This window comes from Pseudothioclava alba (assembly GCF_033100795.1).
Taxonomy (GTDB): domain Bacteria; phylum Pseudomonadota; class Alphaproteobacteria; order Rhodobacterales; family Rhodobacteraceae; genus Pseudothioclava.
This window is the reverse complement of record NZ_JAWLVI010000001.1, coordinates 35,876-91,424: the sequence shown is the minus strand read 5'-3', so window position 1 is coordinate 91,424 and position 55,549 is coordinate 35,876. Positions and strand designations below refer to the sequence as shown.

General features: G+C 63.0%; 53 protein-coding genes and 1 tRNA gene. 19 read left to right on the top strand and 35 right to left on the bottom strand.

Annotation, left to right across the window (positions count from 1 at the left end):
* Window positions 1-23: 23 nt before the first annotated feature.
* The 5 genes from RYZ20_RS00430 to RYZ20_RS00415 all read right to left on the bottom strand — a co-directional run bounded on the left by RYZ20_RS00430 (window position 24) and on the right by RYZ20_RS00415 (window position 5,878).
* Window positions 24-1,520, bottom strand: coding sequence for a glycosyltransferase (locus RYZ20_RS00430; protein ID WP_317669907.1), 1,497 nt, complete (start codon window positions 1,518-1,520; stop codon window positions 24-26).
* Window positions 1,517-2,593 carry a hypothetical protein gene (locus RYZ20_RS00425; RefSeq protein WP_317669906.1) on the bottom strand — a complete coding sequence of 359 codons (1,077 nt, stop codon included), beginning with the start codon at window positions 2,591-2,593 and terminating at the stop codon, window positions 1,517-1,519. Before RYZ20_RS00425 ends, RYZ20_RS00430 begins: the two co-directional genes overlap by 4 nt.
* 1,115 nt (window positions 2,594-3,708) lie before the next feature.
* Complete coding sequence (locus tag RYZ20_RS15835; RefSeq protein ID WP_411572300.1) at window positions 3,709-3,957, bottom strand: DUF6538 domain-containing protein; 249 nt, start codon at window positions 3,955-3,957, stop codon at window positions 3,709-3,711.
* A 100-nt stretch (window positions 3,958-4,057) separates the two neighbouring features.
* Window positions 4,058-4,133, bottom strand: a tRNA-Thr gene (locus tag RYZ20_RS00420).
* 50 nt (window positions 4,134-4,183) lie between these two features.
* Window positions 4,184-5,878 carry an ABC transporter permease gene (locus tag RYZ20_RS00415; protein WP_411572299.1) on the bottom strand — a complete coding sequence of 565 codons (1,695 nt, stop codon included), beginning with the start codon at window positions 5,876-5,878 and terminating at the stop codon, window positions 4,184-4,186.
* A gap of 87 nt (window positions 5,879-5,965) precedes the next feature.
* Between RYZ20_RS00415 and RYZ20_RS00410 the strand changes: the two genes are divergently transcribed.
* On the top strand, window positions 5,966-6,841 hold the full coding sequence (locus tag RYZ20_RS00410; protein WP_317669904.1) for a hypothetical protein: 876 nt from the start codon (window positions 5,966-5,968) through the stop codon (window positions 6,839-6,841).
* Window positions 6,842-6,891: 50 nt separating this feature from the next.
* On the opposite strand, the gene RYZ20_RS00405 is transcribed toward RYZ20_RS00410, so the two are convergent.
* Window positions 6,892-7,143, bottom strand: a complete 252-nt coding sequence (locus tag RYZ20_RS00405; RefSeq protein WP_317669903.1) for a DUF2312 domain-containing protein — start codon at window positions 7,141-7,143, stop codon at window positions 6,892-6,894.
* A gap of 146 nt (window positions 7,144-7,289) precedes the next feature.
* Between RYZ20_RS00405 and RYZ20_RS00400 the strand changes: the two genes are divergently transcribed.
* Window positions 7,290-7,505: a hypothetical protein gene (locus RYZ20_RS00400; protein ID WP_317669902.1), complete on the top strand. Its 216-nt coding sequence runs from the start codon at window positions 7,290-7,292 to the stop codon at window positions 7,503-7,505.
* Here the strand turns inward: RYZ20_RS00400 and RYZ20_RS00395 are convergent.
* Window positions 7,474-9,498, bottom strand: coding sequence for an enoyl-CoA hydratase-related protein (locus RYZ20_RS00395; RefSeq protein WP_317669901.1), 2,025 nt, complete (start codon window positions 9,496-9,498; stop codon window positions 7,474-7,476). The two genes, RYZ20_RS00400 and RYZ20_RS00395, sit on opposite strands and share 32 nt — an antisense overlap.
* A 99-nt stretch (window positions 9,499-9,597) precedes the next feature.
* Entirely contained in the window at window positions 9,598-9,915 is a 318-nt protein-coding gene (locus tag RYZ20_RS00390; RefSeq protein ID WP_317669900.1) for a TraR/DksA family transcriptional regulator, read from the bottom strand.
* A gap of 131 nt (window positions 9,916-10,046) precedes the next feature.
* Here RYZ20_RS00390 and RYZ20_RS00385 point away from each other — a divergent pair, with 131 nt between their 5' ends.
* Together RYZ20_RS00385 and RYZ20_RS00380 are read left to right on the top strand one after the other, a co-directional pair.
* A complete protein-coding gene (locus RYZ20_RS00385) occupies window positions 10,047-10,472 on the top strand; it encodes a YeeE/YedE family protein (protein ID WP_317669899.1) in 426 nt (141 codons plus the stop codon).
* Window positions 10,472-10,906 carry a DUF6691 family protein gene (locus tag RYZ20_RS00380; protein WP_317669898.1) on the top strand — a complete coding sequence of 145 codons (435 nt, stop codon included), beginning with the start codon at window positions 10,472-10,474 and terminating at the stop codon, window positions 10,904-10,906. Before RYZ20_RS00385 ends, RYZ20_RS00380 begins: the two co-directional genes overlap by 1 nt.
* Window positions 10,907-10,909: 3 nt before the next feature.
* Here the strand turns inward: RYZ20_RS00380 and RYZ20_RS00375 are convergent, their stop codons facing one another.
* The 7 genes from RYZ20_RS00375 to aptA all read right to left on the bottom strand — a co-directional run bounded on the left by RYZ20_RS00375 (window position 10,910) and on the right by aptA (window position 18,922).
* The gene (locus tag RYZ20_RS00375) at window positions 10,910-12,130 is read right to left on the bottom strand and encodes a FliM/FliN family flagellar motor C-terminal domain-containing protein (RefSeq protein ID WP_317669897.1); all 1,221 of its coding nucleotides are present in this window, start codon (window positions 12,128-12,130) and stop codon (window positions 10,910-10,912) included.
* 84 nt (window positions 12,131-12,214) lie between these two features.
* Window positions 12,215-14,908 (bottom strand): ATP-binding protein, encoded by a 2,694-nt coding sequence (locus RYZ20_RS00370; protein ID WP_317669896.1) that lies wholly within the window; start codon window positions 14,906-14,908, stop codon window positions 12,215-12,217.
* 3 nt (window positions 14,909-14,911) lie between these two features.
* Window positions 14,912-15,205, bottom strand: coding sequence for a hypothetical protein (locus RYZ20_RS00365; protein WP_317669895.1), 294 nt, complete (start codon window positions 15,203-15,205; stop codon window positions 14,912-14,914).
* Window positions 15,198-15,590, bottom strand: a complete 393-nt coding sequence (locus tag RYZ20_RS00360; RefSeq protein ID WP_317669894.1) for a response regulator transcription factor — start codon at window positions 15,588-15,590, stop codon at window positions 15,198-15,200. The genes RYZ20_RS00365 and RYZ20_RS00360 overlap by 8 nt, the downstream gene beginning before the upstream one ends.
* 63 nt (window positions 15,591-15,653) lie before the next feature.
* Complete coding sequence (locus RYZ20_RS00355; RefSeq protein ID WP_317669893.1) at window positions 15,654-16,970, bottom strand: short-chain fatty acyl-CoA regulator family protein; 1,317 nt, start codon at window positions 16,968-16,970, stop codon at window positions 15,654-15,656.
* A 72-nt stretch (window positions 16,971-17,042) separates the two neighbouring features.
* Window positions 17,043-17,480 (bottom strand): hypothetical protein, encoded by a 438-nt coding sequence (locus tag RYZ20_RS00350; protein ID WP_317669892.1) that lies wholly within the window; start codon window positions 17,478-17,480, stop codon window positions 17,043-17,045.
* 119 nt (window positions 17,481-17,599) lie between these two features.
* Window positions 17,600-18,922: an omega-aminotransferase AptA gene (gene aptA / locus RYZ20_RS00345; RefSeq protein WP_317669891.1), complete on the bottom strand. Its 1,323-nt coding sequence runs from the start codon at window positions 18,920-18,922 to the stop codon at window positions 17,600-17,602.
* 223 nt (window positions 18,923-19,145) lie between these two features.
* Between aptA and RYZ20_RS00340 the strand changes: the two genes are divergently transcribed.
* From RYZ20_RS00340 to aat, 5 genes are all read left to right on the top strand, one after another.
* Window positions 19,146-19,739 carry a TetR family transcriptional regulator C-terminal domain-containing protein gene (locus RYZ20_RS00340; RefSeq protein WP_317671276.1) on the top strand — a complete coding sequence of 198 codons (594 nt, stop codon included), beginning with the start codon at window positions 19,146-19,148 and terminating at the stop codon, window positions 19,737-19,739.
* A gap of 106 nt (window positions 19,740-19,845) precedes the next feature.
* A complete protein-coding gene (locus RYZ20_RS00335) occupies window positions 19,846-20,436 on the top strand; it encodes a hypothetical protein (protein ID WP_317669890.1) in 591 nt (196 codons plus the stop codon).
* Window positions 20,437-20,663: 227 nt separating this feature from the next.
* Entirely contained in the window at window positions 20,664-21,161 is a 498-nt protein-coding gene (accB, locus tag RYZ20_RS00330; protein WP_317669889.1) for an acetyl-CoA carboxylase biotin carboxyl carrier protein, read from the top strand.
* A gap of 10 nt (window positions 21,162-21,171) precedes the next feature.
* Window positions 21,172-22,518 carry an acetyl-CoA carboxylase biotin carboxylase subunit gene (accC, locus tag RYZ20_RS00325; protein WP_317669888.1) on the top strand — a complete coding sequence of 449 codons (1,347 nt, stop codon included), beginning with the start codon at window positions 21,172-21,174 and terminating at the stop codon, window positions 22,516-22,518.
* Between the two features lie 97 nt (window positions 22,519-22,615).
* On the top strand, window positions 22,616-23,254 hold the full coding sequence (gene aat, locus RYZ20_RS00320) for a leucyl/phenylalanyl-tRNA--protein transferase (protein ID WP_317669887.1): 639 nt from the start codon (window positions 22,616-22,618) through the stop codon (window positions 23,252-23,254).
* On the opposite strand, the gene RYZ20_RS00315 is transcribed toward aat, so the two are convergent.
* The 5 genes from RYZ20_RS00315 to RYZ20_RS00295 form a co-directional block, all read right to left on the bottom strand.
* Complete coding sequence (locus tag RYZ20_RS00315; protein WP_317669886.1) at window positions 23,218-23,583, bottom strand: DUF2155 domain-containing protein; 366 nt, start codon at window positions 23,581-23,583, stop codon at window positions 23,218-23,220. The genes aat and RYZ20_RS00315 overlap by 37 nt on opposite strands.
* Window positions 23,583-24,038, bottom strand: a complete 456-nt coding sequence (mlaD, locus tag RYZ20_RS00310; protein ID WP_317669885.1) for an outer membrane lipid asymmetry maintenance protein MlaD — start codon at window positions 24,036-24,038, stop codon at window positions 23,583-23,585. The genes RYZ20_RS00315 and mlaD overlap by 1 nt, the downstream gene beginning before the upstream one ends.
* A gap of 12 nt (window positions 24,039-24,050) precedes the next feature.
* A complete protein-coding gene (locus RYZ20_RS00305) occupies window positions 24,051-24,425 on the bottom strand; it encodes an NADH:ubiquinone oxidoreductase subunit NDUFA12 (RefSeq protein WP_317669884.1) in 375 nt (124 codons plus the stop codon).
* Between the two features lie 233 nt (window positions 24,426-24,658).
* On the bottom strand, window positions 24,659-25,927 hold the full coding sequence (gene clpX, locus RYZ20_RS00300; RefSeq protein WP_317669883.1) for an ATP-dependent Clp protease ATP-binding subunit ClpX: 1,269 nt from the start codon (window positions 25,925-25,927) through the stop codon (window positions 24,659-24,661).
* A 116-nt stretch (window positions 25,928-26,043) separates the two neighbouring features.
* Entirely contained in the window at window positions 26,044-26,670 is a 627-nt protein-coding gene (locus tag RYZ20_RS00295) for an ATP-dependent Clp protease proteolytic subunit (protein WP_317669882.1), read from the bottom strand.
* Window positions 26,671-26,972: 302 nt separating this feature from the next.
* On the opposite strand from RYZ20_RS00295, the gene RYZ20_RS00290 reads away from it, so the two are divergent.
* A complete protein-coding gene (locus RYZ20_RS00290) occupies window positions 26,973-29,543 on the top strand; it encodes a methyl-accepting chemotaxis protein (RefSeq protein WP_317669881.1) in 2,571 nt (856 codons plus the stop codon).
* 68 nt (window positions 29,544-29,611) lie between these two features.
* Here RYZ20_RS00290 and RYZ20_RS00285 read toward each other — a convergent pair whose 3' ends face one another.
* Window positions 29,612-30,172, bottom strand: a complete 561-nt coding sequence (locus tag RYZ20_RS00285) for a UbiX family flavin prenyltransferase (RefSeq protein ID WP_317669880.1) — start codon at window positions 30,170-30,172, stop codon at window positions 29,612-29,614.
* Entirely contained in the window at window positions 30,169-31,671 is a 1,503-nt protein-coding gene (locus RYZ20_RS00280; protein ID WP_317669879.1) for a UbiD family decarboxylase, read from the bottom strand. Before RYZ20_RS00280 ends, RYZ20_RS00285 begins: the two co-directional genes overlap by 4 nt.
* 120 nt (window positions 31,672-31,791) lie before the next feature.
* Here RYZ20_RS00280 and ubiT point away from each other — a divergent pair, with 120 nt between their 5' ends.
* The 3 genes from ubiT to ubiV are packed head-to-tail and all read left to right on the top strand — an operon-like array spanning window position 31,792 to window position 34,208.
* Entirely contained in the window at window positions 31,792-32,331 is a 540-nt protein-coding gene (gene ubiT, locus RYZ20_RS00275) for a ubiquinone anaerobic biosynthesis accessory factor UbiT (protein ID WP_317669878.1), read from the top strand.
* On the top strand, window positions 32,331-33,308 hold the full coding sequence (gene ubiU, locus RYZ20_RS00270) for a ubiquinone anaerobic biosynthesis protein UbiU (protein WP_317671273.1): 978 nt from the start codon (window positions 32,331-32,333) through the stop codon (window positions 33,306-33,308). Before ubiT ends, ubiU begins: the two co-directional genes overlap by 1 nt.
* 6 nt (window positions 33,309-33,314) lie before the next feature.
* Window positions 33,315-34,208 carry a ubiquinone anaerobic biosynthesis protein UbiV gene (gene ubiV, locus RYZ20_RS00265; RefSeq protein WP_317669877.1) on the top strand — a complete coding sequence of 298 codons (894 nt, stop codon included), beginning with the start codon at window positions 33,315-33,317 and terminating at the stop codon, window positions 34,206-34,208.
* A gap of 34 nt (window positions 34,209-34,242) precedes the next feature.
* Here the strand turns inward: ubiV and RYZ20_RS00260 are convergent, their stop codons facing one another.
* From RYZ20_RS00260 to RYZ20_RS00245, 4 genes are all read right to left on the bottom strand, one after another.
* The gene (locus RYZ20_RS00260; RefSeq protein ID WP_317669876.1) at window positions 34,243-35,337 is read right to left on the bottom strand and encodes an ABC transporter ATP-binding protein; all 1,095 of its coding nucleotides are present in this window, start codon (window positions 35,335-35,337) and stop codon (window positions 34,243-34,245) included.
* Window positions 35,338-35,342: 5 nt separating this feature from the next.
* Window positions 35,343-36,245, bottom strand: a complete 903-nt coding sequence (locus tag RYZ20_RS00255) for a carbohydrate ABC transporter permease (protein WP_317669875.1) — start codon at window positions 36,243-36,245, stop codon at window positions 35,343-35,345.
* Window positions 36,238-37,110 carry a carbohydrate ABC transporter permease gene (locus RYZ20_RS00250; protein WP_317669874.1) on the bottom strand — a complete coding sequence of 291 codons (873 nt, stop codon included), beginning with the start codon at window positions 37,108-37,110 and terminating at the stop codon, window positions 36,238-36,240. The genes RYZ20_RS00255 and RYZ20_RS00250 overlap by 8 nt, the downstream gene beginning before the upstream one ends.
* A 76-nt stretch (window positions 37,111-37,186) precedes the next feature.
* Window positions 37,187-38,422 carry an ABC transporter substrate-binding protein gene (locus RYZ20_RS00245; protein ID WP_317671271.1) on the bottom strand — a complete coding sequence of 412 codons (1,236 nt, stop codon included), beginning with the start codon at window positions 38,420-38,422 and terminating at the stop codon, window positions 37,187-37,189.
* A 220-nt stretch (window positions 38,423-38,642) separates the two neighbouring features.
* Between RYZ20_RS00245 and RYZ20_RS00240 the strand changes: the two genes are divergently transcribed.
* Genes RYZ20_RS00240 through RYZ20_RS00230 form a run of 3 tightly spaced genes read left to right on the top strand, consistent with a single transcriptional unit; the run spans window position 38,643 to window position 41,571 of the window.
* On the top strand, window positions 38,643-39,374 hold the full coding sequence (locus RYZ20_RS00240; protein ID WP_317669873.1) for a response regulator transcription factor: 732 nt from the start codon (window positions 38,643-38,645) through the stop codon (window positions 39,372-39,374).
* 1 nt (window position 39,375) lies between these two features.
* Window positions 39,376-40,827, top strand: coding sequence for a sensor histidine kinase (locus RYZ20_RS00235; RefSeq protein ID WP_317669872.1), 1,452 nt, complete (start codon window positions 39,376-39,378; stop codon window positions 40,825-40,827).
* A 15-nt stretch (window positions 40,828-40,842) separates the two neighbouring features.
* Window positions 40,843-41,571 carry an NAD(P)-binding domain-containing protein gene (locus RYZ20_RS00230; RefSeq protein WP_317669871.1) on the top strand — a complete coding sequence of 243 codons (729 nt, stop codon included), beginning with the start codon at window positions 40,843-40,845 and terminating at the stop codon, window positions 41,569-41,571.
* Here RYZ20_RS00230 and ychF read toward each other — a convergent pair.
* The gene (gene ychF, locus RYZ20_RS00225) at window positions 41,568-42,665 is read right to left on the bottom strand and encodes a redox-regulated ATPase YchF (RefSeq protein ID WP_317669870.1); all 1,098 of its coding nucleotides are present in this window, start codon (window positions 42,663-42,665) and stop codon (window positions 41,568-41,570) included. The genes RYZ20_RS00230 and ychF overlap by 4 nt on opposite strands.
* Window positions 42,666-42,813: 148 nt before the next feature.
* Here ychF and trpA point away from each other — a divergent pair, with 148 nt between their 5' ends.
* Window positions 42,814-43,605 (top strand): tryptophan synthase subunit alpha, encoded by a 792-nt coding sequence (trpA, locus tag RYZ20_RS00220; RefSeq protein ID WP_317669869.1) that lies wholly within the window; start codon window positions 42,814-42,816, stop codon window positions 43,603-43,605.
* Window positions 43,606-43,631: 26 nt separating this feature from the next.
* Here trpA and hutU read toward each other — a convergent pair whose 3' ends face one another.
* Genes hutU through hutI form a run of 6 tightly spaced genes read right to left on the bottom strand, consistent with a single transcriptional unit; the run spans window position 43,632 to window position 51,159 of the window.
* Complete coding sequence (hutU, locus tag RYZ20_RS00215; RefSeq protein ID WP_317669868.1) at window positions 43,632-45,326, bottom strand: urocanate hydratase; 1,695 nt, start codon at window positions 45,324-45,326, stop codon at window positions 43,632-43,634.
* Between the two features lie 21 nt (window positions 45,327-45,347).
* On the bottom strand, window positions 45,348-46,490 hold the full coding sequence (locus RYZ20_RS00210) for an acyl-CoA dehydrogenase family protein (RefSeq protein WP_317669867.1): 1,143 nt from the start codon (window positions 46,488-46,490) through the stop codon (window positions 45,348-45,350).
* A complete protein-coding gene (locus RYZ20_RS00205; protein ID WP_317669866.1) occupies window positions 46,477-47,679 on the bottom strand; it encodes a CaiB/BaiF CoA transferase family protein in 1,203 nt (400 codons plus the stop codon). The genes RYZ20_RS00210 and RYZ20_RS00205 overlap by 14 nt, the downstream gene beginning before the upstream one ends.
* Window positions 47,676-48,470: an N-formylglutamate deformylase gene (gene hutG / locus RYZ20_RS00200; protein WP_317669865.1), complete on the bottom strand. Its 795-nt coding sequence runs from the start codon at window positions 48,468-48,470 to the stop codon at window positions 47,676-47,678. Before hutG ends, RYZ20_RS00205 begins: the two co-directional genes overlap by 4 nt.
* On the bottom strand, window positions 48,467-49,987 hold the full coding sequence (gene hutH / locus RYZ20_RS00195) for a histidine ammonia-lyase (RefSeq protein ID WP_317669864.1): 1,521 nt from the start codon (window positions 49,985-49,987) through the stop codon (window positions 48,467-48,469). Before hutH ends, hutG begins: the two co-directional genes overlap by 4 nt.
* Entirely contained in the window at window positions 49,981-51,159 is a 1,179-nt protein-coding gene (hutI, locus tag RYZ20_RS00190) for an imidazolonepropionase (protein ID WP_317669863.1), read from the bottom strand. Before hutI ends, hutH begins: the two co-directional genes overlap by 7 nt.
* 71 nt (window positions 51,160-51,230) lie before the next feature.
* Here hutI and RYZ20_RS00185 point away from each other — a divergent pair, with 71 nt between their 5' ends.
* Complete coding sequence (locus RYZ20_RS00185; protein WP_317669862.1) at window positions 51,231-52,601, top strand: formimidoylglutamate deiminase; 1,371 nt, start codon at window positions 51,231-51,233, stop codon at window positions 52,599-52,601.
* Between the two features lie 2 nt (window positions 52,602-52,603).
* Window positions 52,604-53,299 (top strand): GntR family transcriptional regulator, encoded by a 696-nt coding sequence (locus RYZ20_RS00180; RefSeq protein WP_317669861.1) that lies wholly within the window; start codon window positions 52,604-52,606, stop codon window positions 53,297-53,299.
* 7 nt (window positions 53,300-53,306) lie between these two features.
* Here the strand turns inward: RYZ20_RS00180 and proB are convergent, their stop codons facing one another.
* Entirely contained in the window at window positions 53,307-54,422 is a 1,116-nt protein-coding gene (proB, locus tag RYZ20_RS00175) for a glutamate 5-kinase (RefSeq protein ID WP_317669860.1), read from the bottom strand.
* Window positions 54,410-55,435, bottom strand: coding sequence for a GTPase ObgE (obgE, locus tag RYZ20_RS00170; RefSeq protein ID WP_317669859.1), 1,026 nt, complete (start codon window positions 55,433-55,435; stop codon window positions 54,410-54,412). The genes proB and obgE overlap by 13 nt, the downstream gene beginning before the upstream one ends.
* Window positions 55,436-55,549: the final 114 nt, after the last annotated feature.

Sequence of the window (55,549 nt, the reverse complement as noted above, 5' to 3'; positions counted from 1 at the left end):
GCCGGGTCACGGCTCTGAGGAACTCAACACGCCGTGCTTTTATAAACGCGCAGCAGGTCCGCAGTGTGCTCTTGCATCGAGACCGGCGCCATAGCCCCCGCCCAATAGGCGTCGAGGTCGATTTCACCGTTCAGAATGCGGGTGAGGCAGGCCTCGAAACTGGTGGCAGAGCCTGCTTCGTGAACCAGATCGGCGTAGCGACCCAATTCCTTAGCACCTCCCCGATCCGAGGTCAGAAGGGCGATATGGCGTGCGTGCATCTCGATCGCAACTTGGGGCAGGTTGTCTTCCCAGAGCACGGGCACAAGCCCGACCCGCACATCGGCCAGCAGGCTGTCCAGCTCGTTTGGCTGATAGCCGTCCACATGGGTAAGGCTGGCAAGACGGAACCTCAGGGCATTCAGCCCTGTGATAGCCTCCATATCGCCGCTACGCGCGCCGACCAGAAGATGAACACGTTTCGCTTTTTCGGGGGGAAGCTTTGCAAGCGCGTCGAGGAGGAAATAGAAGCCCTTATCACGCCGCATATAGCCCAGATACGCAAGTGTCAGCGTCCCGTCCTCATTCAGAAGACTGCTGGCGGGGTGGGTCTCTTGGAATTTGCGCGCGTGCGCCGAACCGATATAACTTGTGTGCAACAGCTCGGGACGCAGACCATATCGCTTGGCGATTTCCTTTACCGCATCCGAGACACACAAGATCAGGTCGGCATTACGATTCAGGGCGTCGATCATCTTTTCACGACGCGCACGGAAAGGTGCGCCAACCTTGAGGCGATCGACAGATTTCGCCGACGCCTCTTGGGCGGGGCGTTTCATTCGCAGCTTGCCGACAAGACGATACGCAAAACGTCCCGCACGCATAAGCTGCCGAAGCAGGATTTTAAATGTCGTTGTGCCAGAGCGTATTCCCGCGCGTTTAAGATGATACGCCAAGCCGTTGGCCACGACCACTGCGGGCCTCGTGGGGAGAGCGTGGACGAGGCAAGTGCTGCAATCCGCACCGTCCAGAAAATCCGTGCAATTCTCGGCCTCGCGCTTCCACAGATTTACCTGCGAGCAGAACGGATAGTAATTGTGCAGCGAGACGATAACCCGCGTTTTTTGCCAGATTTGCTTGAGATTCAGAACCTCGACAGGAAGCCCTTCGAGATTGTTGAAATGGATGATGTCGTAGGGGCCGGTCTTGTCGATAAAGTCTAGGAACGTGTCAACCGTCGGCTGGTGCGAGATCTGGGTATCAGCACCGAATGAGAGGTGCCCAGGAGCCAGAACGCCGGAATTCACGATCTCGTAGCGGCGTGCGCGGTCCTCTGTCGGTCCGTGCCGAACCTGTTCCCACCGAGGGGCACGATTAAACAGGTCGTAGGAAACACCGGCAGAGAGGAACACTTCCTGAATATCGGGATCGGTATCCCAGCTATGCATCAGGTTGCGCTGATAAACTGTGACGCCGCCACCCCGATGCTCGTCATCCAGATAATCAACCCAGTTGTAGTAGAGAATTTTCATCGTGCTCATCGTAAGAGGCGCCCCTTCGGCAGCTTTTCGAGGGCGTCAAGGCGCTCGGATAGTGTCTTTAGTGATTGTCGCTGCTGCCGCCTTAGAACCGCGATTTCGCCAAGCGCGATTTCAAGCGCAATCTGCATTTCCGATGCGCCGGACTCGTCAGGACGCGGACTGTCCTGCAGCATCGCCTCAATGTCCAGACCGTGCGGCAACTCGGAGTCGATCAGTTCCAGCCCCTGTTGGCTTTGCGAAATGATTTCCTTAAAACTTGAGTGCCCACCATCCTGCGCACCCTCAAGGACTGCACAGATCCGTTTTTTCAGCCAATCCCGGCCTTCAGGGGCAATATTCAGGCGGTTTGCAATTCTGATATATTGCAGAAGATGTTCGTCCATGCGTGGATTCACGTCTTTCTGAGGATGCTTCCAGTCCGATAAATCCGTGCCAGCTTGCACATCAAGCGTCGCCAGAAAATCCGAGTACAGCGCGGTGCTGTTCTTGAAGTCGTCCCGATAGGCGCGGATATTGATCGCGCCATCTCCGAAAATCCGTCGCCAAGGAGCCAAGGCAAGCGCATAGTCGTAATGCACGGCCTCCATCACAGAGGTGACCGCAGCGTTGAAGTCTGGAATGGGCTGGCTCATCTTGATCAACTGGTTATACCATGAATGTAGATGGGCGTCGGGTGAGCGCAGATACGCAACGACCCTGAAGTCAAACTTGTTGCGCCAAGGTTCGATGATTGATGCGAGTAATTGTTCCGCATCAGGGTGCGATCCCAGTCGCATAAACTCCTCAGAGCTTATCAGGGTAGCCGGAGCGCTGTTTGACAACGCCTCATTCAGAACAACATCCCAATGTTCCTTGGCCGGGGTGTCGTTCGCAAAACCGTGCATCAGATGGGTAATACCGGCCTGGCGATACAGCGAAAATGCTAGTTTGGAGTGCTTGGAGTGCTTCTGGCATTCAGGGCTATATGAAATTCCGTGTTTAGCCAGATTGGCTTTATTCCAAGCGCAAAAGACCTGCAAAGCGGTTGTGCCGGTCTTGAAGTGACCGATGTGTATCCAAAGCGTTTTTCGCATTCTGCCCTCGGCGCTTCCAGCACTAAAAACAATAAATAAGGCGAGTATGAACCATTCGCGCCCTTTCGCTGGAGTGTGTAGGGGCTAGGCTTATGTGATGCAAGGGTGATCGGAGTGAGAAACGCGCGGAAGTTGGTGATGCCCTGAGGGGCGGCATATCATGGCGGTGTCGAGACGCCGTCAATTCTCTGTCGAGAAAGGGATACCCAAGAAACGGTTCAAGGGATTTTACGACGGGGCTGCCAACTCACAGCTCACACGACAATCCCAAGCGAGATGGCTCAGCGGGCTGTCTCAAGGGTCGTTTTATGGCTGGTTAGCGTACGGAATGGTCCCACCTACCGGGAAGCACCTTAAGGGCGATAAAATCAACCTACGGGCAGTAAAGCTGTGACCCGAAGACCTCTACCGTGACCGCCTGTTCTCCTGCCATAACTTCCTCCCCTTCAGCCACATCCAATCTGGTTTCCAGACTTCAAGCTGCCCCTCACTGGCAAAGCCCAAGCACATACAACCCCTGCACCCGCACTGGTCCATGCCCCGGGGTGCCTCGCTTGGAGCTGCGTTTACGGTTTCTGGCGGAACTGGGGTCAGGGGGGCGACATGGACAGCCTTCGGGCGGGCAACTATCACGACCAAAGCAGAGTTGACCTCAGAGTAGACCAAAACGCGCCTGATTGCGTTGAACTCCGTTTCATTATAACCAAGAAAATAAGGGCGTTTGCTTGTCGTCGGTGCCTGTAGCAGGAACGGAAAACAGGCTGCGGGTACCAGCTTATCACCGAGATTGCTCAGCTCACTCGGCTCAAGCATCTGAAAACGCTCCACAATTAATGACCTCGACCTTGTCGGGATGCTCGGAGCGTAGCGCTCAGTTGCCTACCACCACTATTTGATTCAATTTCACGTTGTCGTTGAAACTCTGAGCATCCAGCGCTGCAAGACCTCAAGCGGATAACCCTGACCGTAGCTGTGCCCTACCCCGTCTGTCGTCCATCCACCGATCTGATCGACAATATCTGCCGGGCACTCAACCGCCCTCAATCTGTCCCGCATTGCATGCCTGAACCCGTGCATGGAGAAATCCTGCTTCGTCTGGGTCTTGATCCATTTGTTCAAGGCTGTTCCCTGAGAATTTTACGACCCGGGACATCATGCGAGGCTATCCGCAACCTCGACCAGAATTCATCCAGCTTAGAAGCTGCGACCATAGCCCGAACCCGAGCAATCGAGGCTGAATTGGTCCTCAACGCCTCGACGATCCTTGGAGCCTGATAGTGCCCCCTGAGGTCAGCTGGGATTCGACGAGTGAAGTAAAAGTACCCGTCTTTGCGGAAAGTGAAAGGAACCGATTTGGTCTTCAAAATGGTCTACGCTCCGAGCATCCCGACAAGGTCGAGGTCATTAATTGTGGAGCGTTTTCAGATGCTTATCGTGAACTTACCGCTTCATTTCGGTAATATGTGGTGCCGGCAGAGGGACTTGAACCCCCGGCCCACTGATTACAAATCAGTTGCTCTACCAGCTGAGCTATGCCGGCACTCGCAAAGTGGAATACAAGGCCGCGCGCGGCTGTGCAAGCCGTGAGTTTCAGTGCCGACCGTTCAGATTGGCGCGCGCCAGAAGCGCCGTTGCAGCCAGCCCGACGGCGATCACCAGAAGTGCGGGCGGCGCGGCATCGCCAAGGTTTTCAAGGCTGGCTTTTTCGTGCACGCGGGTTGCGAGGGTCTCGTAATTAAAGGGGCGCAGCAGCATGGTTGCGGGCAGCTCTTTCACGCAATCCACGAAGACCAGCAATAGCCCCGAGCCGACGGAGCCGCGCATCAAGGGCAGATAGACCTCGCGCAGCGTGCCCCCGGCCGTGCGTCCAAGAGACCGCGCCGCCATCGGCAGGCTTGGCGCCACCCGCCCAAAGGCCGCATCCGCCGCGCCTTGGGCAATCGCGAAAAACCGCACGAGATAGGCCAGAATGATCGCCAGCGCCGAGCCGGTCAGCAGCAGCCCCGGATCATAGCCCGTCAGCGCCAGAATCGCATCGGCCAGACGGTGATCGAAAGCCGCCAGCGGCAGTAAAATCCCCACCGCCAGCACGGCGCCCGGCGCCGCATAACCGACTGTGGTAAAGGGCAGCACGACGCGCGGCAGGCGCCGCCCCGTCATCCGCACTCCGTAAACCATGAACAGCCCCGCAAGAACTGTCACGATCGCCGCGGTCCCGCCCACCGAAACCGTGTGCCACAGCGCCCGCGCCAACCCCGGACCGAACCAGCTTTCAGGGTTGTCCAGCGCATGCACCGCAATCACCGAGACCGGCAGCACAAAGCCCAGAAGGAACGGAAACAGGCACAGCGCCGTCGCGGCCCAGGCGGATGCCCCCTTAAGCTGCGTGCGCAAAATCGGGCGCGGCTGGCGCGCGGATTGGTAATAACGCGAATGCCTGCGCGAGATCTTTTCGAAGGCAAGCAAAAGGAACACGATCCCGAGGATCACCACGGCGATCTGCGCCGCCCCGCCCGCGTTTCCAGCCTCAAGCCAGGTCGTGAAAATCCCCGTGGTCAGGGTTTGCACACCGAAATAATCGACCACCCCGAAATCCGCGACCGTTTCCATCATCGCAATCGCCGCCCCCGCCGCAATCGCGGGACGCGCAAGCGGCAGACCCACGCGCCAGAACAGACCAAAGCGCCCGGCCCCAAGAGCGCGAGCCACCTCGTAGCTGCCGCCAGATTGCTCGCGGAAGGCCGCGCGCGACAGCAGATAGACGTAAGGATACAACGCAGCCGAGAGCACAATCACCGCTGCCCAACGCGAGCGCACCTGCGGAAACCAGTAGTCGCGCGCACTGGCCCAGCCAAAGGCCTCGCGCAGCGCGCCCTGCACCGGCCCCGAGTAATCCAGAAAATCGACCAGCGCATAAGCGCCGACATAGGCCGGAATCGCCAGAGGCAACAGCAGCAGCCATTCAAGCCAGCGCGAAAACGGAAACCGATACATCGAGATCAGCCACGCCGCGCCCGCCCCCGCACCTGCCGAGATCACCGCAACCCCTGCCGCAAGGATCACCGTATTCGTCAGGTAACGCGGCAGGGTCGTGGCCAGCAGATGCGGCCAGATATTCTCGGTCGGATTGAAAGCGATCCAGATCACCGAGAGGATCGGCGCAACCACAATCGCCGCGATCAGCAGCGCGCCAGCGGACCAGATACCGCCGCCCGACTGCCGCAAGCCGGAACTGCCGTGAGAGATGGGTGCGGGCATATCTTGAGTCTTCTTCTCGGAAAGCATGAGGGCGTTTACCCCGAAAGTGGTTTGCCTGTCCAGAAAACCCCCGATAATGTATGAAGAAAGTAAAAGAAGGGCAGGTTGGACCGGATGCAGGTCATTTTTCACATGGGCGCGCACGCCACCGATGACGATCAGATCGTTCGGACACTCTCAAAGAACTTCCGCCTGCTACGAACGCTTGAGACCTTTGTGCCCGCACCCAAAAACTACCGGATGGTGCTGCGTGACGCGCTTTTGTCGCTGAAAGGCGGGCCTGCGGATCAGGCGACCCAAGACGCCATCGTGACCGCCTGCACCCCGCACGAACATGTCAGCCGACTGATCTTCAGCCACGAATTTTTTCTCTGTATCCCCGACCGAGTGATAACCCCGCAAGGGTTTTACGCGATGGCGCCGTCCAAGCTCGGGCCTCTGGCGAACCTGTTTCCCGATGCGGATGTCGAGTTTCACATGGCGCTGATCAATCCGGCGACGCTTGTGACCCAGCTTGTCGCGCGCCAGCCCAAGAAAACCTATCGTGAAATCATCTGCGACCTTGATCCCCGCTCGCTGCGGTGGGCGCCGGTGATCCGGGAGATGGTCGCCGCCGCCAATGGCAAGCGTATCGTCTTGTGGTGCAACGAGGATCTGCCGCTGATCTGGCCCGAGGTGCTGCGTCGTGTCGGCGGTCTTCCGGCCGAGACGCCGATCTGGGGTGAAGAGGTGATCCTTGAACAAATCATGGTCCCCGAGGGGCTGGAGCGGCTGCGCGCCTATATCGCTTCGCACCCGCCGCAAACCATCGCGCAGCGACGCAAGATCGTGGCCGCGTTTCTTGATAAATTCGTCCGTCACGACGAGATCGAGATCGAAGCCCCCCTGCCGCACTGGACCGAAGACCTGATCGACGACATCACCGCGCTGTATGACCTCGATGTCGCGGAAATCGCGGAAATGGACGGGGTCGAGTTCATCGCGCCATAAACTAAAAAGCCCCGGCGCCAAGGCCGGGGCTTTCGACATTTAGGCCCGGATCAGCTCATCCCGAGCGCGGCTTTGTAGGTCTCGAGGATCGCTTCTTCCTCGTCGACCTCGTTCTTGTCGCGCTTACGCAAGGCGATGATCTTTTTCATCACCTTGGTATCGTAGCCGCGCGCTTTTGCTTCGGACATGATGTCCTTTTGCTGCTCGGTGATGTCTTTCTTCTCGGCTTCGAGGTGTTCGTATTGCTCGATGAACTGGCGCAGTTCGTCGGCGGCAACGGAATAGATGGCGTCGTTAGGCATGAATACGGGGCTCCTCGGATCGGTTTGCCTGCGTTGCTACCCTGTGGCGGCGCGCTCTTCAAGCACCGCTTTGCGCCCGAACGGGCTTGTCAGCCCGCCTCCGCCGCGTTACCGAGCGCGCAAACATTATTTCGGAGCAAAATCGCATGGAATTCCTGATCTGGATCGGCGCGGCCGTCACTCTGGCTGGCCTCGCGATCATCGTCTGGTCGATCCTCGCCATTCTCAAGGCGAAGCGCGCGGGCCTCTCCGATGAGGACTTGCGCGCGCGGTTGCAAAAAGCCGTGACCCTGAACATGGGCGCGTTTTTTGTCTCGGCGATCGGGCTGATTATGGTCGTCGCGGGGATTTTGCTGGGCTGAACCCCGTGCCGTCGCGGATCATCCGGTCCCACAGTGCAACGGGCGGCGGCGCGCCTTCTTCGGTCAATGCGCGCAGGCGTTTGCGCAGCGCCAGCGCCCCCTCGCTATCGGCGCGGAACATCGGCCCGCCCAGATGCGGCGCAAGCCCGAGCGCGGACTGCGCCACCAGATCAATGTCGCCCGCCCGTTCTGCCGCACCCTCGTGCAGCAGGGCCGCCCCTTCTCCGGCAAGCTCGGCCATGACGCGCGCGACAATCTCGCCGTTACTCACGGCCCGCGCCACGATACCCGCCTCGCTGCGCAATGCCTCAAGCGTTTCCGCCGTCTCCGGAGCCAGCGCGGCGCCCTGCCCGTCGGCATAAGCGTAGACCCCCTGCCCGAACTCGCGCCCCGTGTAGCCCACGATCCGCAGGAAGCTCAGATAGGGGCCGACCGCGCGATGCGCCGCCTCGAGCCGCGCCAGCACCGCGTCGATGCCAAGCGCGTCGATCCATGCGAACGGCGCCGTTCCAAAGCCATAGGCCAGAAGCGCCTGATCCACCTGATCCGGAGAAGCCCCCGCCATCACGCAGCGTTCTGCCGCAGCGAAATAGGCAGCCTCAAGACGCCCCGCGATCCCCCGACCGATCACCACGATCGAGCCGGCGCGCCGCAATGCCCCCGCCATTTCTGCCAGACACTCCGCCGAAACCTCTGCGCCCGGCGCGAATTCACGCACCGATCCGCTAAATCCGAAGCCGATCTCGTCTGCGTGCGGATCGGCGCCCGCCAGCGCCAGAGTGCCTCCGTCTGCGTGACGCAACGCATCCAATGTGCCCTCGGGGTCGCGCGGGGACAGGCGGGCAAACACCATCTCTGCCGCCCCGACCCCAGCCGGATCAGAGGAAAACTCCAGACGCCCGCCGATTGTCTGCACCGTATGGGCGTCGATGCGTCCCGCAGCCGACATCGCAGCCAGTTCGCGCGCGATGCGCTCTTGCGCCGCCGCCAGCCAGTCCCCGTCAGAGGCGCCGACGCGGAGCGCATATCCCTGCGCAGCCAACCCGAGCGCCAGCCGGTCGCCCATATTCCAAAGGCCGATCCCGCGCCCCGCTTCGGGCGATCCGTTTCCGTCCCCGAAGCGCCGATGCGCCATCCGCCGGATCGCGCCCGAATAGCCCAAGCCCCGTGCCAGCGGCGTGGCCATTAGCTCGACACAGGCAACGTTTTCAAAGGTGATCGCCTCGTCCTCGGGCAAAAGCGCGCTGGCCTCGATCACGTCGATCAAGCGGCGCGCGACAGGCTGCAACGGGCCATCCGGCACCCCATTGCGCGCGGCCTCGACCTGATCGAAGAAGCTCCCCATATCGGACACCCCCGCTTGACGGTCAGGTAGCCCCGGCGACTTGCCCTCTGCGACGTCCAGCGCAACAGTCATCGCAGCAGTTTCCAAAGCCCCTGCCCCGATCACCGCATCGCACAGCCCCGCGGCCATTGCGCGGGAGGCATCCATCCGCCCCCCCTGCATCGCTTCGATTGCGGCCCCTGCGCCTGCGCGCCGCGCCAGCCGCGTGATCATCCCGCCACCGGGCAGAAATCCGCCCGGAAATTCGCGCATCGCAAAGACGCAGCCCTCTTGCGCCAGCCGCAAATCTGCCGCCTGCGCAAGCGCCAAAGCCCCTCCCGAGACCACGCCCGAAAGCAGCGCCACAACCGGAACCGGTGCGCGGGCGACCATCGAACACAGCGCCGACAGCCCCGCGGGATGCGCGCTATCCGACGCCTCGAGACCGGCGTAATCGCTTGAAACATCATCGGAGGCGGGCCAGCCACCCGCATCCGCGCGCAAGACCACAGCACGGGTCGCAGGCTCCGACAGCGCGACCGCCAATGCCTCGCCCAAGGCGCTGCGCAGTTGCCCGTCAAAGCCCGCGCGCTGTCCGTCGCCATCCAGTGCGGACAGCGTAACCAGCGCCACGCCGTCACGTCTTTGCAATCTCACTCTGCGGGTCATCGCCTACCCCCGGTCGCTTGTCTCAGGTCTGGACCCGAGTGTAAGCCCCACCGGTCAGGACGCAACGCTAAAAGACAGCCCTGCCAGCAGCTTGAACCCTTATGGCGCGTGCTGACGACAAAACGGCGTCGCCGGAACCAGATCGAGCCGCCCCTCGTCGATCCGCTCGCCGCAGGTGACGCAATAGCCGTATTCGCCCTCGGCCAGACGCGAGAGCGCCGCCTCGATCATCCTCAGCTCGGCGCTCGCGGCATCCCCAAGGTCGTGAAGCACCTCATCGCCTTCGCGCTCGGTGGCCATTTCTTCCCAGTCCTTGGCCTCATGCTCCTCGAACTCGGCCTCGATCTGGTCAACGCGATCCAAGAGTTGCGCCTTGCGCGCAAGCAGCTCTTCGCGGCGGATGTCATCGGATTTCATCGCGTATCCTCCTTTGGGGGCTTCAGTTAATAACACTCCGGTTTTCAGAGCCTTGATGCAGGTCAAACCTGCTTGCAGCCCCCTGCGCGCAAGGCCTATTGTGCGGGCTTGCGAAGGCGAAGGGAAGCACAATGGAACAGGACTGGATCTGGGGTCTCGTGGGGGGGCTGATGATCGGTGTCGGCTCGGCCATCTACTTGCTGGTGAACGGCCGGATTCTGGGCGCAAGCGGCATTCTGGGTGCGCTGATCGACGGCACGGGGCGCAACTCGGCCAAAGAGCGGCTGGTCTTTATGGCCGGACTGATCTTCGTGCCGCCGTTGCTGGTGCCGCTTTACAAGACCGTGGACACGAACATTACCTCGAATCCGGTGGTGCTTATCCTTGCGGGGCTGCTGGTCGGGGTCGGCACACGGATCGCGAACGGCTGCACCTCGGGGCACGGGGTCTGCGGCATCTCGCGGTTTTCGCTGCGCGGGATCACCGCGACTGTGTTCTACCTGATCGGCGGCGGGCTGGCGCTGGCGATCGGGCGGCATGTGCTGGGAGTAATCTGATGCGGTTGTTCTTTTCGTTTCTCTCGGGCGGGCTGTTCGGAGCGGGGCTTCTGGTGGCGGGCATGGTCGATACCCGCAAGGTTCAGGGCTGGCTGGATGTTTTCGGCGAATGGGATCCGACGCTGGCCTTTGTTCTGGCCAGTGCCGTGGGGGTGATGGCGATTGTCTGGCCAATTGCCAACCGCCGGAAAACCTCGTTGATCGGGCTGCCGATGCCCGAAAAGCCCCCCGTTCTGGTGGATCGCAATATCGTTCTTGGGTCGCTCTTGTTCGGCGCGGGCTGGGGGTTGGCAGGGCTTTGTCCCGGTCCGGCCCTTGGGTCTCTGACCTTCGGCGGCTGGCAAGGGGTGCTTTTTGTGGCCGCGATGTGCGCAGGCATGGCCGCGGCGCCGAGGCTCAAGCTGCAACTTGGGCGACTGGATAGCGACGGCTGAAACCTAGCCGTCAGAACCGGTTTTCAGCGGGTCTTCGTCGTCCAGACCAAACCCGTCAAGCGCCATCGAGAGGGGCGGCAGTTCCCCGCCCTCCTCCATCCCGAAGCCCCCTAAATCGCCAAAGCCTCCCTCGGTTTCGGGAAGATCATACGAGGCGGAGTTTGGATCCCCCAAGCCCCCCATGGTGCCCATATCCGGCAGATCGCCCGCTGGAATATCGGGAAACGGGCTGTCCCCGACATTGAGAGCCATCGGGCTTTCACGCCGCCGTGGCGCATCGCCCATCGTCAATCCGCCCTCTTCCTCTTCGCACAGCCGCACCGCCCGCATCCCGCTGTGCTGCCCAAGACGCGCATGAGAGACAAAGCGCCGTCCCATCCCCTCGACCCGCAACTGTTCCAGTGCATTCATCGGGATCGGCAAATCGGTGCCGGGGCGGAACTCCATCACGGCAGACAGAGGCAAGGTGATCCGGTGCAAAACCGCCTCCATCGTCACGCTCGCCCCCTGCACCGCCACTTCCATCTGGGTATGCCACTCGACCTCGGCAGCGGCGGCGGCAACCTCCATCGCATGTGCGCCTTCCTCGGCGCTTTGCCCCGGAATATGACGACGCGGGCGCGCGCCACGCCCCGTCGCGGGGATCACCCACAGCAGTTTCCCCTCTCGCTCTCCGCCCGCGCCGAAACCCAGATCAATTGTCCAGACGCGATAGGAAATATCGTCGAACATAAGCCCCATCGGGCGCGGATCATCCAGAAACGAGGCATAGCGGAACCCGCCTGCCCAGCAGACCGCATCATGGTCGACCAGCAACTCTTCGATCCCCGCCAGAACCCCATCGACAAAATCCAGAACCATCGCGGCATCTATCCGCGTGGGCCGACGCGGTGCGGAAGGTGCGCGCCCCAGACGCCCCGTGGTCTGATACTCGATCAGCGCCGACAGCGTCGCAGGCGGCAACGCGAACAGACCGAGCCCCTGCTTCGGCCCCTCAAGCACCAGCAAAAGCGACTGATCCTCAAGCACCTCGGGCAGATCGGCCAGCGTCATGCGCGTTTCCTTCAGCCCGCGGGTCTGAAGCGGCATTTCCATCAATTCCTGCGCGGTCTTGGCCAGCGCCTGACCGATCGCGCGCTCCGCAGACATAGGCGTGCCATCCGCGACGGACCTGCCCGCCTCGGCCTTTTTGCGCAACATCTTCTTGTCATGCGCTTCCGCCATCTGCTTCCCACTCGCCCCGAAAGGGGGCACTCCCGCAAGGAATCGCAGATCAAGGTTTACAAATTATTGAAACCGGGCGGATGTTTACCCTTCCGCGCCATCCTCGGCACGCCGCAAAGGCAAGGTCACCCGAAACGCCGCCCCCCCCTGCCCCGGAAGGTAGTCGATCGAGCCGCCCAGATTGGTCATGATCTCGCGGCAGATCGCCAGCCCCAGCCCCGCGCCGCCCGCGCTTGCGGTATCGGTCAGGCGTGCAAATTTCTCGAAGATCAACGCCTGCGCCTTTTTCGGTATCCCCGAGCCGTTATCAATGAAATCCACCTGCACCTTGCGGCCGCGCTTGCGCACTTCGATACGCAGTCTGGGCAGATCGGCATCGCAATATTTGCGCGCGTTCGAAATCAGGTTGATGAACACCTGCAACAGCCGGTCGGTATCGGTGAACACCGGCATATGCTCTGCAGCCACATCGCGCTCGATACGGAACTGACGCTCGGGGCGGGTGGAGCCTGCCGCCGTCACCGCCTTGGAAATCAGATCATGCAGGTTTGCCACGCTGACATTCAGCTGCACCTTGCGGTTTTCCAGCACCGACAGGTCCAGAAGATCATCCAGAAGCCGTGTCAGGCGGCGGGCTTCTTCGTGGATGATTTCGCCGTATTTCTGGCGCATCTCCTCAGGAATATCCGGCTCCATCAGGATTTCCGAAAACGCACGGATCGAGGTCATCGGCGTGCGCAGCTCGTGGCTGATCTGGCCCAGGAAAGCATCTTTTTGCACCGACAGCTCGGTCAGCTTGTCATTGGCATCACGCAGCGCCCGCGCGGTGCGGGCCAGCTCTTCGGACTTGGCCTCAAGCTGCGCGGAGTATTCTTTGATTTCCGCCGTTTCCCCCGCCACCGCGATCAGATCCTGCACTGAAACCGAGGCGCCGCCCGAAAGCTGCGCGATCATCGCATGTGCCGTCGCCGCCCCGACCGAGCCTGCCAGATGGCGTTCCAGCCGCGCGATGAAATCAGGCGTGGTGTCAGGCAGGAACCCCGTCTTGCCCTGAGCCGCCGCCTGCGCCTGAAAGAAGCCCTGCGCCTCTTCGGTGCCAAGGATGCGCTGCGACATCGACAGCAGGTCTTCGGGGTCAGCGCGCCCCTTCGTCCAGCCCTGCGCGCCTTGGGACTGGTCGAACACATTGACAAAGGCCACACCCTGAAGCCGCTCCATCGGCGGCGGGAAAGAAACCATCGAGAAGATCAGAAACGCCAGCGAATTCAACAGCAAAGACCAGAACAGCGCGTGCAGCAGCGGGTCGATCCCGCTGATCCCGAACAGCGCCTGCGGGCGCAGCCAGCCAATCCCGAACGGCCCCTGCGCCATCACCGAGGCCGAAATCCAGCCGCTTTCACCGACCGACGGCAGAAACAGCGCATAAAGCCAGACCGCGAAGCCGATCAAAAGCCCCGCCGTCGCCCCCACATGGGTCGCGCCCCGCCAGAAGATGCCCCCCAGAAGCGCGGGCAAAACCTGCGAAGCGCCAACAAAGGCGATCAGGCCGATTGCCGCCAGCGCCTCGGAGCCGCCCGAAAGGTGGTAATAGCTATAGCCCATCGCCAGAACCGCGCCGATGGAAATCCGTCGCGACATCAGCACCAGACCGCGCACGTCACCCGGCTCGCGCACCCCGCCCGTGCGCAGCGCCAGCCACAGGGGCGTGACGATATGGTTCGACACCATCGTCGCCAGCGCAATCGCCGCGACGATCACCATCGAGGTGGCCGAAGAAAACCCGCCCAAGAATGCCAAGAGCGCCAGCTTCCCCTGCCCCTGCGACAAAGGCAGCGTCAGCACGAACAGGTCGGGGTTTGTGCCTGCGGGCATCATCTCAAGCCCCACCACGGCAATCGGAATGACAAACAGGCTCATCGTCATCAGATAGGCCGGAAAGGCCCAGCTTGCGGTGGTCAGATGGCGCTCGTCGACGTTCTCGACCACAAGCACCTGAAACATCCGCGGCAAGGTCAGGATCGCCGCCGCTGAAACAAACAGAAGCCCCGCAAACCGCCCCGGCTTCAGATGCCACTCGGCGATCGGAGAGGCGTCGATCCGTGCCAGAATATCGCCGACCCCGCCCGCGACACCCCAGACGATGAACACCCCCACCGCGACCAGCGCGACCAGCTTGACCACGGCCTCAAGCGCGATGGCCATGACGACGCCGTGGTGACGCTCGTTCGCGTCCAGATTGCGGGTGCCGAAAAGGATCGTGAACACCGCCAGACCGGCCGCAATCCAAAGCGCGGTTTCGGTCTGCCCAGACAGCGCCCAGAACTCGGGCGGGTGATCCGCGAACACCCCAAAGCTAAGCGTAACAGATTGTAATTGCAGCGCGATATAGGGCGTTGCCGAAGCCACCGACATCAGCGTCACAATCACCCCAAGCGTATTCGACTTGCCATAGCGCGACGAGATCAGGTCCGCGATCGAGGTCACGCGCTGCGTCCGCCCGATCCGCACAAGCTTGCGCAGCACCCACCACCAGCCGATAAACACCAGCGTCGGGCCAAGGTAGATCGTGACGAACTCCAGCCCCGAGCGCGCCGCATAGCCGACCGCGCCGTAAAAGGTCCAGGCGGTGCAATAGATCGACAGCGAAAGGGTATAGACCACCGGCGAGTGCAGGAACTTCAGCCGCCCCTGACGCGCACGCCGTTCGGCAAAATAGGCCACCGCAAACAGCACGATCACATAGCCCAGGCAGACCGCAACAAGGATATTGAAGGGCATCGGCTAGTGCTCCTGCGGCGGGAGGCGCCCGCCCCCCTCGGCGGTCTCCTCCTCGTATTGCGCATCGCCAAGACGGCGCGCGAGCAGGAAAGCGCAGGCGATCAACATTCCCCATGCGGCGAACAGGTAGACCGTGCCGCGCGCGGTATCGGGCTCGGGCGTGGCCTCGGGAGACCAGAGCGCGGGCAGCATCAGGATCACCGCGCCTGCAATCGGCAAAACCCGCGCGGCATCCATCATCCGGCGGCGGCGATACGAGCGGCGCGCAAGGAACAAAGGCTGGCTGGCCTTAGGCATCGGGCGTGCTTTCGGCATGGGCCACGATCCGGTTCAGCACATCCAGCACCTCGGCGTTCGAAAAGGGCTTGGGCAGGAAGGCGCTGACACCTGCGCGCTCGGCGGCCTCGCGGTCTCGCGCCTGCCCCCGCGCGGTCAGCATCAGCACCGGCAAGGCGGCATATTCGGGGCGCGCGCGCAAAAGCGTCAGGATCTCGATCCCCGAGCGCCCCGGCAGCATCAGGTCCAGGATCACCGCATCGGGCATAAGCGCATCAATGGCCGACAGAGCCTCGGCCCCGTCTTCCCGGATGGATACGGTCCAGCCCGCACGCATCAGAATGAACCGGATCGCCTCGGCGATATTCGGCTCGTCCTCTATGAGAAGCACATGCTGATTGGCCATGGCGTCCCCTCCCGCACCCCGACTATCGCGGGGCGCGCGCGAACTGTCAAATCCGCAAACGGGTTACCCCGTCCCCATGATCGAGGGTTCCCGTCGTCCCGCGCATTCGGCGCGCGGACAAATCCGGCAGCTTGACCCGATAGCGCGGCGTGTCATCCCCTGCGCTTCTTCGGGGGCGGGCAGGATCAGCATCATCGCCTCGCGCAGCACGGGGCCGTCAAACCCGCCGGTCATCGTGGTTTCGCAATAGGCGTAGCTTAGAAAGCGCTGCGGCACGCGGCCGGCCATATCGGCCAGCATCCGAACGGGCTGCATCGGGCGGGCCAGCGCCTCGAACAGTGGCCAAAGCGGACAGGCGGCGCCAAAGCGCGGCAGGCTGAACCCCGCAACGGGCCTGCGGAAGGTCAGCGTGCCCGACCCGTCGCAGACCACCAGCCCGAGCGGCGGCAGATTAGCCGTGCCTTCGGGCAAGGCGGCCAGACGACGAAAGGCCACCGGCACCGGCACCCCGAATTGCGCCGCAATTGCCACCGGATCGGCTCCGTGCTGCGCCAGCGCGCGTGACAGAGCCACCATCGGCAGCGCCCGCGCATCCTGCCCCGCGCGCCCAATATGGGCCAGTGCGAGTTTGCGCGCCGCCCCCGAGGCAAGTTCCGCCACCCCGTCGATCAGGCGGTCCGGCACGGGAGGTTGCGCGGTTTCCAGCTCGGGCAGGTGCCAGTTGCGGCTTTCGAGCCACGCCTCGACCTGCTCTTGCGGCGAGGCGAGGCCGGTTTCGGCCTGCTCCTCTTCGTCCAGATAGCCCACCAGCGCCTCGGCGGAATCCGACAGGCGCAGGCTTTCTTCGTGGATGGTCGCCAGAAAGCGGCGGTTCCAGTCTGGCTCGATATCCTCGGTCTCGACCAGAATCGCTGCGGTCGAGCGCAGGCTGGTCACTGCCGAAATCACCTCGTGCAACGAAGCGAGCAGGAACGGGTCTTGCGCCATCCGCTCGGCATAGGTTTCGACCACGCGCTCCAGATCGGCCACGCGCTTTTGCCGCTCGGCCACGACCCCCGCCCACCCGGGAAAACGGCCGACGAATTCCTCGATCCGCTCCAGCTCGGCCGATCCCTCACCGCCGGTTTCCGCCCCCGCCGCCGCCTCGCGCAAGCCGTCGAACAGCGCCCCCTCCACGCCCTCGGAGAGCGCAACCGCCTCCATCCCGAGGGCGGTTGCCAGTTTTTCCAAAAGCGCATCGCTGACGCGGCGGCGGTTATGTTCGATCAGGTTAAGATAGGCGGGCGAAATCCCGACAGAGCGCGCAATATCAGCCTGCCGCAGATGCAGGGCCGTGCGCCGTTCACGAATACGGGTGCCAGTCAGAGCAGAGCGGGCCATGATACCTCCGCCTCAAGTTTACGGGCAAAGGTATAAAATCAAAAGCACTTTACAGTATGGCCACGAATTTACCTAATTGAACGCCCTGAACCGCGCGCCATAGTTCACCGCGCGGTTCGAGCATTTATCCATCGCCTCGCGCAGCCATGCAATCTCTGGTCCTCTGGTCGCCTGCAAGTCGCGCCCCAGAAGCCCGCGCCCTTCGGAGATCGCCGCGCCCATCTTGACCCCATAGCCTTGCAATCGCTTCACCCAGAATTGCGCTGCCTCGTCGAAATAGCTGCCCGGCAGGCTGCCGCCGCGCGCCACATCCTGCGCGACCGCCAGACAATAGCCCGCCTCCGCCGCCTGCGTCGGCGTTCCGAACAAATAACCGGGCGGAGCGGCAAACTGGCTTTTCCACGTCAGGAAAAACAGCACGGACAACGCACTGGCCGCCCCGATCCCCACCAGCCACCAAAGCCAATGCGGACCAGTCTCGTCTGCATAATGATGATCGACTTCCTGCATGGGATACTCCGGTTTCTCATGCAAATCAGAGCACGACTCCCTTAAAAAAACACTGAAACCGCGCATAAAAACGCCCGCCGTCCTGCGACAGCGGGCGCTGAAAGCACTCGGAAGCGCCGTCAGTCGAGAGTTTCAAGCACATCCTTCAGCGTGCCGATCAACTGGTCGATATGGGATTTCTCGATAATCAGCGGCGGCGACATGGCGATGATGTCACCCGTCGTGCGGATCAGGATGCCCTTCTCATAGGCTTGCAAGAAGGCGTTGAAGGCGCGCTTCGTCGGCTCGCCCGCGATCCCCTCAAGCTCGATCGCGCCGATCAGTCCCTCGTTGCGGATGTCGATCACATGGCGCGTGCCTTTCAGCGAATGCAGCGCGTCCTGCCAATAGGGCGCCATCTCGGCGGCACGCTCGAACAGCCCCTCTTCGCGATAGGTCTCCAGCGTCGCGATGCCCGCGGCCGAGGCGATCGGATTGCCCGAATAGGTATAGCCGTGGAACAGCTCGATCATATGCTCGGGGCCGTTCATAAAGGCCTCGTGCACCGCGCCAGTGGTCAGAACCGCGCCCATCGGAATCACCCCGTTGGTCAGCCCCTTGGCGGTCGTCATGATGTCGGGCGTGACACCGTAATGCTGCGCCGCAAAGGCGCTGCCCAAACGCCCGAAGCCGGTGATTACCTCATCGAAAATCAGCAAGATGCCGTGCTTGCGGGTGATCTCGCGCAGCTTTTGCAGATAACCCTTGGGCGGTAGCAGAACGCCGGTTGACCCCGCCATCGGCTCGACGATCACGGCCGCGATGGTTTCCGCGCCATGCAGCGCGACAATCCGCTCCAGATCATCGGCCAGATGCGCGCCATGCGCGGGCTGGCCCTTCGACCACTGGTTTTCCGGCAGATGCGTGTGGGGCATGTGATCCACCCCCGCCAGCATCGGCCCAAAGACCTTGCGGTTATTCACGATACCCCCAACCGAGATGCCGCCAAAGTTCACCCCGTGATAGCCGCGCTCGCGCCCGATCAGACGGGTGCGCGCACCATCGCCCCGCGCCCGATGATAGGCAATCGCGATTTTCAAAGCCGTTTCAACGGATTCCGAGCCAGAGTTCGTGTAGAATACATGATCCATCCCCTCCGGCGCGATCTCGACCAGACGGTTCGCAAGCTCGAACGCAGCCGGATGGCCCATCTGGAACGCGGGTGCATAGTCCAGCTCTGCCGCCTGCTTCTGGATCGCCTCGGTAATCTTCGGGCGGCAATGGCCCGCGTTGCAGCACCACAGCCCCGCCGTGCCATCCAGCACCTCGCGCCCGTCAGTGGTGGTGTAGTGCATATCCTTCGCCGAAGCGAACATCCGCGGAGCCTTCTTGAACTGCCGGTTGGCAGTGAACGGCATCCAGAACGCGTTCAGGTCGTTCGGGGTTTTGCGGTCAAGCGCCATGTCTTTCTCCCTTTCGCCCGCCTTTTGACGGTGCATATTGCGCGCCCCGCACGGGACCATAGTGCAACACACGAGGCACGGCGCGCAGCCAAAACTCTGCCACAGCTGATCCAGAGCGTTGATCGCTGTCAAGCGCTCCTGTAACAAGAACCTCCCGAAAGGAACCGATCTTGTGACGCAAAGCCCGACCGACCACCCCCCCGCGCAGCCCGAAGGCCGCCCGATGACCCGCATCCAGAAGCGGAACCGCAAGGTCATTCTTGAGGCGGCGCTGGAGGTATTTTCGGCCAATGGCTTCCGTGGTTCGACGCTGGAACAGATTGCCTCGGCGGCGGGGCTGTCGAAGCCCAATCTGCTGTATTACTACCCGTCGAAAGAGGCGATCCATCTGGAGCTGCTGAACGGGTTGATGGACACATGGCTTGCGCCCCTGCGTGCGATGGACCCGGACGGAACCCCGCGCGACGAGATCATGCGCTACATGCGTCTCAAGCTAGAAATGAGCCAGCAGATGCCGCGCGAGTCGCGCCTCTTTGCCAATGAAATCCTGCAAGGCGCCCCGCGCATCGGCGAAGGGTTGTCGGGGGATCTGAAAACGCTGGTAGACGAAAAGGCCGCAATCCTCCGCAATTGGGCGGAACAGGGGCAGATCGCCCCCGTCGATCCCTACCATTTGATCTTTTCCATCTGGGCGCTGACTCAGCATTATGCCGATTTCGATGTGCAGGTTCGCGCGGTTCTGGGCGAAGGCCACGACCCCTATACCGAAGCGGGCAAGCATCTGGAGATGCTCTTCGAGCGGCTTTTGACCCCCTGAACGCCTGTTAACCATCCCTTTCGAAGCCAGACGGAAATTAACGCCCGCTTCACATTCAAGGCGCAGAATCGTCTTGGTGGGGGTGCTTCGAGCAAGGAGTTTGGGGATGGACCAGATTTCGGGCTTTTTGCCCCAGATTGGCTGGTCGCCGCTGCAAATGCCAGCGACACCTAAAAAACCTCCTGCCAGTACGGTGGAGCCCGCGGCGAAGTCCGCAAATACCAAAGGAGGTCTGGGTGCCCAGGTGGACACACAGACATCGCAAGATCATGCCCAAGCCGCGCGTCTGTTGGAAACGATAGCCGCAGCGAGTGCATATGAGCTTGAAACAGACGGGACCGCGCAAACGGATGCGCCGATCGACCCTGAGGGGCCGACGGGGCCACCGCCGACTTTCGACGTCACACCTCTGGAAGCAGAGGCCGTGCGCCGTATGAGTGTGCCGAAAACGGTTGCCGAAATTCAGAACCAAAGCGATGCGGAGGACGCCCGGACGGTGCAGGCCAGCGACGACCCCGCGCCCGCGCGGCAAGGCGCGGCGGCTGAGCCGGATCGGGTAAATGGGGAAACTCCCCGGCTGGATCGCGCGAAACAGACCTCCGCTTCTGAACAGGCGCCGGTGTCGACCTCGCAATCCGGCACGGTCTGGAAATCTATCGGCGCCCCCGAACCGCATCAGATGGATCTGACGCGCTAGGCCGCAAAGCCGGATGCATGCGCATCTTTAGAACCGTGTCAGTCGACAACGGTCGCTGGTTGATACCCTGCGCCTTCGGGTGGCGGGGCTATCGGTCATGGAAATTCCTTTGCGCTTTCCGCTGGGTCAGTCGTTCCCGCTTTCCTCCGCCCGCGTGCTGGCGTATAACCGCCCGAGACCTTCGGCCCGATGCGGGCCTCATAAACATAAGCACCCTTGAGGATGGCATGACGAAAAACTCCCATGACAACGATGTCGCCTTCATCCAGGCACTGGCGGAACTGCTGAACAAAAATGACCTGACCGAGCTGTCCGTCGTGCGCGAATATGGCGAAGACGACAGCCTTGAGGTGCGCGTCGTCAAGCAGGCGACCGTGGTCCATGCGGCCCCCGCGCCGGTCGTGGCTGCCGCTCCGGTCGCAGCACCTGCGGCAGCGCCCGCTGCCGCCGCAGCACCGGCAGCAGCCGCAACCGAAGATCCGGCAAGCCATCCGGGCGCTCTGCCCTCGCCGATGGTCGGCACCGCCTATCTTGCGGCAGAGCCGGGCGCAGAGCCTTTTGTCAAGGTCGGCGCACAGGTCAAGGAAGGCCAGACCGTCCTGATCGTCGAAGCCATGAAGACCATGAACCACATTCCGGCCCCCAAAGCTGGCACTGTGAAGCGCATCCTCGTGGATGACGGCACGCCCGTAGAGTTCGGCACGACCCTGATGATCATCGAGTGAGGACGATCAGATGTTCGACAAGATCCTGATCGCCAACCGCGGCGAGATCGCGCTGCGCGTGATCCGCGCCTGCCGCGAGATGGGCATCGCCAGCGTCGCGGTCCACTCGACGGCGGATGCGGACGCGATGCATGTGCGTATGGCCGATGAAAGCGTCTGCATCGGGCCGAATTCCTCGACCGACAGCTACCTCTCGGTGCCCGCCATCGTTGCCGCGTGCGAGATTACCGGCGCGCAAGCGATCCACCCGGGCTATGGCTTCCTGTCCGAAAATGCGAATTTCGTGCAGATTCTCGAAGATCACGACATCACCTTCATCGGCCCGTCTGCCGCCCATATCCGCATCATGGGCGACAAGATCACCGCCAAGGAAACCGCCATGAACCTTGGCATTCCGGTGGTTCCTGGCTCGGCCGGAGGCGTTCCAGATTTCGAGACCGCCAGAAAAGTCGGCGCCGAAATCGGCTATCCGCTGATCATCAAGGCGACGGCTGGCGGCGGTGGCCGTGGCATGAAAGTCGCCAAAGACGAGAGCGAGCTGGAAATCGCCTTCCGCACCGCACGTTCCGAGGCCAAGGCCGCCTTCGGCAATGACGAGGTTTATATGGAGCGTTACCTCCAGAAGCCGCGTCACATCGAAATTCAGGTCTTCGGCGATGGCAAGGGCCGCGCGGTCCATCTGGGCGAGCGTGACTGCTCGCTCCAGCGCCGTCACCAGAAGGTCTTTGAAGAGGCTCCCGGCCCCTGCATTACGCCCGAGGAACGCGCGCGCATCGGCAAAATCTGCGCCGACGCAATGGCCGAGCTGAAATACATCGGCGCTGGCACGATCGAGTTTCTGTATGAGGACGGAGAGTTCTTCTTCATCGAGATGAACACCCGCCTTCAGGTGGAACACCCCGTCACCGAGGCAATTTTCGGCGTCGATCTGGTGCGCGAACAAATCCGCGTCGCCGCTGGCGAAGAGATGGAGTTCACGCAGGAAAACCTCAAGATCAACGGCGCCGCCATCGAAGTGCGGATCAACGCCGAGCGTCTGCCGAACTTCGCCCCCTGCCCCGGCAAGATCACCCAGTATCACGCTCCGGGCGGTCTGGGCGTGCGGATGGATAGCGCGCTTTATGACGGCTACAAAATCCCGCCCTATTACGACAGCCTGATCGGCAAGCTGATCGTGCACGGGCGCGACCGGAACGAAGCGCTGGCGCGCCTGAGCCGCGCCTTGGGCGAGCTGATCGTGGACGGTGTCGATACCACGGTGCCGCTGTTCCACCAGCTTTTGGCGGAACCCGACATCCAGCGGGGCGATTACTCGATCCACTGGCTGGAAAAATGGCTGGCCAAGACCTACGGCTAACCCCGAACGCCCCCGCGAAACGGGGGCGTTTTTCGTTGCGTTGATCTTCCCCTTCGGCTGCGCCATTCTGCGCAGGTGCGATAGCGAAGGAGCGGATATGTCAGATCGGTTAAGCCCCGAACTTCTGCTGTCGGGCTATGCGCAGGGCATCTTCCCGATGGCCGAAAGCCGCGAGGATACGCGTCTTTACTGGTTCGAGCCGCAGCAGCGCGGCATCATCCCGCTGGACGGCCTCCACATCTCCCGATCACTGGCGCGCAGACTGCGCAGCGGCGAGTATCGCGTCACGATCAACCGCGCCTTTCGCGCCACCGTCGAGGGCTGCGCCGCGCGCGAAGAAACATGGATCAACGGCCCCCTGTTTGCACTATATGACCAGCTTCACGCCGCAGGCTTTGCCCATTCGCTGGAGGTCTGGCGCGCAGGCGAACTGGTGGGCGGCATTTTCGGGGTCACTCTGGGTGGTGCCTTCTTTGGGGAAAGCATGTTTTCGCGCACGACCGATGCGTCAAAAATCGCGCTGGTTCATACGGTTGACCGGCTGCGCCGCGCGGGGTTCACGCTGTTCGATACGCAATATCTGACACCGCACCTGGCGTCCTTGGGCGGGATCGAGATTCCGCGCGACAACTATAAGAACTGGCTGGCCGAGGCGCTGCAAATCGACGCGGATTTCGCCGCACCCGCGATTGATGATGCCTATTCGGTCTTGCAGCGGATGACCCAGACGTCATAGCGCTGATGATCCACCGCCGAAAGCGCCGGGCTATCCGCGATCATCCAGCCGGAAAACACCGGGGCTGCGTCTTTTTCCTCAACCGTCACAAAGGCATAGGCGTTCGAAGACGGATCGGAGGGCGGATAGCGGCAGGCGTCCAGCGTGATGCGGATTTGCCCATAATCAACCGATTGCCCGATCGCGAGTTCGATGTCCGCTGCCGTGCCCGCAACCTTGTCGAGGCCGCGCAAAACAGCCGCCCCGGCATCGGCCAACCCCGAAGGGGCATCCTGCGCCAGCGCGGCTCCTGCCGAAAGCGTAGCAACCAAAGCAACAACCAGACGCATCACTGACCCTCTTCCGACGACCCGCCGGCGAATTTCATCATCAACGACAGCACCGAGACCGCACCCTGCGTGTCCAGAATCTCGTCCCCCGCTGCGAGGTTATCCAGACTTCCGCCGGGAACAATCTCGACGAAGGCGCCGCCAAGAAGCCCCTCGGACGCAATTGCAATGGCGGAATCTTCGGGCAGGATCACATCGTCACGCAGCGAAACTGTCGCATCGGCGAAAAAGGTTTGCGGGTTGAGGGAAAGCTCCGTCACCGTGCCGATCTTGACCCCCGCCATGCGCACATCTGTGCCAACCGTGACCCCCTCGACCGAGCGGAACGAGGCGCGCAGCGGATATTGCCCGCCCGTGCTACCGAAATCTTCGCCCTTCGAGGCCCAGACCAAAAAGCCAAGCGCCACCGCAAGAACGGCAGCGCCAGTCAAAATCTCTGCACGAGGTTCGCTCATATGGCCTCCGCCTTATTCAGGCTGCCAAGCCTCGTAATCGCGGCGTTGCGCAGGCACGGCCTGACGCAGCGAACCCGCCGGAGCAAAGGCCGCAGCCGTGCCGGTCATGTTATCCTGATGCGGAAGTTCCCACGATTTATGGGCCAGCGGTGCCTTGGTCGGCGGCTCGTCATAGGTGAAGTGGATCCAGCCGTGCCAATCGGGCGAGATTCGCGAAGCCTCGACCTCGCCGTTATAGATCACCCAGCGGCGCTTACCGTCGCGGGTCTGGTAATAGACGTTGCCCTGCGCATCTTCGCCGACCTTCACGCCCTTGCGCGCGGTAAAGATTTGGGTGCCAAGGGTCTGGCCATTCCACCAGGTCAAAAGGCGAAGCAGGAATTTCATGTCTATCCTCCGCAGGCAATTCCCCCTCCTTATAGCGAAGGAGCGCCAAAGGTCCAGTGCCAGAAGCGCGCAGTTCCCCCGCTTGAGCAGCCAAATCCGGCGGCAATCGCGGATATTCGCGAGAGAGGCTTCGCGCGACGATCAACATGCGGGGAATCACCTCTGCCTCTGTTCTCCAGAAACGAAAATGCGGACCCGAAGGTCCGCATCATTCGCAGCACAATCCGGGGGGTTTAGCCCGCCGATTTCGGCTCTTTTTTCTTGTTCTCGGCGTAGATCAGGAGCGGCTTGACCTCGGACGCATCGACAGCCTCTTCGTTGACCACGACCTCCTCAACGCCTTCCATGCCCGGCAGTTCGAACATGGTATCGAGAAGAATATCCTCCATGATCGAGCGCAACCCGCGCGCGCCGGTTTTCCGCGCGATCGCACGCTTCGCGATGGCCTTGAGCGCGTCATCGGTGAAGCTCAGCTTCACGCCTTCGATGTCGAAGAGGCGCTGATACTGCTTGACCAGGGCGTTTTTCGGCTCGGTCAGGATGGTCACCAGCGCTTCGGCATCCAGATCCGTCAGCGTCGCGATCACCGGAAGGCGCCCGACAAATTCCGGGATCAGGCCGAATTTCAATAGATCTTCGGGTTCCAGCTCTTTGAACAGCTCGCCCACGCCGCGGGAATCGGGCTCTTTCACATCGGCGCCAAAGCCGATGGCCGTGCCTTTGCCACGCTGCGCGATGATCCGGTCCAGCCCCGCGAAAGCACCGCCACAGATGAACAGGATGTTCGTCGTGTCGACTTGCAGAAATTCCTGTTGCGGATGCTTGCGCCCGCCTTGCGGCGGAACCGAAGCCACTGTGCCTTCCATGATTTTCAGAAGCGCCTGCTGCACCCCCTCGCCCGAGACATCGCGGGTGATCGAGGGGTTGTCCGATTTGCGCGTAATTTTATCGACTTCGTCGATATAGACGATGCCGCGCTGCGCACGCTCGACGTTATATTCGGAGGCTTGCAAGAGCTTGAGGATGATGTTCTCGACATCCTCGCCCACATAGCCCGCTTCGGTCAGCGTCGTCGCATCCGCCATCGTAAACGGCACATCCAGAATCCGCGCCAGCGTCTGCGCCAGCAGCGTCTTGCCGCAGCCCGTCGGGCCGATCAGCAGGATGTTCGACTTCGCCAGTTCGATATCCGATTTCGAGCCGTGATTGAGGCGTTTGTAGTGGTTATGCACCGCCACCGCGAGCACGCGCTTGGCGTGCTCCTGCCCGATCACATAATCGTCCAGCACCTTGCTGATGTCGCGCGGCGTCGGCACGCCATCGGTGGTTTTCAGCCCCGAAGTCTTCGTTTCTTCGCGGATGATATCCATGCACAGCTCGACACATTCATCACAGATGAACACCGTCGGACCCGCAATCAGCTTGCGAACCTCATGCTGGCTCTTGCCGCAGAACGAACAATAGAGCGTGTTCTTGCTGTCTGAGCCGGAATTATTCGCCATGTCTTTCCTCTGCGCCTGACCGGGCTTGCCGGTGCGGTTTGGGTGAGCCTTTGACCGAAGTCTAAGTCAGGCCCACCGTCACCTCAATGTCAAAATGCCAAAGCCGTTAAGCTGGCTTATTTATCGCCTTCACGCGGGCGGCTTTCGAGAATCTCGTCGATCAGCCCCCAGTCCTTGGCCTCTTGCGCCGACATGAAGTTGTCGCGTTCAAGCCCGGCCTCGACGGTCGCGTAATCGTTACCCGTGTGTTTTACATATATTTCGTTCAGACGGCGTTTCAGCCCCTCAACCTCGCGGGCGTGGATCATGATATCCGTCACCTGCCCCTGATAGCCGCCCGACGGCTGGTGCACCATCACGCGCGAGTTGGGCAGCGAGAAGCGCATCCCCTTTTCGCCCGCCGTCAGCAAGAGCGACCCCATCGAGGCCGCCTGCCCGATCACCAGCGTCGAGACCTTCGGCTTGATATATTGCATCGTGTCATAGATCGACAGGCCCGAGGTCACGACACCGCCTGGGCTATTGATATACATAGCGATTTCCTTGGTCGGGTTTTCCGCTTCAAGGAACAGAAGCTGCGCGCAGATCAGCGTCGACATCCCGTCATGCACGGGGCCGGACAGGAAAATGATCCGCTCTTTCAGGAGCCGCGAATAAATGTCGTAGGCACGCTCGCCGCGCGAGGTCTGTTCAACGACCATCGGCACCAGCGTGTTCATATACAGGTCGATCGGATCTTTCATCGCTGCCCTTTCCAGAATCTGTCTGCGACCATCCATAGCCGCAGAACTTTACTCAAGTCTTAGTGTCGTGGGACGCGGCCTTCAAGGGCAGCATTTTTATTGCGGCTTGGCGACAGGGATTAACTCAGACGAAAGAGTCTGCTCGCTAACGTCTCTCCGTTCAATGCCTCACACGGATTCTCGGAAGACATGCGCGCCACAGGACACAGACAGCCCAACCTATCCCTTCGGCCTGTTGGCGGCACAGCCAAAGCCATGCCTCTTTGCAGTCCGCTCACCATCCATACAGACTGGAGCCTCCTATGACCGGGACCAACGCGTCGAAGATTTCGTTTTTTCACTCGGTATTCATGCGCTCCACGCTGATCGTTTTCATCTGCACGCTCTGCGTCACCGGCATGTTGACCTTGCTTAATTTCAGCAGTTCTAAAGAAGCGGCCTTTGCCACCGCGCACGAGCGGCTGACCCGTTCCACCTCCGACCTGACAGGGCTGATCATTAGTCCGCTGCGCTTTTCCGCGCCAGACCGCGGCGCACAAGTTCTGGCCGAAATGATGACAAATCTCGGCGGAGAATCGACCGGTGCGATCATTCTCGACAAGACCGGAGAGGAGTTTGCCGCGTCAGTTCCCGATAGCGGCGCGTCTCAGCTGATGTCGCTCGCGCAGACCGCCTATAAAGAAATCGAAGCGCAAACCGATATGGCGACGCTCTCTTACGCCATGCCCGCGCTCAGCAATGACGGCACCCTCCTCGGAGTTGTCGCAATGGAGTGGTCTTCGGAACTGGCGACCGCCGCGCTGAAAGCCAGCCTGATAAAGGCGCTGTCGATCACAGCGGCTGTGTTCGTGGTTGCTCTGGCTGGGGCGGCATGGGTGTTCAGCGGTTCTATCGGGGCGCCGTTGCGCCGCGTCGCCCAAGCCGTCCAGGCTGTCCAAAACGAGGATTTTTCCGTTGAAATCAGGGGCCGTCGGCGCAAAGACGAGATCGGCATGATCGCGCGCGCGATCGAGGAATTGCGCGATTCGCTCAAAGCCTCGGCTGCGATAAACCGGCAGGCGAAGGTGAATTCGACCGCTCTCGACGCCAGCACGTCGGCCGTGATCCTGACCGGCAACGACCACCGCATCACCTATGTGAACGAGGCGGCGAGCCAGCTTTTACGCAAACACGAGGCGGCGCTGCACACAGTTCACAGCGCCTTTTCCGCCGACAATCTTATCGGATACCGCGCGGATGAAATTCTCTCCGCCGGCCCCCGCGCAGCCGGATCGCTTGACGCGGGTTCGTCGGACACGATCCGTATCGGCCAGCAACTCGAAAGCGGTTATCTCAGCGTCATGATCAATCCGGTCTATGACGAAAGCGGGCAAAAGATCGGGCATGTCTCCGAGTGGCGCGACCTGACTGACGAACAACGCAATGCCGCCGTGATCGACGCCATCCACCGCAACCAGCTTCGCATCGACCTGACACCGGACGCCCGCATCGACCTTTTGAATGCCGCCTGTGCGACACTTCTCGGCTCCTCACCAGAAGCACTGCTCGGCGTCAGTATGGCCGGTAAAATCCTGCATGAAGGCACGCCGGTGTGCCAGTTGATGTCCAATCTTCAACCGATTGTAGGGCGCTTCATCCTGTTGCTCGGCGGGCGCGAGGTGCAGCTCGAAGGCTCGGCAAACCCGATTCTCAACGACGAAGGGGAACTCACCCACTTTTGCCTCCTGGCCAATGATGTGACCGCGCAACAGGCCGCGCTCGACAAGCTGGATATCGAGCGCAAAACGATGGAAGAAGCTCAACGAAACGTCGTCGAAGCTCTGCGCGCCGCACTCGAGAAGCTCTCGAACGGTGATCTTGCCTCGTCCATCGACAGGGAATTCCCGCAAAGCTACGAGACCCTGCGCATCGACTACAACACCGCCACAACCAACCTTCTGTTTGCGATCAAACAGGTGCTCGACAACGCAAACTCGATCCGCAACGAGGCCGGCCAAATTGCTGCCGCCGCCGACGATATGTCGCGCCGGACCGAGCAGCAGGCGGCAACGCTGGAACAGACCGCCGCAGCGATGAACCAGTTGACGGCGGCCGTTCAATCCGCCGCCGACGGCGCCGACAGGGCTAATAAAATGGTGGCCGATGCCAAGTCACACGCCGAGACGAGCGGGAATATCGTCCGCGAAGCCGTCACCGCTATGGGCGAAATCGAAGACAGTTCGAACAAGATTTCGAAAATCACCAGCGTGATTGACGAGATTGCTTTCCAGACCAACCTTCTGGCCCTGAACGCTGGGGTAGAGGCTGCACGCGCAGGCGAGGCAGGTCGCGGTTTTGCCGTCGTCGCTTCCGAGGTGCGTGCTCTCGCCCAACGCTCCTCCGATGCCGCGCGTGAAATTGCAGGACTAATTTCCTCTTCCTCCAATCAGGTGAAGCGGGGGGTCGATCTGGTCGGCCAGGCTGGTGATGCCCTTGGCAGCATCCAGATTTCGGTAACGGATATTTTCTCGGTCGTGTCTGATATCGCGGTTTCGACACGCGAACAGTCAACCGGTCTCAACGAGATCAATTCCGCTGTGCACCAACTGGATCAGGTTACACAGCAAAACGCTGCGATGTTCGAACAATCCACAGCGGCGAGTCAGTCGCTCAACCGCGAAGCAAACATCCTGATTTCGACGATGGAGCAGTTCTCGCTTGGGAACGAGGCGCCGGACGGCGTGGGCACAGCAAGTTTCCGCTCGCAGCGGGAACCGGCATTTGCCGCGGCGACAAACGCCCCTCCCGCACAGCCGGTCGCGCCAGCGGCGAAGCGGCTCAGCTCGCTCGCTGTCAAACCGGACCCTGCAGAAGACGAGTGGGAAGACTTCTGATCCGGCACTTTACCGGATGCGCGCCACGCGCCAAGGGTGCATCCGGTTTCTGACCAGCCTCGCCCGACTTACCCGCGCCATGCCGCGCCCTGCGGGGGAACTATGCCCAACGCATCCACCGCGCGTGCAGCTATCTGACGGGTAAGATCTTCAACCGAGGCAGGTTTCAGATAAAAAGCCGGGACGGGCGGCATGATAACTCCGCCCATTTCCGTCACCGCCGTCATCGCACGCAGATGCGCCAGACTGAGCGGTGCTTCACGCGTGAGCAACACCAGCTTGCGCCGTTCTTTCAGCTGAACCGAAGCCGCGCGCGTCAACAGGTTGTCATCAAGCCCGATAGACATCGCCGCCAAAGACCGCATCGAACACGGTGCCACAATCATCCCCACCGCAGGAAATGACCCAGATGCAATGGTCGCGCCAAGATTACGGATGTCGTGAACCCGGTCGACCCGGGCCTGCAAATCGCGCAGAGCATCGGGCCCGAGTTCAAGCTCGAACGTGCGCTCCGCGGCAGGCGACACCACCAGATCAACCTCCAGCCCTGCGGCACCCAATATCTCGGCGCAATGACGCGCCAGTGCCGCACCGGATGCCCCCGACACCCCAAGAATAACCCGCGTCATTCGCCCCTCCCCAAACCATAGCGCGAGAGAATTTCCTCGGCGCGCGCCTCGTCTTTTGGATCCAGAGCCATCACCTGCCCCCATTCGCGCGTTGTCTCGGCCCCGAGTTTGGTCGTCGCATCAATACCCAGTTTGCCCGCCAGCCCCTCGCGCGGGGAGGCAAAATCAAGGTAGTCCATCGGGGTATGATCCAGCACCATGACATCGCGCGCAGGGTCCATCCGTGTGGCCATAGCCCAGACCACATCGTCCCAGTTGCGCACGTCGATGTCCTCGTCCACCACGACAACCATTTTTGTATAGCTGAACTGCGCCAGCATCCCCCATAGCGCCATCATCACGCGCCGGGCCTGCCCAGGATAGCGCTTGGCGATCTGAACCACCGCCATCCGGTAAGAGCACGCGGCGGGCGGCAGCCAGAGATCACGCACCTCGGGGATTTGCGAACGGATCACCGGCAGCGCCAATTCGTTAAACACCTCGCCAATCACCGAAGGCTCATCCGGCGGGCGCCCCGTGATAGTCGTCAGGTAAAGCGGATCTTTGCGGTGAGTGATAGTCGAAACACGCATCACCGGAAACGGCTCGACCGAGTTATAATAGCCCGTGTGATCCCCGAACGGCCCCTCGGGCGCGGTCTCGCCGGGATGAATCCAGCCCTCAATCACGATCTCGGCTCGCGCGGGCACCATCAGCGGCACGGATTTCGCCCGCACCACCTCGGCGCGGGTGCCACGCAGCACGCCCGAAAACGTCAGCTCTGACACGTTTTCGGGCAAGGGAAGCGCGCTGGCCAAAAGCGTTCCGGGATCGCAGCCAAGCGCAATCGCAACCGGCATCGGTTCGCCTCGCGCGGCCCAGGCCCGCGCATGAGCCGCCCCGCCGCGATGCGCAAGCCAGCGCATGACAAGATGGTCGCGCCCGATCACCTGCGCACGATAAACCCCTAGATTATAACGAGAAAGTGCCTCGGGCGCGGCTTCGGGCGGGCGCGTCACCACGACCGGCCATGTAATCAGCGGACCCGCATCCCCGGGCCAGGGCGTCTGCACGGGCAGCATCCCAAGGTCGGGATCGTCATGCACCACCTCTTGCACGGGGGCGCGTTTCATCACCCGCGCCCGCGTCGAAAGCGCCGCCTTCAGCATCGGCCAGCGCGACAGCGCATCGCGCATCCCCTCGACCGGCGCGGGCGCGCGAAGCGCCGCCAGAAACTCTCCGAACTCGCGCACCCCGTCGGGGCGCACCCCAAGCCCCGCCGCCACCCGCTCGGGCGTCGCAAAAAGATTGGTCACAACCGGCATCTGCACTGGCGCGCCCGCAGCGTCACGCGCCGCATCAAAGCGCAAAACCGGCCCGCCGCGACGCAATGCCGCAACTTGCACAGCCGTCATTTCATGCCGGATCGAGACCGGATCGGACAGGCGCAACAGCCCGCCGTTTCCGGCATTCCAGTCAAGAAACGCCCGTAAATCCGCAAAAACAGGGAGGTCGCGCATTGTAAATCCTCGGGTTTGTCCCCTCTCCGCTAGCAGGCGCGCGGGGCGCGCATCATGACATAAGTCAATTTGCCTGCGCGCCGCAGCCGCTATCACCGATGCACCAATCCCGAGGATACGATGTCGACAACTCAGCTTGCACGCCTGCCCCGCGCACTGGCTTTGGCCCTTCGTCCGCTTCCGCTGGCCCCCCTGTCGCTGGCGCTGTCACAGCTTGCGCAGCGTATGGTTAACGCCCATCCCGGCCTGATGCGCCGGATGGGAGAGCACGCGGGCGCGCGCTTTCTTCTGGACCCGACCGACCTGCCCTTTACGCTGGAGGTCTGCGTGGACGGCGCGACGGTCCGCGCGCATCGTCGCACCGCCCCGCCTGACTATAACGCACGTATCGCGGGGCCACTGTCGGCCTTTCTGGCGATGATGCACGGCGCCGAGGACGGGGACGCGCTGTTCTTCTCGCGCGATCTGGTGATCGAGGGCGACACGGGCGCAGTTCTGGCCCTGCGCAACGCCATTGATGACAGCGAACTTGACCTTACCGAAGAGATTGCCGCGATCGGCGGCCCCGCGGGCGGTATTCTGCGCCGCGCTCTTCAACGCGCGGAGGCCCGCACGGGGCTTTCGCTTCACCGTATCGACCCGTTCGGAGCGAATATATGATGGAACTCGTCTGCCCCGCAGGAACCCCTGCGGCGCTGCGTGCGGCTGTCGAGGCTGGCGCGCATACCGTTTATTGCGGCTTTGCTGATGAAACCAATGCCCGCAACTTTCCGGGGCTGAATTTCTCGCGCGAGGAAATGGCCGAAAGCGTGGCTTACGCCCATGCGCGCGGATCAAAAGTTCTGTGTGCAATCAATACCTTCCCGCGCGCGGGCGACGAAGACCTGTGGCACCGCGCGGTGGCTGACGCGAAAACGGCGGGCGTGGATGCGGTCATTCTGGCGGATACGGGCTTGCTTGCTCATGCGGCCGAGACCCACCCGGACTTGCGCCTCCATCTGTCGGTGCAGGCGGCGGCGGCCAACCCGGACGCAATCAACTTTTACGCCGAGGCCTTTGGCGTGAAACGTGTCGTCCTGCCCCGCGTCCTCACCGTGGCCGAGATCACCGCGATCAACCGCGAAATCGACGTCGAGACTGAGGTTTTCGTCTTTGGCGGGCTGTGCGTTATGGCCGAGGGGCGCTGCTCGCTGTCGTCCTATGCGACGGGGCGCTCGCCCAATATGAACGGCGTGTGCTCGCCTGCCTCGCATGTGGTTTACTCTGAGGAAGGGCCGGAGCTGGCCGCGCGTCTGGGGGGCTTTACCATCCACAAAACGCCGAAATCCGCCGCCGCGCCCTATCCGACGCTCTGCAAGGGCTGCTTTACCTCGGACGAACAGACCGGCCACATTTTCGAAGATCCGGTCAGCCTTGATGCGACGCATCTGATCCCTGCGCTGGCAAAGGCCGGGGTTTCCGCGCTGAAGATCGAGGGCCGCCAGCGGTCGCGCGCCTATGTGGCGCAGGTTGTGCGCACCTTCCGCGCCGCGGTCGAGGCTCAGGCCGCAGGCCGCCCGTTGCCCGAAAGCGCGCTTTCCTCGCTCACCGAAGGGCAAGCCGCCACCACCGGCGCCTATGCCAAGACCTGGAGGTAACGCCCAATGGAGCTGTCCGTCGGACCCAACCAGTTTTTCTGGAACGCCGAAACCGTGCGCGGTTTTTATGAAACCCTGGCCGAAGCCCCCGTTGCGCGGGTCTCGTTGGGCGAACTGGTCTGCTCGAAACGCCTGCCGTTTTGGGCCGATGAGATCCCCCACGCCATTGAGGTGCTGCAAGCGGCAGGCAAAGAGGTGGCGCTGACCACGCTTGGCCTGATTACGCTCAAACGCGAGCGCGCACAGACGGCGGATTTGCTGAATACTGGCGTCACAATCGAGGTAAACGATCTTTCGGCGCTGGCCCATATTCCGGTCGGCACGCCCTTCTGGGTCGGCCCGCTGGTCAATGTCTATAACGAGGGCACGGTGCGGTTTCTGGCCAAACGCGGTGCGACGCGCATCTGCCTGCCGCCCGAATTGCCGCTGTCGTCGATTGCGGTTCTGGCGCGTGCGGGGCGCGAGGCGGGCGTCGCGATCGAGGTTTGGGGGCATGGCCGCCTGCCGCTGGCGATCTCGGGGCGGTGCTATCACGCGCGTCTGCATGACCGCGCCAAGGATAACTGCCAGTTCATCTGCGAGGCCGACCCCGACGGGCGAGACGTGGACACTCTGGACGGGCAAAAATTCCTGGCGGTGAACGGGGTGCAGACGCTCAGCCAAAGCACCGCCAGCATGGCCCACCAGATCGAGGCCTTGCGCGAGGCGGGCGTTTCCGCACTGCGCCTGTCGCCGCAAACGGGCGATTTCAACGCAATTTGCGCGGGCTATGCGGCGCGGATTGCAGGCGAAATCGACGCAGCGGCGCTGATCTCCGATCTGGTGCCGCGTGTTCCCGGCGGGCGCTTGTCGGACGGGTTTGTGCAAGGACCATCCGGCGCCAACTGGTCCGCCGCCTGAAACGAAAGGGGCGCCAAGACAGGCGCCCCATCCCTTAGCTGATCCGCGCGCCCGTCTGGGGCGAGAAGAAGCTCGCCTTTTCCAGATCGAAGGCCAGATCCAGCACCTCGCCATGCTGCGCGCTGGTCTCGGCATGAAGCCGCGCCGTCACCTGCCGCCCGCCAAGGCGCGTCAGCACATAGGTATCCGCGCCCGCAGGTTCGACCATATCGACAAGGCAGGCGCCCGTCTGCACCGCCTCGCCCGCGCGGAAACCGACCTCGGCGATGTCCTCGGGGCGCACGCCCATGATCACCTCACCCGTCAGCCCGTTTTGCGGCACATGCAACTCGATCGGCTCCATCCCGTCGCGGTCGATCCGCAGCACAGAACCCGTGCCATTGGCGCGCGCCTCGGCGGGGATCAGGTTCATCGGCGGCGAGCCCATGAAATCGGCAACAAAGGTATTGGCGGGGCGATTATAGATCTCGGCAGGCGTGCCGATCTGCTGGATCACGCCGCCCTTCATCACCACGATCTTCGTCGCCAGCGTCATCGCCTCGATCTGGTCATGCGTCACATAGACCATCGACGCATTCAGACGCTGGTGCAACTTCTTGATTTCAGAGCGCATTTCAACGCGCAGCTTGGCGTCCAGATTGGACAGCGGCTCGTCGAACAGGAACAGCGCCGGATCGCGCACCAAGGCGCGCCCCATCGCAACCCGCTGCCGCTGACCGCCCGAAAGCTGCCCCGGCTTGCGGTTCAATAGCTGCTCGATCTGGAGCTGCGCGGCAACCTCGGCCAGCTTTGCATCCTGCGTCGCCTGATCGACCCCGCGCACCTTCATCCCGAAGGTGATGTTCTTCGCAACCGTCATCGTCGGGTAAAGCGCGTAGGACTGGAACACCATCGCAATGTTGCGGTCCTTGGGGCTGACATCGGTCATGTCCTTGCCCGCGATATGGATCGCGCCGCCGCTGATCTCTTCCAGACCGGCGATGCAATTCAACAGCGTGGACTTGCCGCAGCCCGAGGGACCGACGAGCACAAGAAACTCGCCCGGCTCGATCGAGACATTGATGTCTTTCAGGATCTCGACGGACCCGTAGTTTTTGTAGAGGTTCTGGATATCAAGGATCGGAGCCATGGGTATCAGCCTTTCACGGACCCGGCGGTCAGGCCGCGGATGAAATATTTGCCAGCGACGACGTAAACGAACAGCGTCGGAAGGGCGGCGATGATCGCGGCGGCCATATCGACGTTGTATTCCTTTACCCCGGTCGTGGAGTTGACGATGTTATTGAGGGCAACCGTCACCGGCTGCGACCCCGCCTGCGAGAACGACACACCAAACAAAAAGTCGTTCCATATCTGGGTGAACTGCCAGATCACGGTCACGGTGATGATCGGCAGCGACAGCGGCAGGAAGATCGACCAGAAGATGCGGAAGAACCCTGCCCCGTCGACCTTGGCGGCGCGCACCAGCTCATGCGGGATGGTGACATAGTAGTTACGGAAAAACAGCGTGGTAAAGCCAAGCCCGTAGACCGTATGCACCAGGATCAGCCCCGGGATCGTGCCCGACAGATGCATCAGCCCCAGCATCTTTGCCATCGGCAGCAGCACCACCTGAAACGGGATGAAGCAGCCAAACAACAAGAAGGCGAAGAACAGGTTGGCGCCCCGGAAATTCCACTGCGCAAAGACATAGCCATTCAGCGCGCCGATCAGCGTCGACAGCATCACCGAGGGCACCGCCATCAGCATCGAGTTCCAGAAATAGGGCTGCAAGCCTTCGCATTTGATGCCCGAGCACGCGCCCGACCACGCGGTTTTCCACGCGTCGAACGTCACCTCACGCGGCAGCGCTACCAGTGAGCCTGTGCGGATTTCATCAAGGCTTTTGAGCGAGGTCGTGACCATCACGAAAAACGGCAACAGGTAGTAGATCGCGAACAGCACGAGGATCGTATAAAGCCCCCAGCGAAGCGCGATACGAAGCGCCAGCGATCCGGCAGAGCGGTCGCGGGGCTGGACAAAGCTGGTCTCAGTCATGTTTCGCCCTCAGCTCGGAATAAAGATAGGGAACGATGATGGCGAAGACGACGCCCATCATTACCATCGCGGAACTGGCCGCCTGCCCGATGTCTCCGCGCGAAAACGCCATCGCATACATGTAAGTCGCAGGCAGATCGGTCGCGTAGCCCGGGCCACCTCCGGTCAGCGCGATCACAAGGTCAAAGCTCTTGATCGCAAGATGGGCCAGCACGATGAAGGCCGACAGGAAAATCGGCGCCATCGAGGGGATAATGATTGCGCTATAGATGCGCCAGCTCGGGATGCCATCGACCTGGGCGGCCTTGATGATCTCGCCATCGACCGAGCGAAGCCCCGCCAGAAACAGCGCCATCACAAAGCCCGACGCCTGCCAGACCGCCGCCATCACGACCGTGTAGATCGCGTAATCGGGGTTCACCAGCCAGTCGAACTTGAAATCGGGAAAGCCCCAGCCCTGCACCATCGCCTCAAGGCCCAGTCCGGGGTTCAGGATCCATTTCCACGCCGTGCCGGTGACGATCATCGAAAGCGCCATCGGATAGAGGTAAATCGTGCGCAGCGCACCTTCGATGCGGATTTTCTGGTCCAGAAAGATCGCCAGCGTCAGGCCAAGGATCATCGCGACGCCGATGAACAGCGCGCCGAACAGAAAGAGGTTGCTCAGCGCGGTATCCCAGCGGGGCGAGCTGAACAGGCGGGTGTATTGGATGATCCCGTCGACCTCGTAGCGCGGCATCAGCTTGGAGCGGGTGAAGGAAATCCACGCGGTCCAGCCGATGAAGGCGTAGACGAAAAGCACAACCGCGACAAATGTCGGGGTCAGCACGATCTTGGGGACATGGCGGGCAAGCCAGTCGGACATCAAAGCCTCCCGGTTTCGGGCAAAAAGGGGGCCGCCCGAAGCCTTTGCAGGGTCTTCGGGCGGCCTGTTGATTGGGTTACATCGAGTTCGCGACAGCGTCGGCCAACATCTGAACCGCCTCATCCGAGGACATGTCAGAGTTGAAATGCGCCGTCACAACATCGGTGATCGCGCCCGCCTGCGCGCCGCGCAGCGCCATGCCGTGTGCGTAGGACGGCAGCAGCGAGCCATCCGCCGACGACGACGCCATATCCGCCGCCGAAGTCTTGGCGCAGCTGTCGAACTTATCCAGCGAGACGTCCGAGCGAACCGGGATCGAGCCTTTGTTCAGGTTGAAGGTCTCCTGGAACGAGGGGCCGACGATCAGCTCTGCCAGCAGGTCCTGACCGGCTTTCTTGTCGTCACCTTCGACGTTGAACATCGCAAAGCTGTCGACGTTATACAGATAGCCGTTGCCCGGCGTCGATCTGCACAGGAAGTCCTTGCCCGGCTCTTTGCCCGCGGCCAGAAACTCGCCCTTGGCCCAGTCGCCCATGATCTGGAATGCGGCCTCGCCGTTCATCACCATCGCGGTCGCAAGGTTCCAGTCACGGCCCGAGAAGTTCGCGTCCACATCGCCGCGCAGCTTGCGCATCTGGTCGAAGACCGCCTTCATCGTGTCCGAGGTCAGCGCGTCATGGTCCAGATCGACCAGCGCTTTCTTATAGAACTCGGCGCCGCCAAGACCCAGAACAACGGTCTCGAACACGGTCGCGTCTTGCCACGACTGGCCACCATGCGCGAGCGGCGTGATGCCAGCGGCCTTCAGCTTGTCGGCGGCTGCGTTGAACTCGTCCCAGGTGGTCGGCATCTCGATGCCGTTTTGCTTGAGGATGTCGGCATTCGCCCAGATCCAGTCGACGCGGTGCACGTTGACGGGGGCTGCGCACCAATGGCCGTCGCATTTCATATGGCCCGCGATCGAGGCGGGCAGGACATCAGCCCAGTGCTGCGCTTCGGCAACCGAGGAAATATCGGCCAGAACGCCCTCTTCATACCATTCCTGAATTGCCGGACCCTTAAGCTGCACAGCCGTCGGCGCATTGCCTGCCAGAACGCGCGCGCGCAGCGCGGTCATCGCGGCATCACCACCGCCACCGGCGACCGGCATGTCGGTCCATGCACCGCCGCGCCCGGCGAATTGCTGTTGCAGCACGGCGACCGATTTTGCCTCGCCGCCCGAGGTCCACCAGTGGAGCACTTCCGCCTGCGGGCCAGCAGATGCGGCAACCGCGTTCAGCGAAAAGACGGAAATGGCCGCCAGAGCAGTCATGTGTTTCATGGAAATCCTCCCAGATTTTTCAGCCACTCTCCTCCAGAGCGGCGATGCCCTATACTGGCGGCACGCGGGCGGAAGGGACAAGCCGTCACAAACACGCCAGGGGCCGCAAAATGTGCGATTTCCGGGGGTTCTGTTACACGTTGTTACAAGCGGTTCCCGATTTGCCACCGGACGTGCAATATGCCCCCAAATGCTCGGAGAGGGAGGCTCCATGACGATTCCGCGGCTCTTGATAGTCGATGACGACGCCGAGATGCGCGCCATGATGGTGCAGTATCTTCAGCGGCAGGGGTTTATCGCCCTGCCCGCCTCGACCGAGGCCGAAGTGCGCGCGCGCATAGATACGGGCCGCATCGACCTGATCTTGCTTGATGTGATGCTGGGCGATGAGAACGGCATCGAGATTTGCGGGCGGCTGCGCGCCGAACAGGATGTGCCGATCATTCTGGTCTCGGCGCTGTCCGCCGATCCGCAGCGGATGGCAGGTTATGAGGTCGGCGCGGATGACTATATCGCCAAACCCTTCAACCCCGATTTGCTGACCGCGCGGGTGCGGGCCGTTCTGCGGCGCGGGCGGCGGGCGTCGTCGCTTAGCTACCGGCGCAGCAATGGCCTGTGGCAATTCGGCGGCTGGCGCTATGATGGCAAACGCGACGAGATCACCGCGCCGGGCGGGTTCGAGGTGGCGCTCTCACGGCGCGAAACCGCGCTTTTGAAGGTGTTGCTGGCCAATCCGTTCATCCCGCTGACCCGCGAGGAAATCGCAACCGCGCTGGACGATGGCGAGGACGCCTCAAGCGAGGCGCAGGGTCGCGCGATTGACGTGCTGGTCGGGCGGCTGCGGTCGAAAATCGAGGCCAACCCGAAGGTGCCGCAGATGCTGCGGACCGAGCGCGGCGTCGGCTATATCTTCGCTGTCGATGTCACCCGCGACGGGGATTAGGATGCGCACACGCCTTTCCATGCGCGCCTGGGGCGGGGTTTGGGCAGGCGGCGCCTTTGCCGCAACCCTTGGCGCCGCCGCGATCTGGGCTGGCTCGCAAATGGCGTGGCAGGCGCATCTGTCCCGCGCGGCACAAGCGGGGGCGGGGCTTTATGCCGCGCTTGAATATGGAGCTGCGCCACCAAGCGGGCTGTATCTGGTGGCGCTTGCGCCCGAGGCGGCGGCACAGGCCGATGCAGGTGCTTTCGCGGCGCTCAAAGGCGCGCCCCACCCGACGCTTGTCACCCATATCCCCGTGCGCACCCCCACCGGTATCGGCGAGATTTCGACGGCGGGCCTGTCGCTCGCGGTGCTGTCGGACGAGCTGCAATACCCCATCGCGCGGCTCGAAGTTCCGGGCCAAAGTTCTGCGCAAGACCAGCTTGGCGCGGTTGCGATGTTGCTTGCCAGCTATTGCGCCGATCCGATGGTTCTGGCGCGCACCGACACGGGCGCGTGGTTCCGTATCGAGGGCGAAGCGATCTGGGGCTGTGCCGCAGCCCCCGCCGATCAGCGCCTCTGGGCGGTGGCTCTGGCGCTGGCGGCGCTGGCGCTCATTTTCGTCAGCATCGGCGACACCTCGCAGCGTTTCCGCCGCTTTGCCAACGAGTTACGAGACCGCCACCGCCACGGCGGCCCCGAGCATTACGCCACCCAAGGCCCGGCCGAGCTGGACGACATGGCCCACGCGATCAACTCACATCTCGAACGCGAGCGCGCGCTTTTGGAAAAACGTGCGATGGTTCTTTCAGGCGTCAGTCACGATCTGGGCACGCCCGCCACCCGCCTGCGTCTGCGCGCCGCCCTGATCGAGGATGCCTCGCTGCGCGACCAGTTCGCGGGCGACATCGACCGCATGGCCGAGATGATCGAAAGCGTGCTGACCTATACACGCTCCGAGATGAATATCGAGGCGCCGCGGCAGCTTTCGCTCAGCGCGCTGGTCGAGGCATTGGTCGCCGATTATCAGGACGCCGGCCAGCCGGTCGAGTTCGACCCCGACGCCGCCCCCCCTGAAACAGGCGCCAGCACCGTCTTCACCAGTTGGCAGGCGCGCGTCACCATGCCCGAAAAGCGCCGCATCCTGATGTCTGCGCGCCCCCTCGCGCTGCAACGCGCAATCACCAACCTGATCGACAACGCGTTGAAATACGGGCGCCGCGCCCATGTCCGGCTCGAGGCCACTTCGGAGATGGCCTCGATTTTGGTCGAGGACGAGGGCGGGCGCGGGCGCGCGGACGAGATGGCCGCGCTTCTGGCGCCCTTCCGGCGCGGCGACGGGACCGAGGCAATCAAAGGCTATGGGCTTGGCCTGACGATTGTGTCAACAATCGCGGAACAGCACGGCGGCAGCCTGAGCTTTGAGCCATCAGACCACGGGCTTCGGGCGCGGCTTGATCTGCCCCGCGCCTGAGAAAAAGGAGACCCCATGCGGATCGGCATTATCGGAACCGGAACCATCGCCAGCGCAGTGGTGCGCGGGATTGCGAACGACGGCCATCAGATTACCGTCTCGGAACGCAGCGCGGCCAATGCGCAGGCGCTTGCGGCCGAGTTCGACAGCGTGAGCATCGCCAGCAATCAGGGCGTCATCGACCAAAGCGATGTCGTTATCCTCGGGCTGATGGCCGAAGCCGCGGGCGATATTCTTGCCCCCCTCACCTTCCGCGCCTATCAGCAGGTGATTTCCCTGATGGCGGGTGCCTCGCTGGACGCGGCCGCAGCCCTTGTCGCCCCCGCCCAAGCGCGCGCGATCATGCTCCCGTTCCCCGGTATCGCCAAAGGTGGCTCGCCGATCCTGATGCTGGGCGACGAAACGCTGGTCGGACAGATTTTCGGCACGCGAAATCAGGTTATTGCCCTGCAAGACGCCGCCGAGCTAAACGCCTATCTTTGCGCGCAGGCCGTGCTGTCCCCCGCCGCGCGGATGGTCAGCGATGCGGCCAACTGGCTTGGCGCCCGCGTGTCGGACGTAGCCAAGGGCGAGGCATTCTTGCGGGTGCTGGTGGCGTCAAGCCTTGAGGGGGCGACGGCGGACGCACTGATTTCCGCGCTCAATACCGAGGGCGGCTATAACCAGCGCCTGCGCCTTCATATGGAGAACGCAGGCACCGGCGCAATACTGGCCGAAGGTCTGGATAAGCTGGAGCGCGGTTAAGCGTTAAACAGGAAGTGGAGGACGTCGCCGTCCTTCACCTCATAGGTTTTACCTTCGACGCGGAACTTGCCCGCCTCTTTCGCGCCCGCCTCGCCCTTACAGGCGACGTAATCATCGAAGCCCACGGTTTCGGCACGGATAAAGCCGCGCTCGAAATCGCCGTGAATGACGCCCGCCGCCGCCGGCGCAAGCGTGCCTTTGCGGATCGTCCAGGCGCGAGCCTCTTTCGGGCCGACGGTGAAATAGGTTTGCAGGCCCAGAAGTTCGTAGCCCGCGCGGATCAGACGGTCGAGACCGGCCTCTTCCAGCCCCATTTCGCCCAGGAACATCTCGGCCTCTTCGGCGTCCAGCTGGCTGATTTCTTCTTCGATCTTGGCGGAAATCACCACGGTCCCCGCGCCCTGTTCAGCGGCCATTTTCGCCACCGCGTCGGATTTCGAGTTGCCCTTCGCCGCGTTCGCCTCTTCGACGTTGCAGACATACAGCACCGGCTTCGAGGTGAGCAGTTGCAGCATATTCCACGCTTTGCGGTCGTCTTCGGACACCTGAACGGTGCGCGCGGGGCGGCCAGCCTCAAGCGCCTCTTTCGCCGCCATCAGCAGTTGTTCCTGCTCTTTTGCCTCTTTGTCGCCTGCTTTCAGCTTACGCACGAGGTTCGCGATGCGCTTTTCGACCGATTCAAGGTCCGCGATCATCAGCTCGGTCTCGATGGTTTCGGCATCGGCCACCGGATCGACGCGGCCTTCGACGTGGGTCACATCCCCGTCTTCAAAGCAGCGCAGCACATGGGCGATAGCGTCCACCTCGCGGATGTTGGCCAGAAACTGGTTGCCCAGCCCCTCGCCCTTCGAAGCGCCCTTCACCAGACCCGCGATGTCAACGAATGTCATGCGCGTCGGAATGGTCTCTTTCGAGCCTGCGATCTCGACCAGCTTGTCAAGGCGCGCGTCCGGCACAGCAACCTCGCCCACATTCGGCTCGATCGTGCAGAAGGGAAAGTTCGCCGCCTGCGCCGCTGCCGTTTTGGTCAGCGCATTGAACAGGGTCGATTTGCCAACGTTCGGCAGACCCACGATCCCCATCTTGAAGCCCATGATATTTCCCTCGATCCGACTGGTTTGGCGCCTCTTACGCGCGCGAAGGGCGCAAAGCAAGGCAAGAGGGCACGAGGGGATGCGCGCAGGCATTGATTTTCCCGCAATCATCGCGCAAACCGCTTTGTGGATATGCAGGGAGACCGCGATGACTCGGATCGACAAGAAATTTGCCGCGCTTAAAGCCGAAGGTAAAAAGGCCTTCGTCGCTTATATCATGGCGGGCGATCCCGATCTGGAGACCTCGGCCAGGATCATGGCGGGGATGCCGGGCGCGGGCGTCGATATTATCGAAATGGGGCTGCCCTTCACCGACCCTATGGCCGATGGCCCGACGATCCAGCTTGCCGGTCAGCGCGCGCTCGACAACGGTATGACGCTGGTGAAAACGCTGGCCCTGATCGCCGAGTTCCGCAAGACCGACACCACGACGCCGATCGTGCTGATGGGCTATTACAACCCGATCTACAGCCACGGGGTCGACCGCTTCCTGAAAGACGCAAGTGCTGCGGGTGTCGACGGGCTGATCGTCGTCGATCTGCCGCCCGAAGAGGACGAAGAGCTGTGCCTGCCCGCGCAGGACGCAGGCATCAACTTTATCCGTCTGGCGACCCCCACAACCGATGACAAGCGTCTGCCGAAGGTGCTGCAAAACACGTCGGGCTTTGTCTATTACGTCTCGGTCACGGGGATCACCGGCTCGCAGGCCGCACAAGCCACCGAAGTCGGCCCCGAGGTCGCGCGCATCAAAGCGGCAACCGATCTGCCGGTGATCGTGGGTTTTGGCATCACCACCCCCGAAGCCGCGCAAACGATTGCGGGCGTGGCGGACGGCTGCGTTGTCGGTTCGGCCATCGTCAAGGAAATCGGCGAGGGCAAATCGGCGGACGAGGTTCTGGCGCGCGTTGCGGCCCTTGCAAGCGGCGCGCATTCGGCCTGACCGCGCAAGCGATCAGGCCATTCGCTTCATCTCAGGATCGCTGGCAGGTTCAGCGCGTGCTCACGCGCGCAATCCTGCGCGATCTCGTAGCCTGCATCGGCATGGCGCATCACACCCGTTGCGGGGTCGTTCCAAAGCACACGCTCGATCCGCCGGTCGGCCTCGGCGGTGCCATCGCAGCAAATCACCATGCCCGAGTGCTGGCTGAATCCCATGCCCACGCCGCCGCCATGGTGCAGGCTGACCCAGGTCGCCCCTGACGCCGTGTTCAAAAGCGCATTCAAGAGCGGCCAGTCCGACACCGCATCCGAGCCATCCTTCATCGCCTCGGTCTCGCGGTTGGGCGAGGCGACCGAACCGCTGTCCAGATGGTCGCGGCCAATCACGACGGGCGCTTTCAGCTCGCCATTGCGCACCATTTCGTTGATCGCAAGCCCCGCCCGATGACGGTCGCCAAGACCGATCCACATGATCCGCGCGGGCAAACCCTGAAACGCGATGCGTTCGCGCGCCATGTCCAGCCAGCGGTGCAGATGGGCGTTTTCGGGGAACAGCTCCTTCATTTTGGCATCGGTCTTGTAAATATCCTCGGGGTCGCCCGAAAGCGCACACCAGCGGAACGGACCGATGCCACGGCAAAACAGCGGGCGAATGTAGGCGGGCACGAAGCCGGGGAAGGCAAAGGCGTTCTCCTGCCCCTCTTCCAGCGCCATCTGGCGGATATTGTTGCCGTAATCCAGCGTCGGCACGCCCGCGTTCCAGAAATCGACCATCGCGGCGACATGCGCCTTCATGCTGGCGCGGGCGGCCTTTTCCACCTCTTTCGGCGCGCTTTCCTGCCGCGCGCGCCACTCGGCCACAGACCACCCCACGGGCAGATAGCCGTGGATCGGGTCATGCGCCGAGGTTTGATCGGTCACAATGTCAGGCCGGCCATTGGGCATAGGTTCGCCCGCCTGCATCCGCCGCACGATCTCGGGGAAGACCTCGGCGGCATTGCCGATGAGCGCGACCGATTTTGCCTCGCCCGCCTTGGTCCAGCGGTCAATCATGGCAAGCGCCTCGTCCAGCGTATGCGCCTTTTCATCGCAATACCGCGTGCGGATGCGGAAATCGGCGCGGGTTTCATCGCATTCCACCGCCAGACAGCACGCGCCCGCCATCACCGCCGCCAAGGGTTGCGCGCCGCCCATGCCGCCAAGGCCCGCGGTGAGAATCCACTTGCCGCGCAGGTTGCCCGCATAATGCTGGCGCCCCGCCTCGGCAAAGGTCTCATAGGTGCCCTGCACGATGCCCTGCGTGCCGATGTAAATCCACGAGCCCGCCGTCATCTGGCCATACATCGCCAGACCCTTCTTATCGAGTTCGTTGAAGTGGTCCCAGGTGGCCCAATGCGGCACGAGGTTGGAGTTCGCAATCAGCACGCGCGGTGCATCCGCATGGGTGCGAAACACCCCCACCGGCTTGCCCGATTGCACCAGAAGCGTCTCATCCGCCTCCAAAGCGCGCAGGCTATCGCAGATCTGGTCGAAATCCTCCCAGGTGCGCGCCGCCCGCCCGATGCCGCCATAGACCACAAGTTCATGCGGGTTTTCGGCCACGTCGGGGTGCAGGTTGTTCATCAGCATCCGCAAGGGCGCCTCGGTGAGCCAGCTTTTGGCGCTGATCTCGGGGCCGGTGGGCGGAAAGATGTCACGGGTGTTATGGCGGGGGTTGGTCATGGGATTGGTCCTTTCGGCGCGTCAGGCGAGCAGGCGGCCCGCGATGATGTTGCGTTGAATCTCGGAGGAGCCCTCGTAAATGCGCATGATGCGCAAATCGCGGGCGTGGCGTTCGAGCGGAAAATCGCGGGTGTAGCCATAGCCGCCATGAATTTGCAGCGCTGCATCGGCAATGCGCCCGGCGGCTTCGGAGGCGAAAAGCTTGGCCTTCGAGGCGGCGGTGGTGAAGCGCAGATGCGCCTGACGCTGGCGCGCGGCTTCGTGGCCCAAAAGCTCGGCAGCGCTCAGATCGGTGGCCATGTCGGCCAGCATCCACTGAATACCCTGACGGCTGGCAAGCGGCGCGCCACCAATACGACGGCCCTTCGCCCAGTCTCGCGCGGCGGCAAGCGCGGCTCGGGCAATGCCCACCGCCATCGCTGCCACTTCCACGCGGCCATTGTCGAGCACCTGCATGGCGGTGCGAAAGCCCGACCCCTCGGCGCCGAGCCGGTTGGCATCGGGCACCAGCACGTCGAGATCCAACTCCCACACATGACCTCCGCGCAGGCCCATGGTCTGCTCCACCCGCCCCGGTGTCAGCCCCGGCGTGCCCTTCTCGACCACAAAGGCCGAAATGCCGCGATGGCCCGCCTCCGGGTCGGTCACGCAATAAATCACGATGAAATCGGCCACCCCGCCGTTCGAGATAAAGCATTTGCGGCCCTTGATCCGCCAGCCCTCGCCCTCGCGGGTGGCGCGGGTGCGCATGTCGGCCGGGTCGGAGCCGGCGTTCGGTTCGGTCAGGCCAAAGGCGCCAAGCAACCGCCCCTCCGCCGCAGCGGGCAAAAAGCGCGCGCGCAAGGCATCGTCGCCGCCGATCAACAGGCTGTCGGTGGCCAGATAATGCGCGGTCAGCGCCGATACGGTCGAGGCGCAGCCCCCCGCCACCGTGGCCACCGCCTCAAAGAGCGCATGGGCAGAAATTTCGGCCCCGCCCCAACGCTCTGGCAGATTGGCGCCCATCATTCCGGTCTCGGCCAAAGCCGCCAGTTGCGCGTGCACAAAGCTGCCGGTCTCGTCGGTGCTGGCAGCCTGCGGCACCAACACCTCGGTGGCAAAACGGGTGAGCGTATCGAGGAACATCCGCTCCTCGGCGCTCAGAAGATGGTCAAATTCCGTCATTTGTAGCCTCCGTCACAATGCCTGCGGCAATCAGCCCCTCGATCTGCGCCGCGCTCAGCCCCAGCCCGTCGAGCACCGCGCGGGTCTGCCCGCCAAGCGCCGGGGCGCCGGTGCTGGCAAGTGGCGCCGTGCCGTCAAAGCGGATCGGTTGGCCCACCACGGGCGCAGAGCCAAGCGCATGATGCGGCAGGGGCGTCACCAGCCCACGCGCGCGGGCATGGTCAGAGGCAAGCTGCGCGGCGAGGCTCAGAATTGGTGCCGTGGGCACTTCGGCCGCGCTGAGTGTCGCCACCACCTCGGCACTCGGGCGCGCCGAGGTCCAGCCCTCGATCAACGCACGCAGCGCGGGCTCATGTTTGGTGCGCAGCTCGTCAGTGGCAAAGCCCGGGTCATTCACGGCTTCCGGCGCGCCAATCACCGCGCAGAGCGCGGCAAACTGACGACTGCCGAGCACGGCAATGATCGCATGGCCATCGACGGTACGAAACGCGCCAAAGGGGGTGGAAAGCGGATGCCGGTTGCCCACCCGCTCCACCGGCGCCCCGGCGTAAAGATGCAGCGCATGGCTCGTGGGCAGCATCGCCACCAGACAATCGAGCATCGCCACATCGAGCGTGGCGCCCGCCCCATGCCGCCCACGCCCGACAAGCGCCGCCAGAATGGCAATCACCGCATAAAGACCGGCGGCAACGTCACCCAGAGCCTCGCCCACCTTGAGCGGGCCGCCGCCCTCTTCGCCGGTGGCCGCCATCCAGCCCGACATGGCCTGCGCCACAAGGTCATAGGCGGGCAGTCCCGAGGCGGGGCCATGCTGGCCAAAACCGGAAATCGAGCAGTAAACAAGGTCGGGGTTGGCCACGCGCAACGCCTCTGCCCCAAGGCCAAGCCGCGCCGCCACGCCGGGGCGGAAGTTCTCCACCACCACATCGCAGCTTGCCGCAAGATCGCGCGCCAGCGCCTGCCCCTCGGCGGCTTTCAGATCAACCACCACCGAGGCCTTGCCGCGGTTGGTCAGCGTGAACAGCGCCGACTGCCCGGCGGTAAACGGGCCGATGTGGCGGTAATCGTCGCCCTGAGGCGGTTCGAGCTTGATTACCTCGGCGCCGAGATCTGCCAGAATGGCGGTGGCAAAAGGCCCGGCCAGCACGCGGGTCAGATCGAGTATGCGCAGCCCGGCAAGAGGTTTCATCGAGTCAACTCCGGTGCAAGGGCGGCAAGGCGGGCCAGAATTTCGGCCAGATGCGGGCGCAAGCGGGCAGCTTTACCCGCGCTCAGCACCCAAGGTGCGGCTTCGCTGGCCAAATGCGTGGCCTGCGCCAGTTCCATCTGGATGGCATGAACGCCGTTTTGCGGCTGGCCATAATGGCGCGTGGTCCAGCCCCCCTTGAAGCGCCCGTTCAGCACATGGCTGAAGCCTTGAGCCGCGGCGCAAACGGTCCGCGTGGCGGCCTCGATCTCGGGCGCGCAGCTTGTGCCGTTCGCCGTGCCGATGTTGAAATCGGGCAAGCGACCCTCGAACAGATAGGGGATATGCGAGCGGATCGAGTGGCAATCGTAAAGGATCGCCACCCCATGGAGCGCCTTCACGCGGGCAATCTCGGCCCTCAGGGCGGCATGATAGGGCGCGTGGAACATCTCGACCCGCGCCGCGACCTCTTCGGCATCGGGTTCGATCCGCCAGATCGGTGCGCCATCGAAATCGGTCAGCGGCACAAGGCCGGTGGTGTTCTGGCCGGGATACAGGCTCTCATCCTCGGGGCCGCGATTGGCGTCGATCAGATAGCGATGAAAGGTCGCGCGGACAGTCGTCGCACCGGGCAGAAGGCCATCGTAAAGCGCGTGGATATGCCAGTCGGTATCGGCCAGTTCCTGCCCGCGCGGGTTCAGGCGGTTGCGCACGCCCTCGGGCAACCATGTGCCGGTGTGCGGCAGGCCAAGGATCACGGGGCTGTCGCCCTGCACGACCTCTACGGGCGTCATGGCGCGATCTCCAGACCGGCAGCAGTGACCAGCGTTCCCTCTTCGACCAAGGCCTGCGCGGCGGCCAGATCGGGGGCAAGATAGCGGTCCTCGCCCATTGTTGCCACGCGGGTGCGCAGCACCGCACCCACCCGAGCAAGCGGCGCCGAAGTCGCCAGCGGCGCGCGGAATTCGATCCCCTGCGCCGCGCACATCGCCTCGACGCCCAGAATAACCGCAAGGTTCTGCGTCATCAGCCCAAGACGGCGCGCACCGTGGGCGGCCATGCTGACATGGTCTTCCTGATTGGCGCTGGTGGGTGTGCTATCGACCGAACAGGGCGCGGCGAGGTGCTTGTTTTCACTCATCAAAGCGGCAGTCGTCACTTCGGCGATCATCAGCCCCGAGTTCAGCCCCGGCGCAGGCGTCAGGAACGGCGGCAGGCCGAAACTTAGCGCCGGATCGACCATCAGCGCCACGCGCCTTTGCGCAATCGCGCCGATTTCAGCCACCGCCAGCGCAATCTGATCGGCGGCAAAGGCCACCGGCTCGGCGTGGAAATTTCCGCCCGACACGATGGTCCCATCCGAGAGCACCAGCGGGTTGTCGGTCACGGCATTGGCCTCGGTAATCAGGGTCGAGGCCGCAAAGCGCAGAAGGTCCAGCGCCGCGCCCGTCACCTGCGGCTGGCAGCGGATGCAATAAGGGTCTTGCACGCGGGCGTCATCCTCACGGTGGCTTTCGCGGATCTCGCTGCCCTCCAGAAGCGCGCGCATCGCGGCAGCCACGTCGATCTGGCCTGCGTGGCCGCGCAGCGTGTGGATTTCCGCGCGCGTCGGCGCGGTGGACCCCATGATCGCATCGGTGGACATCGCCCCCGTCACCACCGCCGTGCGCAGCCCGTTCATCGCGCGGAAAAGGCCCACGAGCGCGAGCGCGGTCGAGAACTGCGTGCCGTTGATCAGCGCCAGCCCCTCTTTCGCGCCAAGCTCGACCGGCTCCAGACCGACCAGCGCCAAAGCCTTGGCCCCCGGCAAGCGTTCTTCACCGACAAACGCCTCGCCCGCGCCGATCATCACCGCCGCCATATGCGCCAGCGGCGCCAAGTCGCCGGAGGCGCCAACGCTGCCTTGCTCGGGGACAACCGGCGTCACGCCCGCTGCCAGCATCCCCTCCAGCAACGCGACGATTTCGGGCCGCACCCCCGAGGCACCGCGCCCGAGGCTTAACAGCTTCAGCGCCATCATCAGACGCACGCTCGGCACGGCCAACGGCGCCCCCACCCCGCAACAATGCGACAGGATCAGGTTGCGTTGCAGCGTCGCGGTATCATCAGGCGCAATGCGCACCGAGGCCAGTTTACCAAAGCCCGTATTCACCCCGTAAACCGCCGCATCCCCCGCTGCCGCCGCAGCGATCCGCGCGCGGGATGCCGCGATTGCGGGATGCGCGCGCGGGTCAAGCCGCGCAGGCGCCCCCTCGCGCCAGATGGTTTCAAGTTGGGCGAGCGTAGCCTCACCGGGAATAAGCGTCAGCATTTGCGTCCCTCGAAATAGCGGCAATGAAGCGGGTTGAACCCGATGCGATAGGTAAGCTCGGCAGGGTCTTCGATGTCCCAGACTGCCAGATCGGCGCGCAGGCCCGTCGCAAGGCGGCCCGTATCGGTCAGCCCAAGCGCGCGGGCGGCATGGGTTGTGACGCCTGCCAGACATTCGTCGGGCGTCATGCGAAACAGCGTCGCCCCCATATTCATCGCCAGCAAAAGCGAGGTCAGCGGAGCGCTTCCGGGGTTGCAATCCGTCGCCAGCGCCATCGCGCAGCCCGCCGCGCGGAAGGCCTCAACCGGCGGAGCCTGCGTCTCGCGCAGGGTGTAGAAGGCACCCGGCAAGATCACCGCGACCGTTCCCGCCGCCGCCATCGCCGCCGCATCCGCAGCGCTTGCATATTCCACATGATCCGCCGATAGCCCGCCGCGCGCAGCCACAAGCGCCGCCCCGCCCAGATGCGAAAGCTGCTCGGCATGGAGCTTCACCGGCAGGCCCAGCTCCGCCGCCACATCGAAAACCCGCGCCATTTGCGCCGGCGAAAAGGCGATCCCCTCGCAAAACCCGTCAACCGCATCGACAAGCCCTTCGGCATGGGCGGCCCGCAGCCCCGCAATCACCACGTCGTCGATATAGGCATCCGCGCGACCCGCGTATTCAGGCGGCAGCGCGTGCGCGGCCAGCCACGAGGCCACAATCCGCACGGGCCGCAGCCCCGCCAAAGCCCGCGCGGCGCGCAGCATCTTTATCTCGTCCGCGATGGTCAGCCCGTAGCCCGATTTCACCTCGATCACCGCGACGCCCTCGCGCAGCAGCGCATCCAGACGCGGCAAGGCCGAGCGCACCAGGGCCGCCTCGTCCGCGCCCCGCGTCGCTGTCACCGTGGACAGGATGCCACCGCCTGCGCGGGCGATGTCCTCATAGCTCGCGCCTTCCAGCCGCATCTCGAACTCGCGCGCGCGGTTGCCGCCATGCACCAGATGCGTGTGACAGTCGATCAGCGCAGGCGTGATGACCCGCCCGCCCATATCTTCGCCCACCATCGGCCCTTCGCCCATCGCAACGATCCGGCCTTGCGACAGGCGCAGCCAGCCGCCCTCGATCCGGCGGGGTTGGGCCGGATCACAGGGGATCAGCGTGGCGTTGGTAAGCGTGACATCGGTCATGGGCGATTCCCTCTTGATTGCGATTAATATGTCTGCACATAATATCCCTTGTCAACACATGGGAGAGACCGATGCAGGTGATCTGGGCAAAACAGGCGCTACTGGGCGACGGCTGGGCGCGCGATGTGAGCGTTGAAATCGACGCCTCGGGGCGGATTGGCGCGATCACACCGGACAGCCCGCGCCCCGCAGCCGCGCATCTGGCCGAGACCCTTCTGCCCGCCCCCGCCAACCTGCACAGCCACGCCTTTCAGCGCGCGATGGCCGGCCTGACCGAGCGGCGCGGCCCCGACCCGCGCGACAGCTTTTGGACGTGGCGGCGGCTGATGTATCGCTTTCTGGACCAGCTAACGCCCGACGACGTGCAGGCCATCGCCGCCTTTGTGCAAATGGAGATGCTGGAGGCGGGCTACGCCACGAATGTCGAGTTTCACTACCTGCATCACGGGGCAAACGGGCAGCCCTATCAGGACATTGCCGAGATGGCGGCGCGGATCACGGCGGCCAGCGCGGATACGGGGATCGGGCTGACGCTTTTGCCCGTGCTTTACAGCTATGGCGGGCTGGACCGGCGCGCGCTGGTTGCGGGGCAGGATCGTTTTGGCAATGACCCCGACCGTTTCGCGCAGCTTTACGAGGCCACCGCGAGGCATCTGGCCACCCTGCCCGCCGATAGCGCGATGGGCGTCGCCCCCCACAGCCTGCGCGCGGTTGACCGGCACGGGCTGGAGGCCGCAATTGCCCTTGCAGGCCCGGGACCGATCCATATGCACCTTGCCGAACAGATCGCAGAGGTGGACGAGGTGCAGGCCGCCCTTGGCGCGCGCCCCGTGGAATGGATGCTCGCGAATACGCCACTTGATACGCGCTGGTGCCTGATCCACTGCACCCAGATGGAGCCGCACGAGACCACGGCGCTGGCCCGCACAGGCGCGGTTGCTGGCCTGTGTCCGATCACCGAATCCAGCCTTGGCGACGGGATTTTCGACGCTCTGCGCTGGCGCGCTGCGGGCGGGCGGTTCGGGATTGGCTCGGATAGCAACATCCGCATTGCCCTGAGCGAGGAACTCCGCACGCTGGACTATTCACAACGCCTGCGCGACCACTCGCGCGCGGCGCTGGCAGAGAACGCACGATCAACAGGCCGCGTTTTGCTGGAAGAGGCCGCGCGGGGCGGCGCACAAGCCGCTGGCCGCAACAGCGGCGCTATCGCGACGGGGCTTTGGGCCGACCTTCTGGCGCTTGACGATCTTGGCCCCGACGGGCAGGAAAGAACAGGCGACATGACGCTGGACACATGGATTTTCGCGCGCGATGACCGCTCGGTGCGCGATGTCTGGGCCGCCGGTCGCCATATGGTGCAAGCGGGCCGCCACATCCGGCGCGAGGACATAACCGCCAGCTACGCGCGCGTCATGCGCAGGCTGGCACATGAGGGATAGGCATGAGCGACGCCCCGATCAGTTGGCAATCCATCCGTGACACGATGATGCGGCGCATCCGCACGCGCGTCTATGCGCCCGGCGCCCTGATCCCGAACGAGACCGAACTGGCCACCGAATTCGGCTGCGCGCGGGCCACCGTCAACCGCGCGTTACAAGACCTTGCGGCCTCGGGATTTCTGGACCGCAAGCGCAAGGCGGGCACGCGCGTCATGGCAGAGCCGCGCCGCAAAGCCTCGATGGATATTCCGCTGATCCGCGCCGAGGTCGAGGCGCGCGGCCAGACCCACAGCTACCGCCTGTTGCTGCGCGAAGAGGCCACTCCCCCCGCCGCCGTTGCCGCGCAACTGCACCTGAAAGGCGGCGAGCGTCTGCTTCATGTGCAAAGCCTGCATCTGGCCGACGACCGCCCGCATATGTTCGAAGATCGCTGGATCGTGCTGGATACCGTGCCCGCGCTGACGGACGCTGACCTGAGCCAGATCAGCCCGAACGAATGGCTCTTGCGCGAGGCGCCCTATACGCATGGCACGATCGAGCTGGCCGCTGCCTGTGCGGGCGACGCGGGCGGGCATTTGCAAGGCGACCCGCAGACCCCGGCCCTCAGCCTGCTCCGCGTCACATGGATGCACGAGACGGCAATAACCTTTGTGACCCAGATTTTCGCGCCGGACTACCGGCTGAGCCTCGACCTGTAACAGCGGGTTACAGCACCATATCGTCGCGATGAACCAGCGCCGCGCGTCCCGGATAGCCCAATAGATCAGCAATTTCCGACGACTGGTGCCCGGCAAGCATCCGCGCCTCTTCGGCGGTGTAGCGCACAAGCCCCTTGCCCAGAACCTCGCGCTTGGGGCCAAGGATGACCACCGGCTCGCCGCGCCCGAATTTGCCGACAACCTGCGTCACACCGGCAGGCAAAAGGGATTTCCCTTTGGCCAAAGCCCCTGCCGCGCCCGCATCGACAAAAATCTCGCCCTTCGGCTTCATCGCCGCAATCCAGCGCTTGCGCGCCGCCTGCGGGTCGTCTTCGGGCAGGAACCATGTGCAGGCCGCCCCATCTGACAGCGCCTTCAAGGGCCGCTCCTGCGCGCCTTGGGTAATCACCATCGCACAGCCCGCCCCGACAGCGGTTTTCGCCGCCATGACCTTGGTTTTCATGCCGCCTTTCGACAGGCCGGACACCGGATCGCCCGCCATCGCCTCGATCTCGGGGGTGATTTTCTCGACCACGTCAAAGCGTGAGGCCGCCGGATCGGTCTGCGGATTCGCCGTGTAAAGCCCGTCCACATCCGAGAGCAAAACCAACTGATCGGCGCCAATCGTCACCGCCACCTGCGCGGCCAGACGGTCGTTATCGCCAAAGCGGATCTCATCGGTCGCCACCGTGTCATTCTCGTTCACGATCGGCACGGTGCCAAGCGACAGCAGCGTCTCCATCGTCGCGCGCGAGTTCAGATAGCGGCGGCGATCCTCGGTATCCTCAAGCGTCACCAGAACCTGCGCCGCCGTCACGCCGTGGGGCGCCAGAACGTCCTGATAGGCGCGCGCAAGCTGAATTTGCCCGACGGCAGCCGCCGCCTGCGATTGCTCCAGCGAAAGCGCACCAGTGGGCAGCCCCAACACCCGACGCCCAAGCGCGATGGAGCCGGATGAGACCAGCACCACATCAACGCCGCGCGCACGGGCCTCGGCCACATCCTCGGCCAGCCCTTGCAACCACGAGACCCGCAGCCCCTCCGGCCCGACCAGCAGCGCGGAACCAATTTTCAAAACCAGCCGTTTGGCCGAAGCAATCTGCGGGCGCGTCACGGTTGCCACGGCTCCTCTTCGACCTCTTCGAGGCGATCATCCGAAATCTCGCGCCAGAGCGCACGCAGAACATCATTCACGCCCTGCTTTGCGACGCCCGACATAAGGTAAACCTTGCCGCCCACGGCCTCTTCCAGCGCAGCATGGCGCTCTTCCAAAGTCTCGGGGTCAATCGCGTCGATCTTGTTCAGCACCGTGATCCGCGGCTTTTCATAAAGCGCGTCCGAATAGGCCTCCAGCTCGCCGATGATGGTCTCGTAATCCTCGACAACCGTCTCCGAGGTGCCATCTACCAGATGCAGCAGAACCGAGCAGCGCTCGACATGGCCCAGGAACTGGTCGCCAAGGCCGCGCCCCTCGGACGCCCCTTCGATCAGCCCCGGAATATCGGCCATCACGAACTCGCGGTTGTCGATGCCGACAACACCAAGGTTCGGCACCAGCGTGGTGAACGGATAGTCGGCAATCTTCGGGCGCGCGTTCGACACCGCCGCAAGGAAGGTCGATTTGCCCGCGTTCGGCAGCCCCAGAAGCCCCGCATCCGCGATCAGTTTCAGCCGCAGCCAGATCGTGCGTTCAACACCCTCTTGCCCCGGGTTCGCCCGCGAAGGCGAGCGGTTGGTCGAGGATTTGAACCGCAGGTTGCCCCAGCCGCCATTGCCCCCACGCGCCAGCGTCACACGCTGGCCAACCTCGGTCAGGTCCGCGATGACGGTTTCCTCATCCTCGTCGATGATCTCGGTGCCGACCGGAACCTTCAGGACGATGTCATCGCCATCCTTGCCGGTCCGCTGCGACCCCATACCGTGTTGGCCGTTTTGCGCAAAGAAGTGCTGCTGATAGCGGAAATCGATCAGCGTGTTCAGGCCGCCGACCGCCTCCACAAAGACAGATCCGCCCTTGCCACCGTCCCCGCCATCGGGGCCGCCGAATTCGATGAATTTTTCCCGCCGGAACGAGACGCAGCCGCCACCGCCCGCACCGGAGCGGATGTAGACTTTCGCGAGGTCGAGAAATTTCATTGCAAGAGCGTCCTTCTGTGCCAAGGCGCCGAAATACGCTTTGCGCACCTATAATTCAAGCGCCCAATTGGCCCGTCCGAAACGCTGCGGAGGATCAAAGGAGGGGCGCGCCCC

What these genes read in the sequence shown, in the direction of transcription:
- hutI (WP_317669863.1), bottom strand. Translation starts at nt 51,159, where the DNA reads ATGACCGATGTCACGCTTACCAACGCCACGCTGATCCCCTGTGATCCG.
- RYZ20_RS00350 (WP_317669892.1), bottom strand. Translation starts at nt 17,480, where the DNA reads ATGCAGGAAGTCGATCATCATTATGCAGACGAGACTGGTCCGCATTGG.
- ubiU (WP_317671273.1), top strand. Translation starts at nt 32,331, where the DNA reads ATGGAACTCGTCTGCCCCGCAGGAACCCCTGCGGCGCTGCGTGCGGCT.
- RYZ20_RS00180 (WP_317669861.1), top strand. Translation starts at nt 52,604, where the DNA reads ATGAGCGACGCCCCGATCAGTTGGCAATCCATCCGTGACACGATGATG.
- RYZ20_RS00315 (WP_317669886.1), bottom strand. Translation starts at nt 23,583, where the DNA reads ATGCGTCTGGTTGTTGCTTTGGTTGCTACGCTTTCGGCAGGAGCCGCG.
- RYZ20_RS00255 (WP_317669875.1), bottom strand. Translation starts at nt 36,245, where the DNA reads ATGACTGAGACCAGCTTTGTCCAGCCCCGCGACCGCTCTGCCGGATCG.
- clpX (WP_317669883.1), bottom strand. Translation starts at nt 25,927, where the DNA reads ATGGCGAATAATTCCGGCTCAGACAGCAAGAACACGCTCTATTGTTCG.
- RYZ20_RS00285 (WP_317669880.1), bottom strand. Translation starts at nt 30,172, where the DNA reads ATGACGCGGGTTATTCTTGGGGTGTCGGGGGCATCCGGTGCGGCACTG.
- accB (WP_317669889.1), top strand. Translation starts at nt 20,664, where the DNA reads ATGACGAAAAACTCCCATGACAACGATGTCGCCTTCATCCAGGCACTG.
- RYZ20_RS00390 (WP_317669900.1), bottom strand. Translation starts at nt 9,915, where the DNA reads ATGAAATCCGATGACATCCGCCGCGAAGAGCTGCTTGCGCGCAAGGCG.
- RYZ20_RS00365 (WP_317669895.1), bottom strand. Translation starts at nt 15,205, where the DNA reads ATGCCTAAGGCCAGCCAGCCTTTGTTCCTTGCGCGCCGCTCGTATCGC.
- RYZ20_RS00395 (WP_317669901.1), bottom strand. Translation starts at nt 9,498, where the DNA reads ATGACCCGCAGAGTGAGATTGCAAAGACGTGACGGCGTGGCGCTGGTT.
- aat (WP_317669887.1), top strand. Translation starts at nt 22,616, where the DNA reads ATGTCAGATCGGTTAAGCCCCGAACTTCTGCTGTCGGGCTATGCGCAG.
- hutG (WP_317669865.1), bottom strand. Translation starts at nt 48,470, where the DNA reads ATGACGCCCGTAGAGGTCGTGCAGGGCGACAGCCCCGTGATCCTTGGC.
- RYZ20_RS00385 (WP_317669899.1), top strand. Translation starts at nt 10,047, where the DNA reads ATGGAACAGGACTGGATCTGGGGTCTCGTGGGGGGGCTGATGATCGGT.
- aptA (WP_317669891.1), bottom strand. Translation starts at nt 18,922, where the DNA reads ATGGCGCTTGACCGCAAAACCCCGAACGACCTGAACGCGTTCTGGATG.
- RYZ20_RS00415 (WP_411572299.1), bottom strand. Translation starts at nt 5,878, where the DNA reads ATGCTTTCCGAGAAGAAGACTCAAGATATGCCCGCACCCATCTCTCAC.
- obgE (WP_317669859.1), bottom strand. Translation starts at nt 55,435, where the DNA reads ATGAAATTTCTCGACCTCGCGAAAGTCTACATCCGCTCCGGTGCGGGC.
- RYZ20_RS00240 (WP_317669873.1), top strand. Translation starts at nt 38,643, where the DNA reads ATGACGATTCCGCGGCTCTTGATAGTCGATGACGACGCCGAGATGCGC.
- RYZ20_RS00405 (WP_317669903.1), bottom strand. Translation starts at nt 7,143, where the DNA reads ATGCCTAACGACGCCATCTATTCCGTTGCCGCCGACGAACTGCGCCAG.
- RYZ20_RS00280 (WP_317669879.1), bottom strand. Translation starts at nt 31,671, where the DNA reads ATGCGCGACCTCCCTGTTTTTGCGGATTTACGGGCGTTTCTTGACTGG.
- RYZ20_RS00370 (WP_317669896.1), bottom strand. Translation starts at nt 14,908, where the DNA reads ATGCCCTTCAATATCCTTGTTGCGGTCTGCCTGGGCTATGTGATCGTG.
- hutH (WP_317669864.1), bottom strand. Translation starts at nt 49,987, where the DNA reads ATGCTGACGCTTATTCCCGGTGAGGCTACGCTCGCCCAACTTGAAACC.
- RYZ20_RS00290 (WP_317669881.1), top strand. Translation starts at nt 26,973, where the DNA reads ATGACCGGGACCAACGCGTCGAAGATTTCGTTTTTTCACTCGGTATTC.
- RYZ20_RS00185 (WP_317669862.1), top strand. Translation starts at nt 51,231, where the DNA reads ATGCAGGTGATCTGGGCAAAACAGGCGCTACTGGGCGACGGCTGGGCG.
- RYZ20_RS00295 (WP_317669882.1), bottom strand. Translation starts at nt 26,670, where the DNA reads ATGAAAGATCCGATCGACCTGTATATGAACACGCTGGTGCCGATGGTC.
- accC (WP_317669888.1), top strand. Translation starts at nt 21,172, where the DNA reads ATGTTCGACAAGATCCTGATCGCCAACCGCGGCGAGATCGCGCTGCGC.
- trpA (WP_317669869.1), top strand. Translation starts at nt 42,814, where the DNA reads ATGACTCGGATCGACAAGAAATTTGCCGCGCTTAAAGCCGAAGGTAAA.
- ubiT (WP_317669878.1), top strand. Translation starts at nt 31,792, where the DNA reads ATGTCGACAACTCAGCTTGCACGCCTGCCCCGCGCACTGGCTTTGGCC.
- RYZ20_RS00250 (WP_317669874.1), bottom strand. Translation starts at nt 37,110, where the DNA reads ATGTCCGACTGGCTTGCCCGCCATGTCCCCAAGATCGTGCTGACCCCG.
- RYZ20_RS00205 (WP_317669866.1), bottom strand. Translation starts at nt 47,679, where the DNA reads ATGAAACCTCTTGCCGGGCTGCGCATACTCGATCTGACCCGCGTGCTG.
- RYZ20_RS00430 (WP_317669907.1), bottom strand. Translation starts at nt 1,520, where the DNA reads ATGAGCACGATGAAAATTCTCTACTACAACTGGGTTGATTATCTGGAT.
- RYZ20_RS00340 (WP_317671276.1), top strand. Translation starts at nt 19,146, where the DNA reads ATGACCCGCATCCAGAAGCGGAACCGCAAGGTCATTCTTGAGGCGGCG.
- RYZ20_RS00360 (WP_317669894.1), bottom strand. Translation starts at nt 15,590, where the DNA reads ATGGCCAATCAGCATGTGCTTCTCATAGAGGACGAGCCGAATATCGCC.
- RYZ20_RS00235 (WP_317669872.1), top strand. Translation starts at nt 39,376, where the DNA reads ATGCGCACACGCCTTTCCATGCGCGCCTGGGGCGGGGTTTGGGCAGGC.
- RYZ20_RS00410 (WP_317669904.1), top strand. Translation starts at nt 5,966, where the DNA reads ATGCAGGTCATTTTTCACATGGGCGCGCACGCCACCGATGACGATCAG.
- ychF (WP_317669870.1), bottom strand. Translation starts at nt 42,665, where the DNA reads ATGGGCTTCAAGATGGGGATCGTGGGTCTGCCGAACGTTGGCAAATCG.
- RYZ20_RS00245 (WP_317671271.1), bottom strand. Translation starts at nt 38,422, where the DNA reads ATGACTGCTCTGGCGGCCATTTCCGTCTTTTCGCTGAACGCGGTTGCC.
- RYZ20_RS00335 (WP_317669890.1), top strand. Translation starts at nt 19,846, where the DNA reads ATGGACCAGATTTCGGGCTTTTTGCCCCAGATTGGCTGGTCGCCGCTG.
- RYZ20_RS00400 (WP_317669902.1), top strand. Translation starts at nt 7,290, where the DNA reads ATGGAATTCCTGATCTGGATCGGCGCGGCCGTCACTCTGGCTGGCCTC.
- RYZ20_RS00210 (WP_317669867.1), bottom strand. Translation starts at nt 46,490, where the DNA reads ATGACGGAATTTGACCATCTTCTGAGCGCCGAGGAGCGGATGTTCCTC.
- hutU (WP_317669868.1), bottom strand. Translation starts at nt 45,326, where the DNA reads ATGACCAACCCCCGCCATAACACCCGTGACATCTTTCCGCCCACCGGC.
- ubiV (WP_317669877.1), top strand. Translation starts at nt 33,315, where the DNA reads ATGGAGCTGTCCGTCGGACCCAACCAGTTTTTCTGGAACGCCGAAACC.
- RYZ20_RS00425 (WP_317669906.1), bottom strand. Translation starts at nt 2,593, where the DNA reads ATGCGAAAAACGCTTTGGATACACATCGGTCACTTCAAGACCGGCACA.
- RYZ20_RS00260 (WP_317669876.1), bottom strand. Translation starts at nt 35,337, where the DNA reads ATGGCTCCGATCCTTGATATCCAGAACCTCTACAAAAACTACGGGTCC.
- mlaD (WP_317669885.1), bottom strand. Translation starts at nt 24,038, where the DNA reads ATGAGCGAACCTCGTGCAGAGATTTTGACTGGCGCTGCCGTTCTTGCG.
- RYZ20_RS00230 (WP_317669871.1), top strand. Translation starts at nt 40,843, where the DNA reads ATGCGGATCGGCATTATCGGAACCGGAACCATCGCCAGCGCAGTGGTG.
- RYZ20_RS00305 (WP_317669884.1), bottom strand. Translation starts at nt 24,425, where the DNA reads ATGAAATTCCTGCTTCGCCTTTTGACCTGGTGGAATGGCCAGACCCTT.
- RYZ20_RS00355 (WP_317669893.1), bottom strand. Translation starts at nt 16,970, where the DNA reads ATGGCCCGCTCTGCTCTGACTGGCACCCGTATTCGTGAACGGCGCACG.
- RYZ20_RS00375 (WP_317669897.1), bottom strand. Translation starts at nt 12,130, where the DNA reads ATGGCGGAAGCGCATGACAAGAAGATGTTGCGCAAAAAGGCCGAGGCG.
- RYZ20_RS00380 (WP_317669898.1), top strand. Translation starts at nt 10,472, where the DNA reads ATGCGGTTGTTCTTTTCGTTTCTCTCGGGCGGGCTGTTCGGAGCGGGG.